Origin of the sequence: Bradyrhizobium elkanii WSM2783, from assembly GCF_000472865.1 — a bacterium.
GTDB lineage: Bacteria > Pseudomonadota > Alphaproteobacteria > Rhizobiales > Xanthobacteraceae > Bradyrhizobium > Bradyrhizobium elkanii_A.
Window position 1 is genome coordinate 1 of record NZ_AXAP01000074.1, and the last position, 40,863, is coordinate 40,863.

The 40,863-nt window shown below is 62.8% G+C and carries 30 protein-coding genes and 1 pseudogene; 5 read left to right on the forward strand and 26 right to left on the reverse strand.

The window, feature by feature from the left end; translation table 11 throughout:
- A partial coding sequence (locus tag YY7_RS63825; RefSeq protein ID WP_245287559.1) for a transposase occupies positions 1–302 on the forward strand: 302 nt, incomplete at its 5' end.
- Here YY7_RS63825 and YY7_RS0138370 read toward each other — a convergent pair.
- Positions 299–526, reverse strand: a complete 228-nt coding sequence (locus YY7_RS0138370; RefSeq protein WP_028167805.1) for a hypothetical protein — start codon at positions 524–526, stop codon at positions 299–301. The genes YY7_RS63825 and YY7_RS0138370 overlap by 4 nt on opposite strands.
- A 67-nt stretch (positions 527–593) precedes the next feature.
- On the opposite strand from YY7_RS0138370, the gene YY7_RS0138375 reads away from it, so the two are divergent.
- Complete coding sequence (locus tag YY7_RS0138375) at positions 594–947, forward strand: cupin domain-containing protein (RefSeq protein WP_028167806.1); 354 nt, start codon at positions 594–596, stop codon at positions 945–947.
- A gap of 258 nt (positions 948–1,205) precedes the next feature.
- Here the strand turns inward: YY7_RS0138375 and YY7_RS0138380 are convergent, their stop codons facing one another.
- The 3 genes from YY7_RS0138380 to YY7_RS61045 form a co-directional block, all read right to left on the reverse strand.
- Positions 1,206–4,310: a DEAD/DEAH box helicase gene (locus YY7_RS0138380; protein ID WP_028167807.1), complete on the reverse strand. Its 3,105-nt coding sequence runs from the start codon at positions 4,308–4,310 to the stop codon at positions 1,206–1,208.
- Positions 4,311–4,650: 340 nt separating this feature from the next.
- Complete coding sequence (locus YY7_RS0138385) at positions 4,651–5,241, reverse strand: hypothetical protein (RefSeq protein ID WP_245287560.1); 591 nt, start codon at positions 5,239–5,241, stop codon at positions 4,651–4,653.
- Positions 5,242–6,389: 1,148 nt separating this feature from the next.
- On the reverse strand, positions 6,390–6,905 hold the full coding sequence (locus YY7_RS61045; protein WP_155255500.1) for a hypothetical protein: 516 nt from the start codon (positions 6,903–6,905) through the stop codon (positions 6,390–6,392).
- Positions 6,906–7,753: 848 nt separating this feature from the next.
- On the opposite strand from YY7_RS61045, the gene YY7_RS57060 reads away from it, so the two are divergent.
- Positions 7,754–13,168 carry a putative Ig domain-containing protein gene (locus YY7_RS57060; protein ID WP_196237396.1) on the forward strand — a complete coding sequence of 1,805 codons (5,415 nt, stop codon included), beginning with the start codon at positions 7,754–7,756 and terminating at the stop codon, positions 13,166–13,168.
- Between the two features lie 588 nt (positions 13,169–13,756).
- On the opposite strand, the gene YY7_RS54205 is transcribed toward YY7_RS57060, so the two are convergent.
- The 12 genes and pseudogenes from YY7_RS54205 to YY7_RS0138465 all read right to left on the reverse strand — a co-directional run bounded on the left by YY7_RS54205 (position 13,757) and on the right by YY7_RS0138465 (position 26,012).
- Positions 13,757–14,413 (reverse strand): reverse transcriptase domain-containing protein, encoded by a 657-nt coding sequence (locus tag YY7_RS54205; protein ID WP_051397144.1) that lies wholly within the window; start codon positions 14,411–14,413, stop codon positions 13,757–13,759.
- A 539-nt stretch (positions 14,414–14,952) separates the two neighbouring features.
- Positions 14,953–15,410, reverse strand: a pseudogene (locus YY7_RS54210) (haloacid dehalogenase-like hydrolase); the annotation flags it as partial.
- 442 nt (positions 15,411–15,852) lie between these two features.
- The gene (locus tag YY7_RS0138420) at positions 15,853–16,416 is read right to left on the reverse strand and encodes a gamma carbonic anhydrase family protein (RefSeq protein WP_051397145.1); all 564 of its coding nucleotides are present in this window, start codon (positions 16,414–16,416) and stop codon (positions 15,853–15,855) included.
- Positions 16,417–16,425: 9 nt separating this feature from the next.
- Positions 16,426–16,818, reverse strand: coding sequence for a nuclear transport factor 2 family protein (locus tag YY7_RS0138425; protein ID WP_028167812.1), 393 nt, complete (start codon positions 16,816–16,818; stop codon positions 16,426–16,428).
- A gap of 23 nt (positions 16,819–16,841) precedes the next feature.
- Positions 16,842–18,383: an AMP-binding protein gene (locus YY7_RS0138430; RefSeq protein ID WP_028167813.1), complete on the reverse strand. Its 1,542-nt coding sequence runs from the start codon at positions 18,381–18,383 to the stop codon at positions 16,842–16,844.
- On the reverse strand, positions 18,370–19,101 hold the full coding sequence (locus tag YY7_RS54215) for a nitroreductase (RefSeq protein WP_051397146.1): 732 nt from the start codon (positions 19,099–19,101) through the stop codon (positions 18,370–18,372). Before YY7_RS54215 ends, YY7_RS0138430 begins: the two co-directional genes overlap by 14 nt.
- Before the next feature lie 14 nt (positions 19,102–19,115).
- Positions 19,116–19,826 (reverse strand): ABC transporter ATP-binding protein, encoded by a 711-nt coding sequence (locus YY7_RS0138440; protein ID WP_028167814.1) that lies wholly within the window; start codon positions 19,824–19,826, stop codon positions 19,116–19,118.
- Complete coding sequence (locus YY7_RS0138445) at positions 19,823–21,616, reverse strand: branched-chain amino acid ABC transporter ATP-binding protein/permease (protein WP_035692019.1); 1,794 nt, start codon at positions 21,614–21,616, stop codon at positions 19,823–19,825. Before YY7_RS0138445 ends, YY7_RS0138440 begins: the two co-directional genes overlap by 4 nt.
- Positions 21,616–22,533 carry a branched-chain amino acid ABC transporter permease gene (locus tag YY7_RS0138450; RefSeq protein ID WP_028167816.1) on the reverse strand — a complete coding sequence of 306 codons (918 nt, stop codon included), beginning with the start codon at positions 22,531–22,533 and terminating at the stop codon, positions 21,616–21,618. Before YY7_RS0138450 ends, YY7_RS0138445 begins: the two co-directional genes overlap by 1 nt.
- Before the next feature lie 22 nt (positions 22,534–22,555).
- Positions 22,556–23,680 (reverse strand): ABC transporter substrate-binding protein, encoded by a 1,125-nt coding sequence (locus YY7_RS0138455; protein ID WP_028167817.1) that lies wholly within the window; start codon positions 23,678–23,680, stop codon positions 22,556–22,558.
- Positions 23,681–23,895: 215 nt separating this feature from the next.
- Positions 23,896–24,828 (reverse strand): LysR family transcriptional regulator, encoded by a 933-nt coding sequence (locus tag YY7_RS0138460; protein ID WP_028167818.1) that lies wholly within the window; start codon positions 24,826–24,828, stop codon positions 23,896–23,898.
- Positions 24,829–24,980: 152 nt separating this feature from the next.
- Positions 24,981–26,012 (reverse strand): carbon-nitrogen hydrolase family protein, encoded by a 1,032-nt coding sequence (locus YY7_RS0138465; protein ID WP_028167819.1) that lies wholly within the window; start codon positions 26,010–26,012, stop codon positions 24,981–24,983.
- Positions 26,013–26,112: 100 nt separating this feature from the next.
- On the opposite strand from YY7_RS0138465, the gene YY7_RS0138470 reads away from it, so the two are divergent.
- The gene (locus tag YY7_RS0138470) at positions 26,113–27,030 is read left to right on the forward strand and encodes a LysR family transcriptional regulator (protein ID WP_028167820.1); all 918 of its coding nucleotides are present in this window, start codon (positions 26,113–26,115) and stop codon (positions 27,028–27,030) included.
- Here YY7_RS0138470 and YY7_RS0138475 read toward each other — a convergent pair.
- From YY7_RS0138475 to YY7_RS0138515, 8 genes are all read right to left on the reverse strand, one after another.
- Positions 27,021–27,686: an ABC transporter ATP-binding protein gene (locus tag YY7_RS0138475; RefSeq protein WP_028167821.1), complete on the reverse strand. Its 666-nt coding sequence runs from the start codon at positions 27,684–27,686 to the stop codon at positions 27,021–27,023. The two genes, YY7_RS0138470 and YY7_RS0138475, sit on opposite strands and share 10 nt — an antisense overlap.
- Positions 27,673–28,461 (reverse strand): ABC transporter ATP-binding protein, encoded by a 789-nt coding sequence (locus YY7_RS0138480; RefSeq protein WP_028167822.1) that lies wholly within the window; start codon positions 28,459–28,461, stop codon positions 27,673–27,675. The genes YY7_RS0138475 and YY7_RS0138480 overlap by 14 nt, the downstream gene beginning before the upstream one ends.
- Positions 28,458–29,441, reverse strand: coding sequence for a branched-chain amino acid ABC transporter permease (locus tag YY7_RS54220; RefSeq protein ID WP_196237397.1), 984 nt, complete (start codon positions 29,439–29,441; stop codon positions 28,458–28,460). Before YY7_RS54220 ends, YY7_RS0138480 begins: the two co-directional genes overlap by 4 nt.
- An 11-nt stretch (positions 29,442–29,452) precedes the next feature.
- Positions 29,453–30,349 carry a branched-chain amino acid ABC transporter permease gene (locus tag YY7_RS0138490; protein WP_028167823.1) on the reverse strand — a complete coding sequence of 299 codons (897 nt, stop codon included), beginning with the start codon at positions 30,347–30,349 and terminating at the stop codon, positions 29,453–29,455.
- Between the two features lie 83 nt (positions 30,350–30,432).
- Positions 30,433–31,743, reverse strand: coding sequence for an ABC transporter substrate-binding protein (locus tag YY7_RS0138495; RefSeq protein WP_028167824.1), 1,311 nt, complete (start codon positions 31,741–31,743; stop codon positions 30,433–30,435).
- A gap of 78 nt (positions 31,744–31,821) precedes the next feature.
- Positions 31,822–32,955, reverse strand: a complete 1,134-nt coding sequence (locus YY7_RS54225) for a phenylacetaldoxime dehydratase family protein (RefSeq protein WP_196237398.1) — start codon at positions 32,953–32,955, stop codon at positions 31,822–31,824.
- Positions 32,956–33,064: 109 nt separating this feature from the next.
- Positions 33,065–34,309: a GTP-binding protein gene (locus YY7_RS0138510; RefSeq protein WP_035692028.1), complete on the reverse strand. Its 1,245-nt coding sequence runs from the start codon at positions 34,307–34,309 to the stop codon at positions 33,065–33,067.
- A gap of 53 nt (positions 34,310–34,362) precedes the next feature.
- Complete coding sequence (locus YY7_RS0138515) at positions 34,363–34,836, reverse strand: antibiotic biosynthesis monooxygenase family protein (RefSeq protein ID WP_210164730.1); 474 nt, start codon at positions 34,834–34,836, stop codon at positions 34,363–34,365.
- Between the two features lie 202 nt (positions 34,837–35,038).
- On the opposite strand from YY7_RS0138515, the gene YY7_RS54230 reads away from it, so the two are divergent.
- Positions 35,039–36,643, forward strand: coding sequence for a PLP-dependent aminotransferase family protein (locus YY7_RS54230; protein WP_196237399.1), 1,605 nt, complete (start codon positions 35,039–35,041; stop codon positions 36,641–36,643).
- 700 nt (positions 36,644–37,343) lie between these two features.
- Here the strand turns inward: YY7_RS54230 and YY7_RS0138525 are convergent.
- Together YY7_RS0138525 and YY7_RS0138530 are read right to left on the reverse strand one after the other, a co-directional pair.
- Positions 37,344–39,359: an acetyl-CoA carboxylase biotin carboxylase subunit gene (locus tag YY7_RS0138525; RefSeq protein ID WP_028167828.1), complete on the reverse strand. Its 2,016-nt coding sequence runs from the start codon at positions 39,357–39,359 to the stop codon at positions 37,344–37,346.
- A 2-nt stretch (positions 39,360–39,361) separates the two neighbouring features.
- Positions 39,362–40,863 (reverse strand): acyl-CoA carboxylase subunit beta (locus YY7_RS0138530; protein ID WP_028167829.1); only part of this gene is annotated, 1,502 nt, incomplete at its 5' end.

Genomic DNA, 40,863 nt, shown 5'->3' on the forward strand with positions numbered 1-40,863 from the left:
CGCGCCGAATGCGCGCCATGGGCATCCGCGACAGGCCTACTGCACCGGCCTCGCCGTGGCAGAATGGAGTTGCCGAACGGTTGATCGGATCGATCCGCCGCGAGTGCTTAGATCACATCATCGTCTTTGGGGAGACGCATCCACGACGGATTTTGCGATCCTACGCACGCTATTACAACGACATCCGACCGCACCGGTCGTTGGACAAAGACGCGCCGGTTGCCCGCCCGGTTCAGCGGACCGGAAGCATTAAATCACACGTCATTCTTGGCGGACTTCACCACCACTACGCCCGAGCTTAGGTTTTCGGTACAGACACCCAAAGACCGCTTGCCGAGAAACGATCGAGCTCGGCGACGGGCAGTCGCTGCTCGCGATCGCGGATCGCAGCTTCGGTGACAAATTCGGTCGCCAACTCGCTTGCTAGCTTGATGGCCTCGGCATCGGAACGAACAACATGCACTCGCGGCGCAGGATTGAATTCCGGCGCGGTGGCGCGGCTGGCAGTCTCGATTTCGGCTGTCATACTGGGATACGTCGAACTCAGTCGACGGCGGCCGACGATTGACGGACACTACAGCGAGGCAAACTCAATGAGAGCACCGGCAAATCTCACTGAAAAGCTTGCGACGTTCACCGACCGTTTCTCCCCTCGTACAGTTGCGGTTTACAATAACAACGACATCATGGTGGCCAAGCTCGAGGGACCATTTCACTGGCATAAGCATGACGACACGGACGATTTTTTTCTTGTACTCGAGGGTACACTCGATATCGAGCTGCGGGATCGCACTGTCACCCTCAATCCTGGTGACATTTTTGTTGTGCCTAAGGGCGTCGAGCACCGACCAGTAGCGCGCGGAGAGGTGCATATCCTGCTGATCGAACCAACGGGTACCCCGAATACGGGTGATATGGCTACCGCTGCGCCGCGCATCCTCGCCTGACGAGGTAATCGAAGAGGCTTCTTTCGCTGCAGTGCGCGAGTCCGAAACTGGCCCTTTAACGATCTCGTCATCAGCTCCAATGTCAGCCTTGCGCCAAGGGCGGCCGTCCGACCCACTGCCGCTAACGGTTGAAATCCTTGTCACTCATCGCTCGCGCAATGCCTGCACAATCTGATCGTGCAACGGCTTGACCAGATGGCCCTTCTAGGACACCCGGTTCATTGCGGACGTTCACTTTGGGCCAGTGGAATTCAGGCTTCACTCGTCCAGAAGGTCGAAGAACTCTTCCACCTTGCCAAACGGCCCGACGCGACGCTCGCTGGTGTGGACGACGCGGTCGCCGTCGCGCTGGAACGATCGCGCCCTCGACTTTCGTAGCCGTCCCGGCAGGAACGTCGCGGCTACCGCCTCCTGACCGACATCAAGTCTTACGATGCCGCGTCGCCTGCAGTCGATCCTGAGCCTTGCGGCAGCAAAGAAATCGCGCGCTGCCGGCGGCAGTTTGCCGAAGCGTCGCTGAGTCTCCTCCTCCAGGTCATCCACTTCGTCCTCACTTCGACACCTGGCCGCACGAGCGTAGATTTCCAGCCGGACCGGCTCCGATTGCACGAAGCTTGGCGGCAACATATCCGCGACCGGAAGATTGAGGTCGGGCACCCACAGGTCGGCGGCCCTGTCGTGAGCTTTCTCCGAGGCCAGTTTCAGAAGATGGCTGTAGAGCACGGGACCGAAGACCTGCACATGGCCCGACTGCCGCTCGGAAAGCAGATCCCCCGCTCCTCTGAGGTCCAGATCTCGAGCACTGATCGCAAAGCCCGCGCCTGGCCGATTGAACTCCTCCAGAACAGCCAACCGCTTTTCGGATCGCTCTGAGTTTGAATCGGTCAACAGATACGCAAACGCGCGTATGCCACTGCGTCCCACCCTACCCCTGAGTTGATGGAGTTGCGCGAGACCGAACCGCTCGGGCCAGCAGACCACGATCGTGTTCGCACGCGGGATATCGAGACCGCTTTCCACGATGTTGGTCGCCAGCAGAACGTCTGCGCGGCCTTCGACGAAACTCATCATCCGATCCTCAATTTCGTCGGCAGATAACCTGCCGTGGAGACAGACGATGCGAAGATCCGGGGCCATCGCTTGCACGCGTGCCAGCATCGGATCGAGATCCTGGATACGTGGACAAATCAAGAAGCTTTGCCCGTGACGTCTTTGTTCACGCGACAAGGCCGCGACAATGGCGGCGTCCGAAAGCGGAGCGATCTTTGTCACGACGGGAAGGCGATGAACGGGCGGAGACGCAATGACACTGAGGTCCCTGAAGCCCGCGAGACCTGCCGCGAGCGTCCTCGGTATCGGCGTGGCGCTCATCCAAAGCGTATGGACCCCCTTGGCCAGCTCCGAAAGCTTCGCCTTCTCTGCTACGCCGAAATGCTGCTCCTCGTCGATGACAACCAGACCAAGGTCGGCAAACTTCACATCCTTCGAGGCGAGAGCCTGCGTTCCCACCACAACCTTCAGCTTTCCGCTCTTTAGCCCTTCCCTCGTCTGCCGCGTCTCCGGCGCTGACGTGGCCCGCGACAGGTTTCCCACCTCAATGCCGAACGGAGCAAACCGTTTGCGAAATGTCACGACATGCTGACTTGCCAAGACAGTCGTCGGCACCGCGATGACCACCTGTCTCTTCGACAGCACGACCGCGGCCGCCGCCCGCAAAGCCACCTCGGTCTTACCGAATCCGACATCGCCGCAGATGACCCGGTCCATGGGGTGCCCCGATGCGAGATCATCGAGGACGTCTCGAATGGCTTTCGCCTGGTCGACCGTCGTGAAGTACGGAAAACGAGCGACGAACCTCTCATAAGCCGGGCCTGGTGCTGCGAGTTTCGCTGCCCGCCGCCGGCGACGCTGACTGATATGTCTGGCGAGTTGCTTGCCGGCGATTTGAATTTCCTGTTCCGCCTCGGTGCGCCGATCCCACCATGTACTTCCGTCGGCCTTGTCCAGCGTCAGCTCGCCGAGCTCCGATGCGTAGGGCCAGATCAGGGTCAGGTCCGCCGGCGGAACGAGAACGGCATCATCTCCCGCAAATACGAGCCGGATCATTTCGCGCGACGACACGGCCCCCAACGCCACCGTCTGCAATCCATCGAGCAAGGCCAGTCCTCGCTGCAGATGAACAACCACGGTCCCCGGCTCGGGCACATCTGCGCGGTCGAAGGCGGCATTCCAGGCCCTGGCCATGGGCTGCGGATGATGGGCCCTGCTCCCGAGCACATCGGAAGCCGTCACGACAACCGAGGGCTTCCGGCCAGCCTCGACAAATCCGACATCGAAGTCGGCCAGAATCGCGGCTTCGCGATTGCGTCCGGCCGTCGCCTCGCTCCAGTTCGAAAAACGCTCAGCCTTGACCCCGCTCATCCGCTCCATGGCGCGCAGATCTTCCTCCTGCGCCGCCACGAACATCAGGCGCGAACCGGCGCGTCGCGTCTCGTCGACGAATGCTCGCAGAGCCTTTCTAGCTGAACCGACCTTCGAAAAGTCCGGTGTGGGGATGAAAGCTGCCTTGCCGGACAGCACCTTCATGCGTTTGGACGCCTGATTCCATTCACGCCTCCCGAGATATTCGCGCTCCCTGTCGGTGCGACTCGCCGCCTCCTCGATCGTGCTCAACCAGCTCTCGGCGTGCGCCGGAACCATCGCATCGGCGATCCACTTGGCCCGGCCACAGTAATCAATCAAGGTCGCACGCTTTCCGCGTTTGCTGCCGAGCGCAAGGCGCTCCGACATCGGATCAATGATGAGCTCCTTCGCTTCGAAAACAACCTCGTGCTGTGTTGGGTCGAAAGACGAAATCCGCCGTATCACCTGGCCCGCATGCTCCACGCGGAATGGACCGAGTGCGCCAGCGGGAAATATCTCGAAAGTCTTCCCGTGGAACAGTGCGCTGCCAGGATACTCCGCCTCATCATCGAGGTCGTATCCGAGAACCTGAAGCCGCGACTGGAGGTCCTGTTCGGAGAATGTAGCGCCCACCGTCAGATGGAGACTTGAACGAGACCAAGTCGCCGGCGGCGGCAGACGTTCCATCACCGCCTCCGCCGTGGACACGAGCAGGATTGGCTTCTCCGGCGTGGCAAGGCGCCGCAAGACCGAGCTCCGTCTGCCGGCGATTTCGTGTGACGGCTCCAACTGATCGAACGGCAGCGTGTTCAGCCGCGGGAAAACAAACGCCTCGCACGAGGGCTCGAGATCATGAATGACGGCGCCTAGCCGCTCGGCCCTGTTCTCGTTCTCGGCAAGAAAGACAATACCGTGGCGGCCAGACTTTCTCCATTGCGCGAGCAGATGGAGAGCCATCATGCCGAGCGGGGACGCAGAAGAAATCGCAGTCCGCGCAGAGGTCTTTCGTTTCTTTGCGCGACTCACCGCGCGCACTTTGCTTGAACGCCCCACTTTGATCCTGTTGTTGGTTCGCAATCCGCTTCGGCCGATGGCGAGGAGTTTCAATAAGGTCGGCCCGAATGTTGGCAGCTGCCTAGGGCCGCTTGCACACTTGACGTTGGTCGCGGGCGCACATTTACGATGTCATCGGTCGCTCGATCGCCGGCGTCAGCGGCAGGTTCTGAGAGCTCCGATGACGGGCCTCGAACGCATACGCGCCCTCTGCCGAGCCCGAAGTTCCTCTGCGATCGCTTCGCCGCTACGAGCCGAAACCGGCATGACGATTCTTTGAGGACTCGTTCAGGAGGCCAGCAAGCCTGAGACCTTCCAGAATGCCTTCGAGCCGCTGTTCCCGAATCATTGCGGCAAGCATTGAAACGGCATCCGTTCGGTGAACGGTGAAGTCAACGTCAGGCGAGCGCTGAGACAAGATATCGATGAGCGTCGGCACATCAGCCTCATGATGGCGCAAAACCGAGACCGCTTCTTCCGCGAGATAGTCAGCGATATCGCCGTCAGCCGGCGGATCAAACTCGAACTCGGCCGCCGCGCGCTCCTTAATCGATCGTCGTATCCGATCGCTTTGCTGCTTTGCCGCCATCGAGAGCAGGAACACGGCGTCCGCGAGCTTTTCCCGTGGCATGCCTCTCAACTCAGCAATCCGGGCCTGGATGTCCCTGCCGGAACTCTCATTGCGCTCGTGGCCTTGCTGTACCTGCCGTGCACCACGTGCGCGAGCTCTGCTCTTCCACCTTCGAAACATCACCTTGCTCTCCGACGGACGATATATCGCGGCGAACTGGTTGGATAAAAGCGCAAATTTGCCAGAGCTCGGCCAGAAGCCACCCACTTTCTCGGGTCAGTAGTTCACTCCTGCGCTGGTGCAGATGCTTCATAACACGTCTATCTCGCGATCCACCTTGGTTTGCGCATCGTAGATCCTGACTTGCAGCATCGGAAAACGCCGCTTCAAGTCCTTAGCCCCGCCCTCAACGCCGTCCCTGGTTGAGAATTCAGTCTTCACAGACCATCCATGAGGATGGCATAACCGGTTGCTGGGAGATCTCGGGTTGATTTCCGCATATTCGACCCACGCCATGGAAATGGAACTTCGCCTGTCTTCGGCCCTTAGCCGCTTAGGCTGAGTCTCGCGGGCCAGACAAGACCAAACAACCGTGACTACCCGACGACGTTGTCTAACGGCTGCGACGACTCGACTGCGGCGACCTCTATAATCCGCGCATGGCCCCACCCGCCCCCGAGCAAGGCGCTTCGACCGCGTCCTATCGCAAGATCATCCACATCGACATGGATGGTGCGCCGTGAAGGCGCGAGAGAGGTGAAACATGATTTAAGTAGCACCTCTTACGCTCGCTGACTTCCTACCGACGGCTGAAATGTCATCTCGACTGTTAGAGCGACGGTCGAAAGGGGGCCGAAAAGCTTGACCGGGCGGCGCCGGTTCCCGGAGCGGTGAAATGCGCCCATGGACCCCGACAGAGAGCGACAACATGGGCATCATGTTTAAAACCGCTGCGCCGACTGGCGCGCCGAGGACGCCTGCCGTAGCCGATGGGGGCGCGAGCGCCTTCGTCACTTCGCTGCGGAGATCGTCAAGGCTCGGCAGGTGGCTGACCTGCACGAGAACGAGCTACGGCTCGCCAACATCATCCGCGATGCCAACGCGGCTGAGATCACCCTGCAAGAGGCAGGACACGTGGGCGAACCGAGGGCCGCCGCTCCGTCAAGGAGCATCGGCCAGGGGGTCCGTGACGGCCGCGGTCGAGGCGCTTCGCGCCGAAGGCCCGGTGACGTTGCTGCTCGGCGATCGTGCGCTGCGCGGACGGGCGCTTGAATTGGCCGGCCGCATCGCGGCAAAGACCGGCTGCCGCCTGATGTCGGAAGCCAACAACGCCAGGATGGAAACCGGCGCGGGCCGCGCCGACGCGCCACGCTTTTCTCCGAATGTGGATGCCGCCCTTGCCGCCTTCCAGGACGTCAAGTGTGGATCAACGCGGCTTTTGACCGCCAACCGGCACCCAATATTGACCCCGCCTGATGTGCAGTAAGCGGCTGGATCGATTTCCAATTGGAGCAGTGAGCCGGGGTCAATGTTGGAAGCCGAAAGTGGTCAATATTCGGAGCCGCGACACAGGCAGCTTGCATATCCAATCCACAGGTCCAGGCAAGGCGGCCGATTCCGGACGCGTCCGTCGTCCTCAAGGCATCGACGAAACGGCGCAGCCGAACGTCGCGCAAATAGCCCGCCTCGGTGAGACCGTTCTCCGAGAACATTTTGTAGAGCTGGGTCCGCGATACGTTGATGCCTCGCCAGATATCGTCCGGCGTCAACCCGGGGCGAGGACAGTTCTCCTCGATATAGGCAATCGCCCGCATGAATTCCTTGCTCGCTCGTCCCTGGGGCTGCTCGCCCCGCGACAACTCGCCCCGCAGCAGGTGAATGAGGAGTTCGGCTGTCGACTCCAGCACGATCTCGAAGTCCTGCGTGTCCATCCTTCCGTACCACTCGATAGCAGGCGCATCTGGGCGCCGACAAAAGGCGCCAAGGGAGCGGAACTGAGGGAGCGAAGGACGAAGCGGTCGTCGGAGAGATCAGTCTCGAGCGCGGCAGCGAGGCGTGTTCGCGGCAGGAAAATTGTCGCTATACGAGCCAGGCGCGACCGCGCCGTCACCTCGACCGTGCTTTGCACCATCCCGAGGTCACCGGGTCCAAGGCTGATGAGACCGATTGCAGTCTCCTCGCTGTATTCCCCGGACAGCACGTAGTCGAATACCACCCCGTCGATCTTGTCGGCCGCCGCGTCCGCTTCGGTTCGCTTTGCCTCCACGGAGGAATTGGACGTCAGCTTGTAGAAAGCGACGTTGTTCCCAACGAGCATGCCACGGTGCTGTCGAGCGGCTTCCCCTCCGAATCGCCGATGGTCCGGACATAGCTGCGGCGAAACAGATTGGCGTCCGCGAGATAGTCCGCCGGGTTCGTGTGGGGATCGAGGCTGCTTCGTTCCCCGTAGATGAAGCGCGCGGGACGCTTCGGGGACGAGGCCTCGGGAGATATTTGAGAGGAAGCGCGCGGCTCCGGACGATCGTTCGAATGATTAACCATAAGGCATCTGGTCGCGTAATGAAGTCCCACCCTCCCGCGAGGCGTGCGTTCGCATAGCATCCATTGCTATCGAAAACTTCGCATTCCGTCCAAAACTTCATGTTTTGCGTACCGGGGCAGTAGCCGTCAGGTTGCTGTTGTGTTTGCTCGGCCATTCTACCTTGCCGGCAAATCGCTACACATGAATCGCATCGATCGTCCTCCGCTCAATCGAGTTCTTCGCGTTGTCGAGGACACGGTGCTGATTGCTGCAAGGAGGCTGTTTTCCTGGCTTGTGAATGGCGCGTTCGGTAACGCGCTTCTTGGCCGGGAATTCTCCGGCTGCCGGGCCGCGGCCTGCGCTGCCGCGGCGGTGCTCCTGATCTCGCCGTTGTCCGTGGGACAGGCATTCGCGCAGACGGGGACAACGACAGCGATAGCCTCAAGTGTCAATCCAGCGACCTATCCGCAGAGCGAGGGTTTCCTGGCGACTGTGACGAGCACCAGCACGATCAGCGAGGGGAGCGTCACATTCCGTGCCGACGGCAGCACCATTGCCAGCTGCGGTGCACAACCTGTTTCGAACGGTGCAGCAATCTGCATCATCGAACTCGCGGCCGGCAGCCATTCGATCCAGGCTCTCTACAATGGAAGCACGAACTTTGCGCCGAGCACCTCGCCCACGCTGACCCAGATCGTCAATTCGCCGGTGACGGCGATCCAGTCAATACCGTCGGAAACGCTGACCGCGAACATGGCGGCGCCGAGCTTCATGCCGGTGGCCGGCAGCGGCGGCACGGCACCGTTGAGCTACTCCATCTCGCCGAGCCTGCCCGCGGGCCTTAATTTCATCACCTCCAACGGCGTCATCACCGGCACGCCGACCGCGACGATCGGCCCGACGACATTCACGGTGACGGTGACCGACGCCAACAACCAAACCGCGAGCAATACCTTCGAGCTGATGGTGAGCCCGCCCGTTATCGCGTTCTCGGTGATCGCCTCCAAAGCCCTGACGCAGAACGCCGCGACGGCGAGCTTCATACCGGTAACGAGCGCCGGCGGCACGCCCCCGCTCGCCTACAGCATTTCGCCGACTCTGCCGACCGGCCTCAACTTTAACACGTCCACCGGCGCGATCAGCGGCGCCCCGAGCGTGACCCTTGCCACAACCAGCTTCTCGGTGACGGTGACTGACGCCCGCGGCTCGTTCGCTTCGAGCTCGTTTGCGCTTACGGTCAACCCCGCGGTGACGGCGTTCCAGTCGGTCGCCTCGAAGATGCTGACGCAAAATGTTTGGACGAGCTTCACCCCGGTGACCGGCGGCGGTGGCACATCCCCCTTGTCCTACAGCATCTCGCCGAGCCTCCCCGCCGGCCTCAACTTCGACACCAACAGCGGCGCGATTACCGGCGCGCCGAGCGTGGCCCAGGCCACGACCAGCTTCACGGTGACGGTGACAGACGCCTACGGCTCGACCAACTCGAATTCGTTCACTCTCAAGGTGAACTCGGCGGTCACGGCGAGCCAGTCGGTCAGCTCGAAGGCGCTGACGCAAAATGTTTCAACGAGCTTCACCCCGGTGATCGGCGGCGGTGGCACGACACCCTTGTCCTACAACATCTCGCCAAGCCTGCCCACGGGGCTCGCCTTCAACACCTCCACCGGCGCGATCACCGGTACCCCAAGCGTGACCCTGGCCACGACCAGCTTCACGGTGACGGTGACCGACAACAACAATGCGACGGCGACCAATACATTCATCCTCACTGTCAATGGCGCCGTGACCGCGACGACAGCCGTCGCCTCGACCACGCTGACCGTCAATCGTCCTGCCACGAGTTTCACGCCGGTGACCGGCGCGGGCGGAACGCCCCCATTGACTTACAGCGTGTCGCCGACACTGCCGGCCGGATTGAGCTTCAACACCACAAGCGGCGCGATCACGGGAACGCCGACCGCAGCGATCGCCGCAACGACATTCACCGTCACCGTGACCGATCAGAACAGTGCGACGGCCGCCAATACATTCAGCCTCGCCGTCAACGGCGCCGTCACCGCGGCGACGGCCGTCGCCTCCACCACGCTGACCGTCAATCGCCCCGCCACCAGTTTCACCCCGGTGACTGGCGGGGGCGGAACGGTCCCATTGACTTTCACCGTGTCGCCGACGCTGCCGGCTGGATTGAGCTTCAACACCGCGAGCGGTACGATCACCGGCACCCCGACCGCGACGATCGGTCCGACGATGTTCACCGTGACGGTGACCGACACCAACAACGCCACGGCAACCAATACATTCATCCTCACCGTCAACGCGGCCGTGACCGCAACGACCGCCATTGCCTGGACCGCGCTGACCGTCAATCGTCTCGCAACGAGTTTCACGCCGGTGACAGGCAGCGGCGGCGCGGCGCCGCTCACCTACAGCATTTCGCCGACGCTGCCGACCGGCCTTTTCATGAATCCCAGTAACGGCGCGATCATCGGTATGCCGGTCGCGACAATCACCGCGACGACATTCACCGTGACGGTGACCGACAACGATCATGCGACCGCGACCAATACATTCAGCCTCACCGTCAATGCCGCCGTGACCGCGGCGACGGCCGTCGCCTCCACCACGCTGACCGTCAATCGCCCCGCCACCAGTTTCACGCCGGTGATCGGCGCAGGCGGAACGAACCCACTAACCTACAGCGTGTCGCCGACACTGCCGGCCGGCCTCTCCATCAACCCCAATACCGGCGCAATCACCGGCACACCGACCGCGCCGATCACTGCGACGCCATTCACGGTGACGGTGACCGATGCCGATAACGTCAGCGCAAGCAATACATTCAGCCTTACCGTCAATGGCGCCGTGACCGCGACGACGGCCGTCGCGTCGGCCACGCTGACCGTCAATCGCCCCGCCGCGAGTTTCACGCCGGTGACCGGCGCAGGCGGAACGGCCCCATTGACTTACAGCGTGTCGCCGACGCTGCCGGCCGGTCTGAGCTTCAACACCGCCAGCGGTGCGATCACGGGCACGCCGACCGCGGCGATCGGTGCGACGACATTCACGGTGACCGTGACCGACGCCAACAGCGCAATGGCAACGGCGAATTTCAGCCTCACCGTCAATGGGGCCGTGACCGCTACGACCGCCGTCGCCTCGACCGCACTGACCGTCAATCGTGCCGCCACAACGTTCACGCCGGTGACCGGCGCGGGCGGCACCGGCGCGCTGACCTACAGCGTGTCGCCGACGCTGCCGGCCGGCCTGAGTTTCAGCCCCGCCAGTGGCGCGATCACGGGCACCCCGACCGCGACCATCGCCGCGACCACATTCACCGTGACCGTGACCGATGCCAACGGCGCGGCCGCCACGGCGAATTTCAGCCTCACCGTCAACGGCGCCGTGACCGCAACGACCGCCGTGGCCTCAGCCACGCTGACCGCCAACCGTGCCGCTACCAGTTTCATACCGGTGACCGGATCGGGCGGCACGGGCGCGTTGACCTACAGCGTGGCGCCGACGCTGCCGGCCGGTCTGAGTTTCAACCCCGCCAGCGGCGCGATCACGGGCACGCCGACCGCAACCATCGCCGCGACCACATTCACCGTGACCGTGACCGACGCCAACAACGCCGCCGCTACGGCGAACTTCAGCCTCTCCGTCAACGGCGCCGTGACCGCGACGACCGCCGTCGCCTCGACGTCGATGACCGTCAACCGCGCCGCCACCGGCTTCACGCCGGTGACCGGATCGGGCGGCACCGGCGCGCTGACCTACAGCGTGGCGCCGACGCTGCCGGCTGGTCTCAGCTTCAACACCGCGAGCGGTGCGATCACCGGCACGCCGACCGCAACCATCGCCGCGACGACCTTCACGGTGACCGTGACCGACGCCAACAATGCGACGGCGTCAGCCAATTTCAGCCTTTCGGTCGACGGCACGGTGACCGCGACGACCGCCGTCCCCTCGACCACGCTGATCGTCAACCGTCCCGCCACCAGTTTCACGCCGGTCACCGGCGCGGGCGGCAGCGGTGCGTTGACCTACAGCGTGGCGCCGACGCTGCCGGCGGGTCTCAGCTTCAACACCACGAGCGGCGCGATCACCGGCACGCCAAGCGTCGCAAGCGCCGGCGCGACCTACGCCGTGACCGTCACGGACGCCAACAATGCGACGGCGACTGCGATCTTCAGCCTCACCGTCGGTGTCGGCGCAACCACGGCCGCGCTCGCCTCGTCGCAGAATCCCAGCAGCTTCGGCCAGGCGGTGACGTTCACCGCCACCATCAGTGGCGTCGGCGGCACGCCCGGCGGCACCGTGACCTTCAACGATGCCGGCACTGCCATCGGCATTGCCACGCTGTCAGGCGGCGTTGCGGCCCTCACCATCTCGACGCTGAAAACGGGAACACACACCATCACTGCGGTTTATGGCGGCAACGGCACGTTCGCTCCAAGCACCTCGCCCGCGCTGACGCAGACCGTCAACATTCCCGCCGACAGCGTCAAACTCCACGCCTTGCAGGTCAACGTCACCAAGGTGGTGGCTCAGGGTTCGGGACAGGCGATTTCCGGAGCGATCGACGGCGCGATCGCCGACGGATTTGCCGACGGCGGCACGCTGCTGACGCCGAGCGCGACCGGCATCCATTTCAATTTCGCTGCCGATCCCTCCGAGGAGAGCGATGCGGGCATGGCGGGCTTCGGCGCGAGCGACGCCACCGCCAACAGTTCCACCCACGCCACCGGAAACGATCCGATGGGCCGGCAGCGCGAGGGCCGGATCGACAATGCCTTCGCAGCCCTCGATCGGCAGGCGGCGAACAAGGCGCCGCCGAAGAAGTTCCGCGAACAAAAGAACTGGCTGTTCTGGATCGATGTCCGCGGCACCGGCCTCGACCGTTTTACGTCGACGACGACGGCGGTCGGGGTGACCACGACGGCCGCCCCGCTCCACGGCCTTCAGGTCAATGCCCTTATGGGGCTGACCTACAAGGCGGCCCCGAATTTCCTGGTCGGCGTGCTCGGCGGCTACGAGACGTTCAATTACACCGAGCAGGACATCAACGGCAAACTGACCGGCGATGGCTGGACCGTGGGCTCCTATACGGGCTGGAAGATCACCCCGACGCTGCGCTACGACGCGGCGGTGGCCTATTCGGCCATCGGCTATGACGGCGTGGCCGGCACCGCGCAGGGCAACTTCAAGGGCCAGCGCTGGCTGATCTCGACGGGCCTGACGGGAAGCTACAAGGCGGCGGGCTTCGAGATCGAGCCGTCGGCGAAGGTCTATGCCCTCTGGGAGAACGAGGGCGCCTATGTCGACTCGCTCGGCACCCAGCAGGCGAGACACGACTTCTCCACCGGGCGAGCCTCCGCCGGCACCAAGGTGACCTATCCCTTTGCCTGGAGCGACACGATCTCGCTCGCGCCCTATCTCGGCATCTACGGCGACTATTATTTTAACCAGGACAAGGCCGATGCGCTCGTGGCCGCAGGCAGTGTCCCGCTTGCCTCGACGCCGCTGCTCGAGGGCAAGTCGGCCCGCGTGACCGGTGGCCTCGGCATCAAGTTCGCATCCGGCGGGATGCTTGGTCTCGGCGCCGAATATGGCGGCATGGGCAGCGGCTTCAAGATCTGGACCATGACAGCGAAAGCCCACGTACCGTTCTGATGCGATCCACAGAAGCGCGGTCATTTGCGCCCGTTCGCGCCCTAAGCTGACGAACGCAATCGTGCTCCGGCGTGGAAAAGTGTCGTTGGGTTCGCGATTCAGAACAAAACCAAGGGCCTGTCGACATCACGGCGGTGCATCTGAGAATAAGACACGTCCGAGACATCGGGGGTTCGAGTCACTGGTCCGCTACATCGCGATACCCACTATCGCGGGAGCCCTGTTTTCTGACCGGAGGGCAGCCTAACTCGCGAGGTGGCCGCTTGATAGCTCGTCAAAAGCCGCCGTTCGCGCGCGCGATTCCTCGTCACTCAAAATGGTCGATGAATAGGGTCGAGTAGAGGCGTCGATCGCTCGACGCCCCCCTCACAGCTCCGGACGTGCAGCTTTCCCGCATCCGGCTCCTCTGACGAGTAGCTTGATCAGGCCATTTGGTGACGCCAGTCGCCTACATGCCCGATCGATATCGGGAAGACCTTCAGAATCGCGTTGAACCGCTCCCACGACAGCTTCGGCCGTTGGCTTCGCCGTAGCAGGACCCGCCGCCACGCCTTCATGACCTGAAGACGGAAGCGACCGAGGCAGGTGCTATTGCCAGGGATACCGAAGTAGGCGTAGTGCCCGCGTGAAGCCCAGGAAGTCGAACACCTCCGGCCGCGCCCTGCCCTTGCGCCGACGATTTTCTTCAGCAAACCGTCCGAACTCGATCAACCGCGTCTTGTCCTCATGGAGATGAAGACCGAACTTGGCCAGTCGCTCCGCCAAGGCCGCTGTCATCGTCTCCGCATCCTGCCGTCGCTGGAATAGGAGCAGGTAGTCGTCGGCATATCGGACCAGCCGTACTTGACCGGTCGCGTGCCGCCGCTTCCACTGCTCCACCCAGAGATCGAGCACATAATGCAAGAAGATGTTGGCGAGCAGCGGGCTGATGCCCGCGCCCTGGGGCGTTCCCTCCACCGTCTCGGCGTACACGCCACCCTCCAGGATGCCGGCACGGAGCCATTGGCCAATCAGCCGCGGGACTCTCGGGTCGGCAATCCTGTGCGCCAGCATCCGCAGCAGCCAGTCGTGGTCAACGCTGTCCAAGTATCTGCGGATGTCGGCATCGAGTACCCAGTTCACCGGCTCCGTTGTGATCGCTTCGCGCACCACCCGCAGTGCCTGATGAGCACTGCGTCTGGGTCGGAAGCCAAAGGAGCAATCGAGGAAGTCGGCTTCATAGATGGCGCTCAAGACCTCCGCCACCGCGTGGCCCAATACACACCCTGCACGCTTGCTGTCTACGCTTGGTCCTGCCGTTACCGGTTCGGACCCAAGACTCGCTACGAGGCGTCTGGCTAAGACCTACCTCGGCAGCACTTTCATCCGCTAGACATCATGAGCTTCTCCTGACGCACTTCAAATCCGGGAGGCGCAACCACCGATACCGACATTCAGTTCGAGTTGCGATCTGATCGAGGGCTTTTCGTCCCTTTTCACGTCCGAGCGTGCGGCTTGAGCTTCGCGCGCAACGTCATTTGTGCGGAGTCCGTCCTCCGACCCCACGTTCTAATGCTACGCTTTGCGTGGCGACCAAGGCAAACATCACGGAACTAGCTGCAACAGCCGCTGTCGCGCGATTCATTGGTTTGTTGCCACAGCGAACAGCCGGATACAGTGGAGAGGCAGTGTGGCGGAGAGAGTGTCAGTCAATCCCCGTTGAAAGATCAAGCATTTTCGACTTTCCACGAGCCAGACCCACCGTTTGAGCTACGGGAAAATGCAGTTTCGCCTCCGACAGGGGATCACTTCTCGGCAGGGAAGATCGTTTTCCAATCGCCTTTCATATCGACGATCGTCCATTTGGACGCCGTCGCCGCGTCGAGCGCCTTGTCAAGCTTGCCGACCTTCGACTGCCGGTCGTCGGCATATTCGCGTGCCGCATCGGTATGGTGGATGATGCCGGCGAAGCGCGGGCCTGCGCCCGCGACAGTCCACTGCAACATCTGCAAATCGCCGTCGGAATTGCCGAATGCGAAGATCGGGCGTCGGCCGATAAAGCGGTGTATGCCTGCGGGCTTGCCGGCGCCGTCATCGACGAATTCGATCTTGGGCAGTTTCAGGAGTTCGAGCCCGCCATTGGCCCCAATCTGGAATCTCATCGCACCGGAAGAGCCGACCACCTGCTCGGGCGGAATCCCGTGGGCGTTCTCCGCAACACACGCATGAATTCGATCCCGCCGCCGGAGACGATGAACGTCTTGACAGCAGCCGATCCTCCGATCTGATCCGCCCGACCACGAGCCTGGCGCTCGCCGCCGACGCGCCTCACGCAAAGTTGCGCCCGCACCGAGTCGGCATCCGGGCCGCGAACTGGAATAGCCGAATGGACACCGCTTTTCGGTGCTGTTCGGGCATTGGGACCTTTCTGCGGTGAACGGCTAGAACGAGACCGGCGCGTTATGCCGCACGAGCACCTTCAATGGGTCATCCGTGGATTGCTCCATTGCCGAAGACAGCTTGCCCATAGCATCCGGCTTGGACACTCCAGCCTTCCGGTACCCCCTTGTCAGGTGCGCCCTTACCGAGCGAAGTAAGCTAAGCGCCTTGATCACGCCTCCCGAACCCTTCGATGTCGGCAACGACAAGCAAGAACGCTGCCAACTGATACGGTCGTCGAGCGCGCCTCAACGCCACTTGTTCGCTCAAACCGCGACAAGTGCGCTCCGGAAACGACTTGCGTTCCTCACATAGTGAGGCGCGGTGGAAATGAATTCCTCCCGCTCCTGGTCGCTCAGAACCCGTCGCAGCTTGGCGGGAGCGCCGGTCCACAGCTCGCCGCACGCAATTCGTTTCCCGGCCGTCAGCAAGGCGCCTGCCGCGAGAACTCCTCCGCGTTCGATGACCGCCCCGTTCATGACTGTTGCGCCCATCCCGACGAATGCCTTGTCGTGGAGCTGGCAGCCATGGATGATGCAGGCATGGCCGATGGTGACATCATCGCCGATCACCGTCGAAAACTCGCCGGGATCGACATGCACGATCGTGCCGTCCTGGATGTTTGTGCGCTTGCCGATCTGAATGAGGTTGGCGTCACCACGCAGAACGCAGTGAAACCACACGCCCGATTCCGCGCCTATCCGCACGTCGCCGATGATGGCGGCGGTCGGCGCGATCCATGCCGTCGTGTCGATGGACGGTTCGGCATCGCCCAAGCGGAAGATTGACGAGCCTTCAAAAGCTGCGCTCTGCCGTACGCTCACGTTCATATCGACACCTCAGAGATAGTAGCTCTTGTGAATGATCTTCCACTCGCCCTTGCAGAAGGCGAGGTTGAAGAGATCCTGGCCGTCCAACGCCCTTGGCCCCATGACAAAGCTGAAGGCGACACGCACGCTGGCGAGATGATCGACGATCTGGACCTCGATCTCGCGCGCCTTTTCCTCGGCGTTGTCGTACTTCGCGTGAAGCGACCCGATCGATGCGACGAACTCGTCGAGCGTGATCGTCTTTATCTCGTCGCCCTTCACGTAATAGTGCTGGATGTTCGCCTTGGGGTGAAACGTCTCGCGAAACGCCTCCTCGTCCCAGGTCTTCACGGCGGTCAGGTATTTTGCGATCACCTGGCCAACGGCCTGCTTCTTCTGCTCGATGGCTACACTGTCGGTCACGACTTCTCTCCTTGATGAACCTGTCAGATCGTCCGGCCCGCGGCATTCCAGTAATGCTCGCGGATATCCTTCTTCAGCACCTTGCCGACGTTGCTCCGCGGCAGCGACTGCCAGATTGCGACGCTCTTCGGCGTGCGGATGCTGCCAAGCTGATCCTTGCACAGCGCGATGAGCTCGCTCTCGGCCACGCTTGCGCCGGGCTTCAGCTCGACGACGGCGGTGACCGCTTCACCCCATTTGTCGTCGGGAACGCCAATCACCGCGCAGTCCTGGATCGCGGGATGCGTCCACAAGACCTGCTCCACCTCGCCGGGATAGACATTGAAGCCGCCGCTGATGATGATGTCCTTGCTGCGGTCGACGAGATGCACATAACCCTGCTCGTCCTTGATGCCGATGTCGCCGGTGTGGAACCAGCCCTCGCGGAAAGCCGACGCCGTCGCCTCCGGATTGGCCTCATAGCCGCCGCACAAATTGCTGCCCCGGCAGACCACCTCGCCCTTCTTTCCTGCCGCAACGAAACGTCCGTCCTTGTCGCGAACATCGATCATGACCAGCGGACTGCCGCGGCCGATGCTGCCGAAGCGCGGCGACTCGAAGGCCTGGGCGTGCTCGTCAGGCCCCATGATGGATACGGTGCTGGTCGCCTCCATCAGGCCATAGAGCTGCGTCATCACCGGACCGAATACCGACCAGGCTTCACGGAGCTTCTCGACCGAGATGGGCGCCGCCCCATACATCAGGTGGCGCAACGATGCGTAGCTGTGCTTGCCCGGGACGTGTCGGGCCAGCATCATGTAGAGCAGCGTCGGCGGCACGAACAGGCTCGTGATCGAGTGACGCTCGATCGCCTCGAGGATGAGCTCCGGAGACGTCCTTTCCAGGATGACGTTGACGCCACCCTCCGCAAAGACTGCGTGCGCCACCTCGCCGGCCACGTGAGAGAGCGGCGTCGCCACCAGATTCACCGGTCGTGAGCCGGCGAAGAGCTTGAGGCGATAATTCACGATGAGCGCCATCCAGTTCGCGCTCACCCGCATCACGCCTTTGGGCCGCCCGGTCGAGCCGCCGGTCGAGATCAGCGTGACCGTATCGAGAGGTCCGACATCGAGCTCGCACGGCATCGCGGTGGCCTCGCCGCAAAACGACTCGAGCGACGGGACTCCAGCGACCTCGCCATTCAGGACGACGACTCCCTTGAGGCTCGGTACTTTCGCGCGGAGGAAAGCGATATGTTCGGCGAATTGAACGTCGATAAACAGCCACTCGGCGCCGAACGCCTCCATGTTCGCCGCGCATTCGGCGGCGATGGCGCGATAATTCAGCGGCATCCAGACGAACGGCGTGCGGTGGACGCCGAGCTGGACTGAAAAGAACGACGGGTGGTTGTGGATCCAGGTCGCGATCTTGGCGCCGCGAGCCAGGCCGGTCTCCATCATCGCGTTGGCAATCTTGCGGCTCTCCGTCTGGATCTGCCCGTAGGTGACCACGCTCGAGCCATGAAGCACGGCCGGGGCATCCGGCCGGAGATCGGCTTGCTTGTCAAAGAACTCAAACAGACGCATGGCTTTCCTCGGCAGGGCTCGCGACGCGGTCCACGGCATCAACAAAGGTCGCAAAACTCTCGACCGGCGCGCGCTCGGTGGTGAGCTTGTTCGCCGGCGCATCGTCGTCGGCATAGCCGAGCGACATGCCGCATACGACGATCTCGTTGTCGGGCAGTTTGCAGATCCGTCGAATGACGTCGTGGTAGTGCCGCCACGCCGCCTGCGCGCAGGTGTCCAGACCGACGTCGTTTGCGGCGAGCATGACGGACTGGAGAAAGATGCCGTAATCGAGCCAACTGCCTTGTTGCAGCGACTTGTCGATCGTGAAGATCAGGCCGACCGGAGCGCCGAAGAATTCGAAATTGCGCCCTGCGATGATCCAGCTCGCGGCGCGGTCTCCATGCGCGACGCCCAGGAGCTGGTAGAGCGCGAAGCCGACGGTGCGCCTGCGGCTCAGATAGGGCTCGAACAGCGGTTCTGGATTGTAGTCGTATTCGCCGAACGGCTTCGGCGGCTTCTCGCGGTGCGGCTCCTGCTCGCGTCTGGCAAGCGTCTCGCGTACGAGCCGGTCCTTCGCCTCGCCGGTCAGGACGTAGACCCGCCAGGGCTGCATGTTCGTGCCGCTCGGAGAGCGCGACGCCGCCTCCAGGATCTTCATGATCAGCTCTCTCGGCACCGGCTTCGGCAGGAAGCCGCGCACGGACCGCCGCCGATGAAGGAGTTCTATGACGCTCATATCGACCGACCTCACTACAGTCCCCCGAGAAAGCTGTTGCGCACGGAGGGGTTGGACCGCAGCTCGCTGGACGGTCCCTCAAGGACGATCGATCCCACCCGCATCACGTAGGCCCGGCTGGTGACCTCGAGGGCCTTGGTCAAGTTCTGCTCGGCGAGAATGACGGCGGTGCCCGCTTTCGCGATGTCCGGTATTCGCCAGAGAACTTCATCGGTCAGCTTCGGCGACAGGCCGAGCGAGGGCTCGTCGAGAAGAAGCAGCCGCGGCTGGCTCATGAGAGCCCGGCAGACGGCCAGCATCTGCTGTTGGCCTCCGGACAGCGTCCACCCCAGGGCCGACTCCTTCTGCGCGAGTGCCGGAAAGAACTCGTACATCCGCGCGATCAGCCGGCGCGTTTCCGGCGCGCCCGCGAACGAGGCGATCTCGAGATTCTCGCGAACGGAAAGACCGGGGAACACGCGCCGTCCTTCCGGCGAGTAGCCGATGCCGAGCCGTGCGCGCAAATGAGCGGCGACGGCACGCACGTCCTGGCCGTCGAACAGCAGCTCGCCCTGGCTCAGCCTGAGAAGCCCGATGATGCTCTTGATCAGCGTGGACTTGCCGGCGCCGTTGGCGCCGACCAGCGCCACGGCTTCGCCCGCCTCCACCCGGATAGTGAGCCCGGTCACGGCGGTGATCTCGCCATACCGCACACCGAGATTGCGCGTCTCGAGAATGTACTTCACGCCATGGCCTCCGCGCCGTACCTGCGGCCCACATACGCCTCGATGACGCGCTCATCCTGGTAGATCGCGCTGGGCCGGCCGGACGCAATCAGCTCGCCATAGTCGAGGCAGACCATGTGGGTGGCCAGGCTCTTCAGGAATTCCATATTGTGCTCGATGATCAGCAGGGTGAGGCCGCGCGCGGCGAGACCTTCCAGGATCCTGGCGAGATCGGCCTGCTCGGTCTCGTTCAGGCCGGCCGCGGGCTCGTCCAGGAGGAGCACGACCGGATCGAGACAGATGGCGCGGGCGATCTCCACGAGGCGCTTGGTGCCGTGGGCGAGCGATCCGCAATTCAGATAGGCCGACGTTTCCAGGCCGAGACGCCGCAGCACGTGCATCGCGTGGGATCGCGCGCGCTCTAACCGCGCATCGCGGCGCCCGATCAGGAAGGCCTTTCCGAGCGAGGTCTGCTCGGTGCGGAAGCGCGCGACGGCGACGTTGTCGAGCACGGTCATGTCGTCGACGAGGCGCAGGTTCTGGAACGTCCGGCCGACGCCGCGCGCGGCGATATCCTCCGAATTCATGGCCGAGATCTCGTTCCCGCCAAGAACCATCTCGCCGCCATCGGCGCGATAGATGCCGGTGACGCAGTTGACCAGCGTCGTCTTGCCGCTGCCGTTGGGGCCGATCACGGCGGTGATCGATCCCCGCATCAGCGAGAACGTGACGTCGTTCAGCGCGTGGACACCGCCAAACGTTTTGGTCAGGCCGCGTATCGCCAGAATGGGCGTCTCGGACGGCATGAGCACGCCCTCGCCCGCCACTTGGCTCGCCGGCGCGGACGCAGCAGCCGGGATCGCCTCGCGCCCCACTGCAGCGGGCAGCAGGCGGTCGACGAGGCCGGCCAGCCCTTCCGGCGCCAGAACCAGAATCGCGATCAGGATGCCGCTGGTGACGATGACGTAGCCCTGCTCCAGTCCGCGCAACCACTCCGGCAGATGCACGACCAGCAGCGCTCCCGCCACGGCACCCCAAATGTGGGTGCGGCCGCCGATGACCGCCATGGTCAGGCAGGAAATCATCACCTTGAAATCGAGACCTTCGGGCGACACGATCCGGATCGTATGGGCGTGCAGGGCGCCTGCCACGCCAGCCACGGCCGCGCTCAAGAGGAACATCGCGAACCGGATCCGGTCCGGGTCGATGGCCAGTGAGCGCGCGGCAATCGCATTCTGCCGCACGACATGGCAGGCCAAGCCGTAGAGCCCGCGCTTGGTCTGATGGGCGACGAGCGCCGCCAGGAGGACGAAGCTCCACACGAACAGGAGGAGCGGCCAGCCACGCCCGATCTGGAAGCCGAACATCCTGGGAAGCGGAACGCCGGAAAGGCCGATGGCGCCGCCGGTGAGGGATTGCCAGTCGATCGCCAGCAGGAGCAGGACCTGCCCAATGCCAAGCGTTGCCAGAGCGAAGTAGTGGGATGCGAGGCGTAGCACCGGAAGAGAGATCAGCGCCGCGAGCAACACGCTGACCGCAATCGAAGCAGCGAAGGTCGCGGGGAAGTCGAACCCGGCCTTAGCGGCCAGGATCCCGGTTACGTATGCAGACAGACCGAAGAAGGCACCCTGCGACAGCGACAGCTCCCCGACATAGCCGAAGATGAACTGGTAGCCGATCGCCAGGATCGCGAAGATGCCGGCAAGGGTGAATAGCCGCAGGTCGTATGGCGACGACATGACGATCGGCCAGGCGGCCAATGCACAAAGGCCGATGATGCCGAGGGGCCGCCGAAGCTTTGCTCCGGACATCAGGCGCGCTGCTGGACGGCTTCGCCGAACAGTCCTTGCGGGCGGAAGAACAGCACCACCAAAAAAGCGAGGTAGAGCCAAATCGTCGATGCCGTGGGCGAGAATGCGGCCTGGAAGCTTGGAAGCGCATCGACCATGGCGGGCAGCATCAACGGCAGCGAGGGAACCAGCACCTCGAAGGCCGCGACGAGGAAGGCGCCGGCTATCGCGCCACGAAGACTCCCCCAGCCACCCATGGTGGCCGCAACGTAGGTCTTGATCATATATCCTTCGCCGTCGCCGGGCGTGATGTAGAACGTGTTGGCGAACATCAGGCCGGCTGCGCCTGCCAAGGCGGCGGCGATCCCGAAGGTGACGAAGATCATCGCGTTGACGTTCATGCCGAGCGCCCGCGCCATCTCCCTGTCCTCCGCGACGGCGCGAAGACGCTTGCCGAGAACGGTGCGGGACAGCACGAAGTATTGAGCGCCCACGATCGCAATGGCCAGAACGATCGTGGCCAGCGACTGCACGTTCAGAGTTGCAAGCCCCAGCTCGACCGAACCTGCCGTCAGCACGGGAGGTCCGACGCGCGGCGCCGGTCCGAATACCAGAAGGGTCGACGTCTCCAGGATCGCGCTCATCGAGATCGTCGAGATGAACACGGATACCGCGGAGCGATTGCGCAGCGGATAATAGGCAATGAGCGCCAGGGCCCCGCCGACGAGCATCATGCCCGCCAGCACGACGGGCAGGACGACCGCGCCCGGCAGCTTGAGCATCGTTCCGAGGCTCGCGGACAGGAATCCACCCACGACCACGAAGCTTCCATGCGCCAGGTTGACGGCACCTGTCGCGTTGAGAACCAGAACGAAGCCGATCGCGAGGAGCGAGTAGGCCGCTCCAAGCGCGAACGTATTGACGAGGAGTTGCAGCATGGACGGTCTGGTTGATCGAGGATTAGAAGCCGGCGACGTCGTCGTAGCGCTTGACGAGTTTTGGCGTGAGCGATGCGCCGTCGTAGCAGACGATGACAACGGAGTGCGCCAGGTTGCCCTTGCCGTCGGACTTGTAGGTCATCGCAACACCCCGATACTCGCTCGACGACATGTATTTGCGGACGTCTTCGGCTGACTTTGCTCCATTCTTGACGGCGGTCAGCGCCATCATCAGGCCGTCATACTGCTGGATGGCGTAGGCATCGGGCATTGCGCTAAACTTCGCCGTATAGTCGTCGAGGAAGCGGTCCGTCGCGGAACTAGCGCCCTTCTCCAGCCACGAAGCGCTTTCGGCGCAGACGCCCTTGAGCTCCGAAGGCTGCAAAAGCGCCGCGGTCGCCGGCATCGCGATGGTCGTGTTCCCGACCACGTGGATCTGGATATTGGCGGCCGCGAGCTGCTTGACCACCATCGCGATGGAGGCGCTGTGCATCTGAATGAGGACGACGTCGGGCTTCGCCGCCTTCAGCTTGGCCAGCGTTGCCGAGATCTCCTTCGCGCTGAGATCGATTCCCTCGGAGAACACGACCTCTCCGCCAGCCTTGGCCAGGTACTCCGACATGTACTTGAAGCCGCTCTGGCCGTAGCCCGTGGTATTGTAGAGGATTGCGGCCTTCTTCAGCTTGAGCTCGTCGACGACGTAGCGGATATGTGCGGCCTTCGAGATCGCGTCATGCGGATACAGGCGGAACATGTAGGGATTGCCCTGCTCCGTGACGGGGCCGGTTCCGGTGGGCGCCAGGAGCGGCATCTTGTAGTCGAGGGCCCCCGGCAACATCGCGAGCACCTGCGTGCCGAACAGCGGTGCGACGACGAAATCGACGTTCTTTTCGCCTGCAACGCGCTCCAGCGCATTCGCGCCGCCGTCCGCCGCAGTGCCGGAATCCACCGTCACGCTCTTGATCTTCAGCCCGGCGGGGGCATGAGCGATGGCGAGGTTGGCGCCGTTGAGCTGCGATGTACCTTCCAGCGCGAGCAGGCCGGTAATCGGCGCGATGATCGGCACGGTCAGGTTTGTTTCCTGCGCCCTGGCGCCGGACGAAAACAGCACCATGGTCGCAAGCACGATTGCGCCAGTAGATCTCATAAACGCGTCTCCAAAGTTGCCGAGGGCTGACCTTCGTCTTTCCTAGGAGGACGCTCGCACGACTGTTACGAGATGCACCAATACTGATTTCCGACGGGACCCTTCAGCTTTTCCGACGCCTTGGCATCATGCGCTGCGCGCAGCACCACCGGCCCACTCTCCTCCACGGGCGGCGGGCGCGGCCCTGCGACAAGGACAATAGACCGCCGAGCGCCTCAGGCGCCGACGGAACATTCCTGCCGGGTCACCTTGTGCGGGCTGGTGATTTCTTCTGCCAGCTCCGAGAGGAGCTGGACCACGGCGTTGATCGGCCGGCAGTTGGGCCGGTTCGTGGCCCGCACGATGTAGCTCTGCAATGCCAGCGCGGGTTCGATGATCGGCCTGTAGTCGACGGCTCGCTGGAACTCGGGGGCCTCCCCGATGCAGGGAAACACGCTGTAGGCATTCCGGGCAGCAACGAAATCGTAGAGCAGCGTGATCGAGTCGATTTCGGCGACGATGTTCAGTTCAACGTTCAGCTTGCTCGCCATGCTGTCCAGCAACAGGCGGCAGGCGTGGATTCGCGATGTATGATGAAGCGGCACCCCGCCGAGATCGGCGAAGCGGACCGGCTCGCCCAGCTCCCGATCGCGATCAATCGGACCGAGGAGATAGAGCCGCTCATTCAGGAAGGGAGTGGCGCCGACCACTTTGTGGGTGTCGGGGAGGTACAAGATCGAGAGATCGAACCGGCTTCCGGCGTGCCAGGCGGTGACTTCGCCGCTCAGTGCCTCGAAGATCTTGACCTCGAGCTTCGGGAAGATGAGCTTCGCCCGCTCGAGCAGCCGAGGCGCCACCACGTTCGCAATCGTCGTGATCATGGCGATGGTCACGCTGCCCGAGACCTCACGATCGAGATCGGCGACCGCGGAACGCGCTTGCTCTATCTTGGCCAGGATCTCCCGCCCATGCTCGAGAAAAACAACCCCGGCAGGTGTCAGGCGTATACCCCTGGCGTGACGCACCAATAGAGTGGCAGCCAGCTCGGCTTCCAATTGCCCAATCTGGGCACTGATCGCCGGTTGAGAAATGTGCAATCTCTCAGATGCTTTGGCGAAGCTTCCGCAATCGGCAACAGCCTGAAAGTATGCGATTTGCTTGATGTCCATGCTAAAGAGAAAGCAATTTGCGTGCCGTTGGCGGCATCCTGGGCAAGTGTGCCGGATCCTGCTTCAGTCCGTCGCAGGAAAGAACCGGACCAACGGCCGACCGGTGCTTGGAGCCCGGCCACGCGCCGGCCGCTGCCGCGCTCAACCTCGCATCATCGATCAGCGCGCTGCACGGTTTCGGGAAGACCAACGATTTCGACCTTCTGCTCGGCAGCATCGTCGAAATGAGCCGGCCGCAGCCGCTCACGCCGTACATGGAAGTCGAAAAGATCGAAACGATTGTAGCCGGCGGCCACATCATGAAAGCGCTTGGGTTCAACGCAGCGCCGCAAATCGAACTCGGCATAGACAAGGCCCTCTGCCGTCGTCGCCTCGCCGAAAACCGCGCCGGTGGGATCGACGAAGAAGCTTTCGGCCACGGGCGTTGCTTCCAAGACGCTCGAGGCGGCCTTGTCGCCATCGGTAATCCGGTCGATGGCGGCCTGGTCGAGGCAACTTCCGACCACCACGACGAAGCACTTGGCCTCGAATGCGTGCGCGGCAGCCCGGATGCGGTTGGCCGATCGGTTGTCGTAGTTGCCGACCTCTTCCGGTGGCCGGGTGGGCCATACGGGCGGATAGGACGCAACGTGGATCTGCTCGCCCTGCGCGATCAGCGCGAAACGAGCGAGCGGATTGGTGTTCTCTCCGCAAATCAACGCTCCAATCCGCCCGATCCGCGTCTCGGCCACGCGCAGGCCGAAAGCATCACCCGGATTCCAGGCCAGTTTTTCGTAGAACGTCGGCACCAGCTTGCGATGGTGCACGAGCACGACGCCGTCATCTCTGATCAGGATATTGCTGTTCCACAATCCACCGACGCTGGCGCGATCACGTTCACTGAAGCCGAGAGAGACGAAGATCTTGTGCTTTCGCGCCGCGTGGCGAATCCGCTGAACTTCCGGACCATCGGCATAGATGCTCGCGCCGGCGAATGCCGCGAAGGCTGCATGCGTACGGATCGGCGCGTGCACCGCCGTCCAGATCGGAAACCCCGGTATAAAGCTCTCGGGAAAGGCAATGAGCGATGCGCCTTCCCTTGCAGCCTGCGCGATGAGTCCGGCAGCCTTCTCGGCCGTTTGGGTTGCGTCGAGGAAGATGGGCGCCACATGGGCTGCGGCGATCTTGACTTGTTCAGAACTCATTCGATCCGTCCTCCTGCATATAAGACACCGTGTAAGCAATTGACTCTTGGGGCATGTATGCGATGAAATTCTCGCAAGAGAGACTGATTGGAGCCATCCTTTGACATCTCCCATCGAACGCATCGATTGGGATGATCTGCGCATCTTCCTTGATGTCGCTCGCGTCGGCAGCCTCACCCAGGCTGCGCGCGCGCTGAAGGTAGACCATTCGACGGTCAGTCGCCGCCTTACACGGCTGGAGCATGCGGTCGGCGCGACCCTCTTCAAGCGCGGACGCGGCGGCGTCACCTTGACCGAGATGGGCCTTGCCGTGATGTGCCGAGCCGAAGAGCTGGCCGCAGGTATCCGTCACTTGCGTGCGGACGTGAGCGGTTCGACCGCGGCCGGTCTGGTACGGCTCGCGACAATGGAGGGCATTGCCTCGCTCTGGCTCACGCCGAGGCTGCAAGCCCTGCGCACGCGGGCGCCCGACGTCCAGCTCGAGCTGGTCACGTCCTCGCAGCAAGTCCGCGTCAATCGGCGGGAGGCCGACCTGTTTCTGTCGTTCTTTCGTCCGACCGGCCGCAACCTGATCAGTTCGCAGCTCGGGGGGTTCACCACGCATTTGTGGGCGTCGCCCGACTATCTCCGAAGAGCCGGCGTACCGCGGGCTGCCGACGACCTCCCCCATCACAATTTCGTCGGCTATATCGAGGAGTTCGTTCTTGTCGACGCCGTGCGGTGGCTTGAAGAGCTGGTTCCAGACCCTCGCTTCGTCTTCACCAGCAACAGCATGCTTTCCCAGCTTGGCGCGGCACGCGGAGGCCTCGGCATCGTCTGCCTGCCTTCGTTCAGTGGCGCCGACCAGGTCGGCCTGGTCAAGGTGCTGCCGAACACGCTCACGGGACGGCGGGAGCTGTGGCTGACGGCCCATGCCGATCTCGCCGGATCTCCACGCATCAAGGCGGTCACCGACACGCTGCAGGATCTGATCGCTCGCGACAAGGCGTTCTTCCGTGGCACGGCGCGTCATCGGTGACTCTGTCCGCCCGCCGCGTCGATTGCGCCGCGCTCGATGACGTAGGCGTGGTCGACGAGGCCGCGGCCGTGCGTCGCATCGGACTCGCTGACCAGCACGCTGAGCGATCCCGTCTTTCGGAGCTCGGAAAGGATTTCCGCGATGCGCTGGGCGAGCACCGGAGCGACGCCTTCAAAGGGCTCGTCCAGCAGCAGCAGGTTGCGCGCCACCATCAGCGCCCGCGCCAGCGCGACGAGCTTCTGCTGGCCGCCGCTCAGCTCCATGGCTCGACGCCGGCTGAAGGGAGCGATCTCGGGAATCAGCGAATAGCACCAGGCAAGCCGCGCCTGCGCGTCGGGACGCGGATTGGCCCAGACCGGCAACAGAATGTTCTCCTCGACCGACCAGCCTGCGATCAACCGCCGGTCCTCGGGCATGTAGCCGACGCCATGACGGGCATGGTCGGATGGGCTGGCTTCCGTGGTCGATCGATCCCCGATCCGGATCTCGCCTGACCATCGCGGGATCAGGTTCATGACCGAGCGCATCAGCGTCGTCTTGCCTGCGCCGTTGCGGCCGATCAGGGCGACGAACGCATTTGGCCGGACGTGAAGCGAGACGTCGCGTAGAACGTCCGCTCCGTCGATGCGTACGCACAGGCGGTCAAGCTGAAGCATAGCGATCCTTCACCTGCGGCGAGGCCCCGCCGGCGGCCCCCGTGATGAAACGAATGACATCCTCGTCGGCAAAAATGACGTCCGCGGCGCCATCAGCGATGATCCGGCCCTCGTAGAGCGCGATCACACGCGAGGCATGTTCACGCACGATGTCCATGTCGTGCTCGATGAAAATGACGGCCGTCGAGGCTTTGCGAAACCGCTCGATCAGGCCGGAGACGAACTGGTTCTTCTCGTCGGAGCTCACGCCGCTGGTCGGCTCATCCAGCAGTACGAGAGCGGGATCGGCGCAGGTCGCCATCGCAATGTCGAGCAGCTTCCTTACCCCCTGGGGGATGTTCGCGACGACGGCATCCGCGTGCTCGCCGATACCGTAGGCGCTCAGGACGCGCTCCGCCTGATCGATCAAGCCTCGTTCGGAGAAGCGGCGCAGGATCGACGGACGCCGTTCCGCCAGAAGGGAGAGCGCGATCATCATGTTCTCGCGCGCAGTGCTCCTGCCGAAGAGCTGCGGCACCTGGAAAGAACGCGCGATGCCCTGGCGGACGAGGAACCGCGGCGGCAGTCCGGTCACGTCCATCCCGCGAAACATGATGCGACCATCAGTCGGCTTCAGGTAACCCGATATGATGTTGAAGAGGGTCGTCTTGCCCGCGCCGTTGGCACCGATGATCCCGACGATCTCGCCATGGCGCACGGTCAGGTCAATCCCCTTGGCCGCGAGGAAATCCCCGAACCTGCGCTGAACCCCGATACATTGCAGCAAGTCGGTCATGACGACCTGCCGCGTTCGAGGGTGTGTGGCCGCAGCGCACGTATCTTGCGGACCGCCGACCAGATCAGCACGATCAGGCGATCGAGACCTGCCGGAAGAAAGAGCACGATCGCAAGCATCATTGCGCCGAATGCCGTCTGCCACTGGTCCGGAAACAGCGCCGACGCGTAGCTGCGCAGGATCTCCAGAAAAAAGGCGCCCAGCGCGGGGCTGAGGACGCTCGCCTGGCCGCTGAGGAGCACGACGAAGATGAAGTCGCCGGCCGTCGTCCAGTAGGCGAATTGCGGGTCGACATGACGCGCCGACAATCCGGCCAGTGCGCCGCCGGCGCCGGCGAGCATGCCGGCGATGCCGTAGGCGACCCAGACCACCTTCCTCACCGAATATCCCAGATATTCGATCCGGATCTCGTTGTCGGCAACGGCGGGAATCAACGCGCCAAACCGCGAGCGGAGAAAGGCGTGCGTCATGATCGCCAGCGCCGTCCACACCCATATGCAGAAAACGAAGCTCGCCCACTGGGCGTCCGGACCGCGCGGACGGTAGCCGAGGTAGGACATCAGCCCGATGTTCAGGCCGTCGCTGCCACCGAACAGGCGCACCTTGGTCGCAACGCTGAACATCACCATCGACAGAGCCAACGTCAGCATCGAGAAGAAGATGCCGCGATATCCTGCGAGAAGCTGACCAATGATGGCCGCCGCCAGGCCGGCGGCGATGGCGGCGACCATCACGAGCGCAAGAGCGTCCGTCACGCCGCCATATCTGGCTATCAGGGCAACGGCATAGCCGCCGACAAAATAGAAAAGGCTCTGACCGAACGACAGCAAGCCGGCCCGCAACAAGATCATCACGCCAACCGAGGCCAGCGCGGTCGAGGTCGAGAGTTGCCCGAGATAACGGATCCAACTCGGAACGCCGGCAGCGCCGACCGTCGCGACGATCGCAACGGCGAGCAGCGCCGCAATGGTCCAGTCCATCCGGTGCCCCTTCATATGCGGCGCGCCGCGACCGGGGCCAGCAATCCATGCGGTCTCACCGCAAGGACGGCCACCATGGCAAAGTAGACTGCGAAAACCTCGACCTCCGGCATCAGATGCGCCGTGACGGCACGCGCGAGCCCGACGATGGCGGCGCCAAGCAATGCGCCGGGAATGCTGCCGAGACCTCCGACGACGACGACGGCGAAGGCAATGACAATGACTTCGACGCCAATGCCCGGGCTGACTGCAATTTTCGGGGCCGTCAGCGCTCCCGCGATGCAGCCGAGGACCGAACCGACAATGAACGTACCGGTCTTGATGCGGCCGACATGAATGCCCATGGCAGCGCTGATCTCGCTGTCGAACACGACCGCCGTCACGCAGCGTCCGAGCCGCGTCCGGTTGAGCGTGTACCATGCCGCTGCCGCGACCATCAGCGAAACACCGATCAGCGCGATGTCGTAGGTCGGATATTGCAAGCCGCCGATGGCGATCTGACCAAGGTTGTCTCTCGGCTGCGCCGCATACAGCGACCGGCCGCCCGATATCATCTTGGTCAAATCGTCCAGCACAAGAAACAGGGCATAGGTCGCGATCAGCACCAGCGGCTCGGGATGACCATAGAGCCGGAGCAGGACGCAGCGCTCGACAAGCAAGCCGATGAGAGCGCCGATCACGCTCGCCGCTCCAAGCGCGGCTGCGAGCTGAAGCGCCGTTCCCCATCCGAGCGCGACCGAAGCGCCGATGGCATAGATGGCTGCATATGCGCCGACGGAGTAGAATGCTCCGTGCGCGATGTTGAGCAGACGCAGCACGCCGAAAATCAAGGTCAGCCCGACGGCGACCAGGAACAGCCAGGCCGAAAACGAGGCAGCATCCACGATGATGGCGCTGAGCGTACCCAAAAGACTTCTCCGCATCTCGGATGAATGGGCGCAGCATCCGCGGCTGCGCCCCGCGCATCAGATTTTCGTCGACAAAATCTTCGTCAGCACTTGGCACCCTTGAAGCCGGACTTGATCCAGTCCACGGCGCGAACGCCGTTGGGCGGGTTCACGCACTCGGCGGGATACACCTTGATGTCGGTGACGATGGCTTCGTTCTTGGCCTTGTCCCAGCCGGCATACACACCATAGGCTGTGGCCTGGATCGCCTGATGCCCGTTGTTGTTCGCCATCGTGATCGGAAATCCGCTCGCGGTTTCGAAGGTCAGCCCTTTCAGGGCCGCTATCACGGCCTCCGTCTTCAGCTTGCCCGCCAAGCCGGCTGCGGCTTTCTCGTAGGCCGCCTTGATGCCGAATATGCCCTGCGCTGCGGCATAGGCGCCGAATGGCGGCACACGATGATAGGTTTTCAGATACTCCGCCTTGAACCAGTCCGCGAGCGGGGTCTTGCGGGCAAAATAGCCATGTGGCCCACGCGCGCCGAAGATCGAGCCGACGATGGTCTTCTCACCGAGGTCATCGATAATCCCGGTGCCCATCGTGAGGACGAATTTCGACTTCTCGGTCAGGCCGCGGGTCGACGCCTGGAGCGCGAACGCATCGGCATCACCGCCCCAGAAGCTGGAGAACAAGGCGTCCGCCGGGCTGCTCAACAGCGCGCTGATTTCCGCCCCATAGTCGCTGGTGCCAAGCTTGGTGAACAACCCTGCGGGATACTGAATGTCCGGCTTGAGCGCTGACATCGCCGCCTTGAACTCGGTCCAGCTATCCTGTCCCCACGAGTAGTCCTGATTGATGCCCGACACCGACTTGATCGCCGGCATCTTCTCGAGGAGATATTTGGCGGCGGCGACCTGGTCCATCGTGCCGGTGGGCGCTGTGCGTACCGAATATTCAGGCGCGGTGACGATATCCTCGAATAACTGCGGGTTGCCGCAATGAAAGAAGTCCGTCAGCACCTGCAACTCCTCGGCGACCGGCGCGATGGCATTGCAGTCGGCGCTCGAATTGTAGCCGATCACCATGTCGACCTTCTCGCTTTCAACGAGGCGACGGTATTCCGCAAGCTGCTTCTGCGCGCCGCCGGCCTCGTCGACGAAGACCGGCTCGATCCGCAGGCCGTTGATGCCCGCCTTGTCGTAGGGCGCCGGCACCTTTGCGGCATTGAGGGCCTCCGCGATCAGCTTCGCGCCGTCCCGCGCGTGCGATCCATAGGCGGCTCCGGGTCCGGACAGGAAGAACACGAGTCCGATCTTCAGCTTGTCCTCGGCCACCGCCGGGTCCGCATGAATGCTGGTCAGACAGACCAGCATCGCTGCCGTCGACGCGGCCCACAGTCGAAGTTTCGTCTTCATCGCAACCTCCAGCTTCCAAAAGGCCAACAGAAATCCCTTCGTGGTCCCAGCCACGATCAGAACGTCAATGAATGGAATTCAGCGCAGTCTCTCGGCGTCGAACCAGGGGAGCAGACCGGTCTCCGGGTGGCAGTTCAGGTATTCGAACCTGTGCCCCCCTTCCGGCAAGACGTAGACCTCGTGCCAAGTCCGCAGTTGGTTGGCGGCGCCATAGTGGCGATAGCGCCTGATCGCCGCCGAAAAGATCGCGGCATGACTGGCGTGGTTCTCGGACCAGTTCTCCAGATGCGCCAGCGAAAGGAAATATGCGTGGGCATATTCGTCCGGCTCGAGATTGCCGTGGATGTCGCTGCTGCGCTGCCACCGCATCGATGCACAGCCGCTCGGCAGCGGATTCTGCTCCAGATAGTCCATGCCGGCGCTGACCGGACCGCGAAGCTGGTCGTCATAACTGGCATGCTGCTCTTCATCCATGAAGCCCCAGCTCGAGCCACCGCGGATGATCGCGAGATTCTTCGGCGGATGAACGGCCCAATGCTGGCCGAATCCCTGTCGGCCCGACTGCCGCTGCAGGGCTTCGCCAAACGGCGACTCCAGCCTGCTCTCTGCCGCGGCGATCAGACGATCACGCATGGCGCCGTAGTAGCCGCAATAAGGTGTCGGATAGAGCGCGACCTCGGCGCTTGCGGATACGCCGATCGGAAAATCCAGCCAGAACAGGCTTTCCTGCCGGTCGCGCGGCACACGCAGGATTTCACGCCACGTGCCGAATGGACCCTTGAGCCGCTCGGGTGCCTGCCACCAGGCTTCCGCCGCCCTGTCGCTGCACCAGCGCGCAAATCGATCCTCATCGACCCAATAGGCCGAGATGAGGTGGCTCGCCGTGCCGTGAAGCGTGCGGGACCGTGCGTGCTGGTGACAATTCGGGCCATCGGGATGATTGGCGAGGAATCGCTCGGCCCATGAAAGCAGCGGGTGAGAGCCGAGCGCTACGCTGTCCGGGCCCTCGGCGCCAAACAGCGCCATGCGGAACTGCGTCTGGTTCGGGGGCACCTGAAACGACCAGCGTTGCACGGCCGGCTTGAAATTCGGTGGCTTGCGAAGCGGCGTCACGCGCTCCGTTGGGCTGAATGTCTCCCCTGGCGCCTCGTTCAAGACCCGTGCGACGGGCGTGCGCGGTCGCCAGCGATGAGCAACGTCGGAAGCGACCATGTCGGCCCCCATTCAGTAATCGCATCAACCCGGCGACAAACACTTGCATGGTTTGTTGCCGCATGTATGCACAAAAGACTGCACAGTATTGTGCAAGATTTCGGCAACGTCATGCGACCACGGAGCGGGATTCCTCCGGGTCAGCCTTCGTCCGCCACACCGGAAAACAATCCTTTTCATCAGCGAGTCCTGCGGGATCTTCCGACGGCCAGGACTCGGTGAGACAGAGATCCAGCCGTCTTTGCAGATCCTCAACATCGAGCGCCCCACCGATGAACACGAGTTCCTGCTTGCGATCGCCGTACCGTTGGTCCCACGAGGCCGCGAGTTGGCTGCGCCAGGCAGTATCCCGAGGCCACAACTTTTGATCGACTGCGCACCACCACCAGCTCCTCCCGCTGGTTCGCACGAGAGCACCGCAATGGCTCAGTTCTCCGACCCACCGAGGTCGGCTGGCCAACCAGAAAAATCCCTTCGCGCGCAACACTCCGCCCCAGCCGCTGCCCAGGAAGTCGGAAAAGCGCTGAGGATCGAACGGACGCCGGGCGCGGTATACGAAGCTCGAAATGCCGAACTCCAGCGTCTCCGGCACATGATCCTTGAATCCTTCGATCTCCTTCTTCCAGAGGGGACGCAGGGCGGCCTTTTCCGGGGCGAACCGCCTTACGCCGATGATCTGGGTCAAATCCAGATGGCCGAAATCCGTCTCGTAGATTCTCGCATCCGAGTTCAGTCCGCGGATGATCGAATATGCATATTTGCGCTGCTCGTTCGTCGCCGAGGATATCTTGTTCAGGATGATGGTGTCGGCAAACTCTACTTGGTCGACCAGCAACTCGACAATGGCTCGCTTGTCGTCGGGGGAGACTTCCTTCTGTCTTGCTTGCAGCATCTCACGCGACCAAAAATCCTGGGCGAGGCGCGCGGTGTCGACCACCGTCACCATGTTGTCGATGTAGGCGATATCATCCAGACTCCGACCATTCTCGTCTCGGTAGGAGAATGCCGCCGCAATGGGCATTGGCTCTGAAATTCCCGTAGCCTCGATGATCAAATTGTCGAAGCGTCGTTCGTTGCAGAGCTTCCTCACCTCGGCGATGAGATCTCCCCGCAGCGTGCAACAGATGCAGCCGTTGCTGAGCTCGACCAATGTTTCTTCGGTGCGGGATAGCTGGGATCCACCGGACTCGATCAGCGCCTTGTCGATGTTGACGACCGACATGTCGTTGACGATCACAGCGACGCGCCGACCACTCCGGTTGAGAAGCAGCTCGTTCAACAACGTGGTCTTTCCGGCACCAAGGAATCCAGACAAGACGGTTACGGGCAGCTTCTTTCGGCCATTGCACAGCATCGAGCGCACCTGGTGATTGCGCTCGGCCCCCGAAGGGCCGAGCTTCCGCGCTTCTATTCCGCGGCGACTGCCGTCGGCATCGGAGGAACGTCCTTGAAGACTGCCGTGCTGTTCGCGGTCTCGGCCATCACCGGGAAAATGAAGCCACATTTGGGGCACGGCTCGGCCAGCGCCGCTTGTTCCAGGGACACGTCGAATGCCTTGTCCGAAATAGAGGCACAAGCCGGACATACCCGAATGAGGCGCGCATTCTTGTATTCGAAGTTGACAATGATGTCCTCCATGATGGCGCCGGTGCGGACTGCCCACTCCTTTGCGTGCTTGTGGTAGGTGTCCATATGCCAATCCTTCAGAGCTTCGAAGCTCGTCCAGAAGCTGACTTCGTTGTACCAGCGCGGGTCGTCGGGGTGCACCCACCAGGTCAGATGAAGGAAACCCGGAAGCTTCTTCAGTTGGTGGCGCACGTTCGCAAACACGACCTGGAACTTCTTGTAGCCGTCCTCGCTCGAGAACCGCACCCGCTGCATGCTTTGATATACCGCCATCGCTCGTCCTCACATCTGATGCGCCCACTGCGCTCGCAGACGGAAGCTTAGAACGATTCAGAATTACGGCTGGCGCCGGCGATCGATTTTTCCATTGGTCCAGGTCGATCAACGTCGAGCCGGTTGACGATCGGGCGCCCTCATTCCGCGCAATCCAATGCCCGTTGGATCGCAGGCTCGGGGTTTGAAGCAGACGAATGGGTCCGCGTCGGAAAAAGACCATGTGTCCACCAGCCTGGCCTCGGCCGAGAGGCTGTTTTTCGGTAAGCTATTGGCATGCGCATTGCTTCGAGTTGCTGCCATGCAATTGCCGATTGACATCAACGCGGCCGGAGAGGTTGGCCTCCAACGTCAGCTCGTCGATCAATTTCGAGCCCTGGTCACTCGCGAAATCCTGCTGCCCGGCGCGCGGCTGCCTTCCACGCGAGAAATGGCGAAGCAGCTCGGGATCTCGAGACGGACAGTGGTGCTATCGTACGAGCGCATGATTGCGGACGGACTGATCGTGACAAGGCCGGGCCTTGGCACGTTCGTCTGCGAGACGCTGCCAAGCGAACACATACGAATAAAGGATGAATGGCCCGACACCGACGTTACCCGGCTGTCCTTTGCACGACTCAAGCGGGCGGTGGAAGGGATGCAGCTTTTCCAGGAACCTGGGAACAGGCTGCGGTATGACTTCCGTATTGGTCGCCCCGATCCTGGTCTCTTCCCAAGAAATCTATGGCGACGGCTCACGTCCGAACACCTGGATACGTTCACGAGGCTGATCAGCGACTACACGGATCCTGCCGGACACTCGCTGCTTCGGGAGGCAATCGCAAATCACCTGCGCACCGCGCGCGGCATATTGTGTCAGCCGGATCAAGTCGTCGTGACAGCAGGGGCCCAGGAAGGACTGAACCTGGTCGCGCGGCTGATGGAAGTCCGTGACAAGCGGGTGGTCCTGGAGGACCCCTGCTATCGCGGCGCGGCACAGGCATTCCTGAGCCTTGGCGCCCAGCTTGTCCCGGTACCGGTCACGGACGACGGCCTGGATACGGACATGCTGCCGGAAGACGGCGGCTGCGTCGGGTACGTAACGCCGTCGCACCAGTTCCCTCTTGGCGTCACGCTGTCGCGCGAACGTCGGTCAGCTTTGGTCGCCTGGGCTCGCCGCACGGGCACGCTGCTGATCGAGGACGACTATGACAGCGACTTCCGGCACAATTCGTCTCCGCTGGTCGCTTTGCAGGCGCTCGCGCCTGAATGCGTCGTGTATCTCGGCACATTCTCCAAGTCGATCGGCCCCGGCTTGCGTCTTGGCTACGCGGTGTTTCCGCACGATCTCGCCAAGGCAGCGTGCTGCCTGAAATCAGTGATGAACAATGGCCATCCGTGGCTGGAGCAGTCTGTTACGGCGGACTTCATCTCGTCGGGCGCGTTCGAACAGCATCTGTCTCGCATGAGAACCTGCTATTTGGAGCGCAGGAATACCTTGATGGAATGCCTCAGGGGCGCTTTCCCAACGACGTCACTCAGTGGCTTTGAAGGCGGCATGCACCTCGTCTGGACGATCGATTCGGACCTCGGTCCGGCGTCGGTGCTGAAGTCGAAATGCCAACAGATCGGGGTTTGCATCTACACCTTGAATGAAAGTCCGACGCATCAGCTTCACCCTCGTGGGGGTTCCGAACGGCAAGTCTTGCTGGGCTATCCCTGCCTCACTCCGCAGCAGATCCAAATCGCGATCGGACTGATCCAGCGGGTTGGGCGTCAGAAGTCCCCGCCGTATCGCAGAGGAAATTGACTCCTAGCTGGCTCCCGGCTTCGGCGCGGAAAATGCCGGATGCTTCTGCTGCGCTCAGTTGCCAACCCGACATCCCCCGGCAAGCTAACATCGGTCGCGCGCACGGCTTCAGCCGCTACCGCCAAGAGTACAAGACAGTAGAAGATCGCAGTCTGGCGTGCCTAATCGCGCAAATGGCGGAGAGAGTGTCAGTCAACTCCTGTTGAAAGATAAAGCATTTTCGATCTTCCTAGATCAAAAACCACCATTTGACCTACGGCCCGAAAATGGGGTTTCGCCTCCGAGAGAAACCTGCGCCAATGGCCCGTCAACGACAACATTGCCACTGCGCTGGCGTCGTCGGGATAGTTGTGCGTAACCCCCAGATGATCAATCGCCCACAATCGACACAACCACGGCCAGGGACGCTGCAGTGGTACCTATTCCTATTGGACGACACAGGACAGGCAGATGCTTATTTATGACTTCATCGACCATCGCGCGCGGCAGCCCCTGTGTGTACCGAAAACCTTGTCCGAGTTGATGATGTGACGGATTCGGCTAAGTTGGCGGGATGATCGGGCTTCTCTGTTTCGTGCGGGCCGTCGTGACCTCGCCGTTCAAGTCGAGGTTGCAGCTGGAAGCTGAGAACGCGGCGCTTCGACATCAGTTGATGGTCTTGCGGCGGCAGCCGCGACCGTCTGGACATTGGACGATTATTTCACGCAAATTCCAAAATCAGTGCATCCACCGCGAGCGTTGCGCCGGCACTGGCGTGGATCTTCTTCACGGTGCCGTCCTGCTCGGCTCGGAGCACGTTCTGCATCTTCATGGCTTCGACGACCGCGAGCGTCTCACCGACCTTGACCTCCTGGCCTTCGCTCACCGCGATCGAGACGATGAGGCCGGGCATCGGACAGAGCAGCTTCTTGCCGCTGTCGGAGGCCGTCGTCACCGGCATCAGCCGGGCGGAAGCTGCTTCCGCTTCGGTCCAGACATAGACCGGCACCTCGACGCCCTGATGCGCCAGACGAATGCCGTTGGGAACCGGGCGCGCCTGGACCGCGACGAAATGGCCGTCGATGGTCCCCTGCCAGACCGGATCGCCCGGCTTCCACGGCGATTGCAGCAGATGCGCATTGCCGGCGTTGCCTTCGGCATCGATGAAGCGGATCGCGATCGCGTCGCCTTCGCGGCCGACCTCGAGCAAAATCTCCTGGCGATCGAGCCAGACCGCGCGGCGGCGCTCGCGCTGCACGACGCGGCCGCCCATTTGTCCCGAGATCTGCCGCTTGCGCTCGCCGAGCACGTGATCGATGGCGGCGCCAACGGCGGCGATGCGCCGTGCGACCTCGCCTTCCGGCACGCGCACCGCAAAGCCCTTGGGGAATTCCTCGGCAATGAAGCCAGTCGAGAGCCGGCCTTCGCGCCAGCGCGGGTGATGCATCAGCGCCGACAGGAACGGGATGTTGTGCCTGATACCGTCGACATAGAACGAGTCGAGTGCGGTGGCCTGCGCTTCGATCGCCGCGGCGCGCGAGGGCGCATGCGTGACGAGCTTCGCAATCATCGGATCGTAGTGGATCGAGATCTCGCCGCCCTCCTGCACGCCGGTGTCGTTGCGAATGGTGATGCCGTCCTGGCTGGCTTCCACCGGGGGACGGTATTTCACCAGGCGCCCGATCGAGGGCAGGAAGTTGCGGAACGGGTCTTCGGCATAGAGACGCGATTCCACCGCCCAGCCGGTCAGCGTGACGTCCTTCTGCGCGATGGCGAGCCTCTCGCCGGCGGCAACCCGGATCATCTGCTCGACGAGATCGATGCCGGTGACGAGCTCAGTGACGGGATGCTCGACCTGCAGGCGCGTGTTCATCTCCAGGAAATAGAAGCTCTTGTCCTGCCCCGCGACGAACTCGACCGTTCCGGCGGAATCATAGTTCACGGCTTTGGCGAGCGCGACGGCCTGCTCGCCCATCTTGCGGCGGGTGGCCTCGTCGAGCAGCGGCGACGGCGCCTCCTCGATGACCTTCTGGTTGCGGCGCTGGATCGAGCATTCACGCTCGCCGAGATAGATCACGTTGCCGTGCTTGTCGCCCAGCACCTGGATCTCGATGTGGCGGGGATCGACGATGAATTTTTCGACGAAGACGCGGTCGTCACCGAAAGAGGATTTCGCTTCGGCCTTGGCGAGATTGAAGCCCTCCTCGACCTCGGCCTTCGAATGCGCGATCCGCATGCCTTTGCCGCCGCCGCCCGCGGAGGCCTTGATCATCACGGGATAGCCGATCTCGTCGGCGATGCGCACCGCGTGCTTGTCGTCCTCGATGACGCCAAGGTGGCCCGGCACGGTGGAGACCTTTGCCTTCGCGGCCGCCTTCTTGGACTCGATCTTGTCGCCCATCGCGGCGATCGCGCCGGGGTTCGGACCGATGAAGACGATGCCGGCCTCCTCCAGCGCGCGCGGGAACGCCTCGCGCTCGGACAGGAAGCCGTAGCCGGGATGCACGGCCTCGGCGCCGGTCTTGCGGCAGGCCTCCACGATCTTCTCGATCACCAGGTAGCTCTCGGCCGCCGCCGGCGGGCCGATCAGAATGGCCTCGTCGGCCATCTCGACATGGAGGGCGTCGCGGTCGGCCACGGAATAGACCGCGACCGTCTGAATTCCCATGCGGTGAGCGGTCTTGATGACCCGGCAGGCGATTTCGCCGCGATTGGCGATCAGAATGCGTTTGAACATGATTACAATGGCAAATTGTCGTGCTTCTTCGCCGGCGCTTCGACCTTCTTGTCCTTCAGCATCGCGAGCGCCCGCGCGATACGTCGCCTTGTCGAATGCGGCATGATGACGTCGTCGATGTAGCCGCGCTCGGCGGCGATGAAGGGGGAGAGGAAGCGGTCCTCGTATTCCTTGGTGCGCGCGGCGATCTTGTCGGGGTCGCCGATGTCGGAGCGGAAGATGATCTCGACCGCGCCCTTGGCGCCCATCACCGCGATCTGCGCAGTCGGCCAGGCATAGTTCATGTCGGCGCCGATCTCCTTTGACGCCATGACGTCGAAGGCGCCGCCATAGGCCTTGCGGGTGATGATGGTGACGAGCGGCACCGTGCACTGCGAATAGGCGAACAGCAGCTTTGCGCCGTGCTTGATCAGGCCGCCATATTCCTGCGCGGTGCCGGGCAGGAAGCCCGGCACGTCGACGAAGGTGACGATCGGGATGTTGAAGGCATCGCAGAAGCGGACAAAGCGCGCGGCCTTGCGTGACGCATCGCTGTCGAGCACACCGGCGAGCACCATCGGCTGGTTGGCGACAAAGCCCACGGTGCGGCCGGCGATGCGGCCGAAACCGGTGACGATGTTCTTGGCGAAGGTCTCGGAGATCTCGAAGAAGTCGCCCTCGTCCACGACCTTCAGGATCAATTCCTTCATGTCGTAGGGCTTGTTCGGATTGTCGGGGATCAGGGTGTCCAGGGACATGTCGACCCGGCCGATGTCGTCGAAGCTCGGCCACTCCGGCACGCCGTCGGTGTTGTTCGAGGGCAGGAAGTCGATCAGCCGGCGCATCTGCAACAGCGCGTCGACGTCGTTCTCGAACGCGCCGTCGGCGATCGAGGAGCGCGTCGCGTGCACCGAGGCGCCGCCGAGCTCCTCGGCGGTGACCACCTCGTTGGTCACGGTCTTCACCACGTCAGGACCGGTCACGAACATGTAGCTGGTGTTCTTCACCATGAAGATGAAATCGGTCATCGCCGGCGAGTAGACGTCGCCGCCGGCGCAGGGGCCCATGATGACGGAGATCTGCGGGATCACGCCGGAGGCGATGACGTTGCGGCGGAACACGTAGGAATAGCCGGCGAGCGCGGCGACGCCCTCCTGGATGCGGGCGCCGCCGGCGTCATAGAGGCCGATGATCGGCGCCCGCGCCTTCATCGCCATGTCCTGGAGTTTCGTGATCTTCAGCGCATGGGTCTCGGACAGCGAGCCGCCGAACACCGTGAAATCCTTGGCGAAGACGAAGGTCTTGCGGCCGTTGACGGTGCCCCAACCGGTGACGACACCGTCGCCGGGAACCCTGGTCTTCTCCATGCCGAATTCGGTCGAGCGGTGCTCGACGAACATGTCGAATTCCTCGAACGATCCCTTGTCGAGCAGCAGCTCGATGCGCTCCCGCGCCGTCAGCTTGCCGCGGGCATGCTGCGCCTCGATGCGCTTGACGCCGCCGCCCAACTTGGCGCCGGCGCGCC

What these genes read in the sequence shown, in the direction of transcription:
- YY7_RS54220 (WP_196237397.1), bottom strand. Translation starts at nt 29,441, where the DNA reads ATGGACTGGACCATTGCGGCGCTGCTCGCCGTTGCGATCGTCGCGACG.
- YY7_RS0138480 (WP_028167822.1), bottom strand. Translation starts at nt 28,461, where the DNA reads ATGACCGACTTGCTGCAATGTATCGGGGTTCAGCGCAGGTTCGGGGAT.
- YY7_RS0138445 (WP_035692019.1), bottom strand. Translation starts at nt 21,616, where the DNA reads ATGTCCGGAGCAAAGCTTCGGCGGCCCCTCGGCATCATCGGCCTTTGT.
- YY7_RS0138525 (WP_028167828.1), bottom strand. Translation starts at nt 39,359, where the DNA reads ATGTTCAAACGCATTCTGATCGCCAATCGCGGCGAAATCGCCTGCCGG.
- YY7_RS0138420 (WP_051397145.1), bottom strand. Translation starts at nt 16,416, where the DNA reads ATGAACGTGAGCGTACGGCAGAGCGCAGCTTTTGAAGGCTCGTCAATC.
- YY7_RS54215 (WP_051397146.1), bottom strand. Translation starts at nt 19,101, where the DNA reads ATGAGCGTCATAGAACTCCTTCATCGGCGGCGGTCCGTGCGCGGCTTC.
- YY7_RS61045 (WP_155255500.1), bottom strand. Translation starts at nt 6,905, where the DNA reads ATGGACACGCAGGACTTCGAGATCGTGCTGGAGTCGACAGCCGAACTC.
- YY7_RS0138465 (WP_028167819.1), bottom strand. Translation starts at nt 26,012, where the DNA reads ATGAGTTCTGAACAAGTCAAGATCGCCGCAGCCCATGTGGCGCCCATC.
- YY7_RS0138475 (WP_028167821.1), bottom strand. Translation starts at nt 27,686, where the DNA reads ATGCTTCAGCTTGACCGCCTGTGCGTACGCATCGACGGAGCGGACGTT.
- YY7_RS0138460 (WP_028167818.1), bottom strand. Translation starts at nt 24,828, where the DNA reads ATGGACATCAAGCAAATCGCATACTTTCAGGCTGTTGCCGATTGCGGA.
- YY7_RS0138495 (WP_028167824.1), bottom strand. Translation starts at nt 31,743, where the DNA reads ATGAAGACGAAACTTCGACTGTGGGCCGCGTCGACGGCAGCGATGCTG.
- YY7_RS0138450 (WP_028167816.1), bottom strand. Translation starts at nt 22,533, where the DNA reads ATGCTGCAACTCCTCGTCAATACGTTCGCGCTTGGAGCGGCCTACTCG.
- YY7_RS0138515 (WP_210164730.1), bottom strand. Translation starts at nt 34,836, where the DNA reads ATGCAGCGGGTGCGGTTCTCGAGCGAGGACGGCTACAAGAAGTTCCAG.
- YY7_RS0138430 (WP_028167813.1), bottom strand. Translation starts at nt 18,383, where the DNA reads ATGCGTCTGTTTGAGTTCTTTGACAAGCAAGCCGATCTCCGGCCGGAT.
- YY7_RS0138455 (WP_028167817.1), bottom strand. Translation starts at nt 23,680, where the DNA reads ATGAGATCTACTGGCGCAATCGTGCTTGCGACCATGGTGCTGTTTTCG.
- YY7_RS0138370 (WP_028167805.1), bottom strand. Translation starts at nt 526, where the DNA reads ATGACAGCCGAAATCGAGACTGCCAGCCGCGCCACCGCGCCGGAATTC.
- YY7_RS54225 (WP_196237398.1), bottom strand. Translation starts at nt 32,955, where the DNA reads ATGGTCGCTTCCGACGTTGCTCATCGCTGGCGACCGCGCACGCCCGTC.
- YY7_RS0138510 (WP_035692028.1), bottom strand. Translation starts at nt 34,309, where the DNA reads ATGCTGTGCAATGGCCGAAAGAAGCTGCCCGTAACCGTCTTGTCTGGA.
- YY7_RS0138375 (WP_028167806.1), top strand. Translation starts at nt 594, where the DNA reads ATGAGAGCACCGGCAAATCTCACTGAAAAGCTTGCGACGTTCACCGAC.
- YY7_RS0138380 (WP_028167807.1), bottom strand. Translation starts at nt 4,310, where the DNA reads ATGATGGCTCTCCATCTGCTCGCGCAATGGAGAAAGTCTGGCCGCCAC.